The organism is Jeotgalibacillus proteolyticus, assembly GCF_002926065.1.
GTDB lineage: Bacteria > Bacillota > Bacilli > Bacillales > Jeotgalibacillaceae > Jeotgalibacillus > Jeotgalibacillus proteolyticus.
The window spans coordinates 1-56,844 of sequence record NZ_PREZ01000005.1 but is presented as its reverse complement, the minus strand read 5'-3'; the positions used below and the strand labels follow the sequence as shown (position 1 = coordinate 56,844).

66 protein-coding genes and 2 pseudogenes (1 of these 68 only partly in view) are annotated in these 56,844 nt (G+C 38.0%); 47 read left to right on the top strand and 21 right to left on the bottom strand.

Annotated elements, in window-relative coordinates; translation table 11 throughout:
• Positions 1-77, top strand: the final stretch of a protein-coding gene (locus C4B60_RS13425; protein WP_104058537.1) for a serine hydrolase domain-containing protein. Its footprint begins 997 nt before the window's first position; the window shows 77 of its 1,074 coding nt (coding positions 998-1,074); its start codon lies beyond the left edge, outside the window; its stop codon occupies positions 75-77.
• Positions 70-564, top strand: coding sequence for a hypothetical protein (locus C4B60_RS13420; RefSeq protein ID WP_104058536.1), 495 nt, complete (start codon positions 70-72; stop codon positions 562-564). The genes C4B60_RS13425 and C4B60_RS13420 overlap by 8 nt, the downstream gene beginning before the upstream one ends.
• A gap of 139 nt (positions 565-703) precedes the next feature.
• On the opposite strand, the gene C4B60_RS13415 is transcribed toward C4B60_RS13420, so the two are convergent.
• From C4B60_RS13415 to C4B60_RS13400, 4 genes are all read right to left on the bottom strand, one after another.
• The gene (locus C4B60_RS13415) at positions 704-1,651 is read right to left on the bottom strand and encodes an EamA family transporter (protein WP_104058535.1); all 948 of its coding nucleotides are present in this window, start codon (positions 1,649-1,651) and stop codon (positions 704-706) included.
• 99 nt (positions 1,652-1,750) lie between these two features.
• On the bottom strand, positions 1,751-2,329 hold the full coding sequence (gene lepB / locus C4B60_RS13410; RefSeq protein ID WP_342365041.1) for a signal peptidase I: 579 nt from the start codon (positions 2,327-2,329) through the stop codon (positions 1,751-1,753).
• Positions 2,330-2,354: 25 nt separating this feature from the next.
• The gene (locus C4B60_RS13405; protein WP_104058533.1) at positions 2,355-2,639 is read right to left on the bottom strand and encodes a 3-isopropylmalate dehydrogenase; all 285 of its coding nucleotides are present in this window, start codon (positions 2,637-2,639) and stop codon (positions 2,355-2,357) included.
• A 12-nt stretch (positions 2,640-2,651) separates the two neighbouring features.
• A complete protein-coding gene (locus tag C4B60_RS13400) occupies positions 2,652-2,834 on the bottom strand; it encodes a DUF4083 domain-containing protein (protein ID WP_245153982.1) in 183 nt (60 codons plus the stop codon).
• Between the two features lie 200 nt (positions 2,835-3,034).
• Between C4B60_RS13400 and C4B60_RS13395 the strand changes: the two genes are divergently transcribed.
• The 12 genes and pseudogenes from C4B60_RS13395 (at position 3,035) to C4B60_RS13340 (ending at position 10,845) form a co-directional block, all read left to right on the top strand.
• On the top strand, positions 3,035-3,901 hold the full coding sequence (locus tag C4B60_RS13395; protein WP_104058532.1) for a hypothetical protein: 867 nt from the start codon (positions 3,035-3,037) through the stop codon (positions 3,899-3,901).
• Between the two features lie 181 nt (positions 3,902-4,082).
• Positions 4,083-4,346: a hypothetical protein gene (locus tag C4B60_RS13390; protein ID WP_104058531.1), complete on the top strand. Its 264-nt coding sequence runs from the start codon at positions 4,083-4,085 to the stop codon at positions 4,344-4,346.
• Positions 4,347-4,649: 303 nt separating this feature from the next.
• Positions 4,650-5,090, top strand: coding sequence for an ASCH domain-containing protein (locus C4B60_RS13385; protein ID WP_104058530.1), 441 nt, complete (start codon positions 4,650-4,652; stop codon positions 5,088-5,090).
• Positions 5,091-5,204: 114 nt separating this feature from the next.
• Positions 5,205-6,038: a DUF2268 domain-containing putative Zn-dependent protease gene (locus tag C4B60_RS13380; protein WP_104058529.1), complete on the top strand. Its 834-nt coding sequence runs from the start codon at positions 5,205-5,207 to the stop codon at positions 6,036-6,038.
• 34 nt (positions 6,039-6,072) lie between these two features.
• On the top strand, positions 6,073-6,642 hold the full coding sequence (locus C4B60_RS13375; RefSeq protein ID WP_104058528.1) for a nucleotidyltransferase domain-containing protein: 570 nt from the start codon (positions 6,073-6,075) through the stop codon (positions 6,640-6,642).
• Between the two features lie 26 nt (positions 6,643-6,668).
• A complete protein-coding gene (locus C4B60_RS13370; protein WP_104058527.1) occupies positions 6,669-7,526 on the top strand; it encodes a DUF1835 domain-containing protein in 858 nt (285 codons plus the stop codon).
• 562 nt (positions 7,527-8,088) lie between these two features.
• Entirely contained in the window at positions 8,089-8,562 is a 474-nt protein-coding gene (locus C4B60_RS13365) for a hypothetical protein (RefSeq protein WP_245153981.1), read from the top strand.
• A 176-nt stretch (positions 8,563-8,738) separates the two neighbouring features.
• Positions 8,739-8,841 (top strand): annotated as a pseudogene (locus C4B60_RS21710) (class I SAM-dependent methyltransferase); the annotation flags it as partial.
• A 36-nt stretch (positions 8,842-8,877) separates the two neighbouring features.
• Positions 8,878-9,114 (top strand): DUF3977 family protein, encoded by a 237-nt coding sequence (locus tag C4B60_RS13355; protein ID WP_104058526.1) that lies wholly within the window; start codon positions 8,878-8,880, stop codon positions 9,112-9,114.
• Between the two features lie 173 nt (positions 9,115-9,287).
• On the top strand, positions 9,288-9,527 hold the full coding sequence (locus C4B60_RS13350) for a hypothetical protein (protein WP_104058525.1): 240 nt from the start codon (positions 9,288-9,290) through the stop codon (positions 9,525-9,527).
• Positions 9,528-9,685: 158 nt separating this feature from the next.
• Positions 9,686-10,402: a class I SAM-dependent methyltransferase gene (locus C4B60_RS13345; protein WP_104058524.1), complete on the top strand. Its 717-nt coding sequence runs from the start codon at positions 9,686-9,688 to the stop codon at positions 10,400-10,402.
• Between the two features lie 206 nt (positions 10,403-10,608).
• Positions 10,609-10,845, top strand: a complete 237-nt coding sequence (locus C4B60_RS13340) for a hypothetical protein (protein ID WP_104058523.1) — start codon at positions 10,609-10,611, stop codon at positions 10,843-10,845.
• A 36-nt stretch (positions 10,846-10,881) separates the two neighbouring features.
• Here C4B60_RS13340 and C4B60_RS13335 read toward each other — a convergent pair whose 3' ends face one another.
• Positions 10,882-12,099 (bottom strand): MFS transporter, encoded by a 1,218-nt coding sequence (locus C4B60_RS13335; RefSeq protein WP_104058522.1) that lies wholly within the window; start codon positions 12,097-12,099, stop codon positions 10,882-10,884.
• Between the two features lie 143 nt (positions 12,100-12,242).
• Between C4B60_RS13335 and C4B60_RS13330 the strand changes: the two genes are divergently transcribed.
• A complete protein-coding gene (locus tag C4B60_RS13330; protein ID WP_104058521.1) occupies positions 12,243-13,001 on the top strand; it encodes a MerR family transcriptional regulator in 759 nt (252 codons plus the stop codon).
• Between the two features lie 49 nt (positions 13,002-13,050).
• Positions 13,051-13,251, top strand: a complete 201-nt coding sequence (locus C4B60_RS13325; RefSeq protein ID WP_104058520.1) for a hypothetical protein — start codon at positions 13,051-13,053, stop codon at positions 13,249-13,251.
• Positions 13,252-13,350: 99 nt separating this feature from the next.
• On the opposite strand, the gene C4B60_RS13320 is transcribed toward C4B60_RS13325, so the two are convergent.
• Together C4B60_RS13320 and C4B60_RS21500 are read right to left on the bottom strand one after the other, a co-directional pair.
• The gene (locus C4B60_RS13320) at positions 13,351-13,863 is read right to left on the bottom strand and encodes a GNAT family N-acetyltransferase (protein WP_104058519.1); all 513 of its coding nucleotides are present in this window, start codon (positions 13,861-13,863) and stop codon (positions 13,351-13,353) included.
• A 260-nt stretch (positions 13,864-14,123) separates the two neighbouring features.
• On the bottom strand, positions 14,124-14,270 hold the full coding sequence (locus tag C4B60_RS21500) for a hypothetical protein (RefSeq protein ID WP_167578665.1): 147 nt from the start codon (positions 14,268-14,270) through the stop codon (positions 14,124-14,126).
• Positions 14,271-14,366: 96 nt separating this feature from the next.
• Between C4B60_RS21500 and C4B60_RS13315 the strand changes: the two genes are divergently transcribed.
• From C4B60_RS13315 to C4B60_RS13305, 3 genes are all read left to right on the top strand, one after another.
• Positions 14,367-14,672 (top strand): hypothetical protein, encoded by a 306-nt coding sequence (locus C4B60_RS13315; RefSeq protein ID WP_104058518.1) that lies wholly within the window; start codon positions 14,367-14,369, stop codon positions 14,670-14,672.
• Between the two features lie 129 nt (positions 14,673-14,801).
• Positions 14,802-15,212, top strand: coding sequence for an ATP-binding protein (locus C4B60_RS13310; RefSeq protein WP_104058517.1), 411 nt, complete (start codon positions 14,802-14,804; stop codon positions 15,210-15,212).
• Positions 15,213-15,582: 370 nt separating this feature from the next.
• Positions 15,583-16,218 carry a GNAT family N-acetyltransferase gene (locus C4B60_RS13305; protein ID WP_104058930.1) on the top strand — a complete coding sequence of 212 codons (636 nt, stop codon included), beginning with the start codon at positions 15,583-15,585 and terminating at the stop codon, positions 16,216-16,218.
• Between the two features lie 55 nt (positions 16,219-16,273).
• On the opposite strand, the gene C4B60_RS13300 is transcribed toward C4B60_RS13305, so the two are convergent.
• Together C4B60_RS13300 and C4B60_RS13295 are read right to left on the bottom strand one after the other, a co-directional pair.
• Complete coding sequence (locus tag C4B60_RS13300) at positions 16,274-17,053, bottom strand: phosphatidylserine decarboxylase (RefSeq protein WP_104058516.1); 780 nt, start codon at positions 17,051-17,053, stop codon at positions 16,274-16,276.
• Positions 17,053-17,604 carry a helix-turn-helix domain-containing protein gene (locus C4B60_RS13295; protein WP_104058515.1) on the bottom strand — a complete coding sequence of 184 codons (552 nt, stop codon included), beginning with the start codon at positions 17,602-17,604 and terminating at the stop codon, positions 17,053-17,055. The genes C4B60_RS13300 and C4B60_RS13295 overlap by 1 nt, the downstream gene beginning before the upstream one ends.
• A 177-nt stretch (positions 17,605-17,781) precedes the next feature.
• On the opposite strand from C4B60_RS13295, the gene C4B60_RS13290 reads away from it, so the two are divergent.
• Together C4B60_RS13290 and C4B60_RS13285 are read left to right on the top strand one after the other, a co-directional pair.
• Positions 17,782-19,074, top strand: coding sequence for a Zn-dependent hydrolase (locus tag C4B60_RS13290; RefSeq protein ID WP_104058514.1), 1,293 nt, complete (start codon positions 17,782-17,784; stop codon positions 19,072-19,074).
• A 106-nt stretch (positions 19,075-19,180) separates the two neighbouring features.
• Positions 19,181-19,660 (top strand): SRPBCC family protein, encoded by a 480-nt coding sequence (locus C4B60_RS13285; RefSeq protein ID WP_104058513.1) that lies wholly within the window; start codon positions 19,181-19,183, stop codon positions 19,658-19,660.
• A gap of 105 nt (positions 19,661-19,765) precedes the next feature.
• On the opposite strand, the gene C4B60_RS21705 is transcribed toward C4B60_RS13285, so the two are convergent.
• Genes C4B60_RS21705 through C4B60_RS21695 form a run of 3 tightly spaced genes read right to left on the bottom strand, consistent with a single transcriptional unit; the run spans position 19,766 to position 20,668 of the window.
• Positions 19,766-20,098 (bottom strand): sensor histidine kinase, encoded by a 333-nt coding sequence (locus C4B60_RS21705; protein WP_280632278.1) that lies wholly within the window; start codon positions 20,096-20,098, stop codon positions 19,766-19,768.
• A gap of 60 nt (positions 20,099-20,158) precedes the next feature.
• A complete protein-coding gene (locus C4B60_RS21700; RefSeq protein WP_245153978.1) occupies positions 20,159-20,461 on the bottom strand; it encodes a sensor histidine kinase in 303 nt (100 codons plus the stop codon).
• Between the two features lie 57 nt (positions 20,462-20,518).
• The gene (locus C4B60_RS21695) at positions 20,519-20,668 is read right to left on the bottom strand and encodes a hypothetical protein (RefSeq protein ID WP_245153977.1); all 150 of its coding nucleotides are present in this window, start codon (positions 20,666-20,668) and stop codon (positions 20,519-20,521) included.
• Positions 20,669-20,778: 110 nt separating this feature from the next.
• Between C4B60_RS21695 and C4B60_RS13275 the strand changes: the two are divergent.
• The 3 genes and pseudogenes from C4B60_RS13275 (at position 20,779) to C4B60_RS13265 (ending at position 22,827) form a co-directional block, all read left to right on the top strand.
• Positions 20,779-21,110, top strand: a pseudogene (locus C4B60_RS13275) (DUF6176 family protein).
• A gap of 339 nt (positions 21,111-21,449) precedes the next feature.
• On the top strand, positions 21,450-21,575 hold the full coding sequence (locus tag C4B60_RS21850; RefSeq protein ID WP_280632271.1) for a hypothetical protein: 126 nt from the start codon (positions 21,450-21,452) through the stop codon (positions 21,573-21,575).
• 1,051 nt (positions 21,576-22,626) lie between these two features.
• On the top strand, positions 22,627-22,827 hold the full coding sequence (locus C4B60_RS13265; RefSeq protein WP_104058511.1) for a hypothetical protein: 201 nt from the start codon (positions 22,627-22,629) through the stop codon (positions 22,825-22,827).
• 433 nt (positions 22,828-23,260) lie between these two features.
• On the opposite strand, the gene C4B60_RS13260 is transcribed toward C4B60_RS13265, so the two are convergent.
• From C4B60_RS13260 to C4B60_RS13245, 4 genes are all read right to left on the bottom strand, one after another.
• Positions 23,261-23,638, bottom strand: a complete 378-nt coding sequence (locus tag C4B60_RS13260) for a glyoxalase superfamily protein (protein WP_104058510.1) — start codon at positions 23,636-23,638, stop codon at positions 23,261-23,263.
• A 17-nt stretch (positions 23,639-23,655) separates the two neighbouring features.
• On the bottom strand, positions 23,656-23,895 hold the full coding sequence (locus C4B60_RS13255; RefSeq protein ID WP_104058509.1) for a hypothetical protein: 240 nt from the start codon (positions 23,893-23,895) through the stop codon (positions 23,656-23,658).
• A 102-nt stretch (positions 23,896-23,997) separates the two neighbouring features.
• Positions 23,998-25,287, bottom strand: a complete 1,290-nt coding sequence (locus tag C4B60_RS13250; RefSeq protein WP_104058508.1) for an efflux RND transporter periplasmic adaptor subunit — start codon at positions 25,285-25,287, stop codon at positions 23,998-24,000.
• Between the two features lie 14 nt (positions 25,288-25,301).
• Positions 25,302-25,970: a hypothetical protein gene (locus tag C4B60_RS13245; protein ID WP_104058507.1), complete on the bottom strand. Its 669-nt coding sequence runs from the start codon at positions 25,968-25,970 to the stop codon at positions 25,302-25,304.
• A gap of 361 nt (positions 25,971-26,331) precedes the next feature.
• Between C4B60_RS13245 and C4B60_RS13240 the strand changes: the two genes are divergently transcribed.
• The 3 genes from C4B60_RS13240 to C4B60_RS13235 all read left to right on the top strand — a co-directional run bounded on the left by C4B60_RS13240 (position 26,332) and on the right by C4B60_RS13235 (position 29,567).
• Positions 26,332-26,517, top strand: coding sequence for a hypothetical protein (locus C4B60_RS13240; RefSeq protein ID WP_104058506.1), 186 nt, complete (start codon positions 26,332-26,334; stop codon positions 26,515-26,517).
• Positions 26,518-26,902: 385 nt separating this feature from the next.
• On the top strand, positions 26,903-27,043 hold the full coding sequence (locus C4B60_RS21495) for a YwzD family small protein (RefSeq protein ID WP_167578664.1): 141 nt from the start codon (positions 26,903-26,905) through the stop codon (positions 27,041-27,043).
• A 124-nt stretch (positions 27,044-27,167) separates the two neighbouring features.
• Positions 27,168-29,567: a penicillin acylase family protein gene (locus C4B60_RS13235; protein WP_104058505.1), complete on the top strand. Its 2,400-nt coding sequence runs from the start codon at positions 27,168-27,170 to the stop codon at positions 29,565-29,567.
• Positions 29,568-29,615: 48 nt separating this feature from the next.
• On the opposite strand, the gene C4B60_RS13230 is transcribed toward C4B60_RS13235, so the two are convergent.
• Both C4B60_RS13230 and C4B60_RS13225 read right to left on the bottom strand, forming a co-directional pair.
• Complete coding sequence (locus tag C4B60_RS13230; RefSeq protein ID WP_104058504.1) at positions 29,616-30,554, bottom strand: hypothetical protein; 939 nt, start codon at positions 30,552-30,554, stop codon at positions 29,616-29,618.
• Between the two features lie 628 nt (positions 30,555-31,182).
• Positions 31,183-32,223, bottom strand: coding sequence for a sugar-transfer associated ATP-grasp domain-containing protein (locus C4B60_RS13225; RefSeq protein ID WP_104058503.1), 1,041 nt, complete (start codon positions 32,221-32,223; stop codon positions 31,183-31,185).
• A 149-nt stretch (positions 32,224-32,372) separates the two neighbouring features.
• On the opposite strand from C4B60_RS13225, the gene C4B60_RS13220 reads away from it, so the two are divergent.
• Positions 32,373-32,843, top strand: coding sequence for a DinB family protein (locus C4B60_RS13220; protein ID WP_104058502.1), 471 nt, complete (start codon positions 32,373-32,375; stop codon positions 32,841-32,843).
• Positions 32,844-33,010: 167 nt separating this feature from the next.
• Positions 33,011-33,523: a hypothetical protein gene (locus tag C4B60_RS13215; protein WP_104058501.1), complete on the top strand. Its 513-nt coding sequence runs from the start codon at positions 33,011-33,013 to the stop codon at positions 33,521-33,523.
• Positions 33,524-33,826: 303 nt separating this feature from the next.
• On the opposite strand, the gene C4B60_RS13210 is transcribed toward C4B60_RS13215, so the two are convergent.
• A complete protein-coding gene (locus C4B60_RS13210; RefSeq protein ID WP_104058500.1) occupies positions 33,827-34,027 on the bottom strand; it encodes a hypothetical protein in 201 nt (66 codons plus the stop codon).
• 749 nt (positions 34,028-34,776) lie between these two features.
• On the opposite strand from C4B60_RS13210, the gene C4B60_RS13205 reads away from it, so the two are divergent.
• The 18 genes from C4B60_RS13205 to C4B60_RS13120 all read left to right on the top strand — a co-directional run bounded on the left by C4B60_RS13205 (position 34,777) and on the right by C4B60_RS13120 (position 54,364).
• On the top strand, positions 34,777-35,625 hold the full coding sequence (locus C4B60_RS13205; protein WP_167578663.1) for an STAS domain-containing protein: 849 nt from the start codon (positions 34,777-34,779) through the stop codon (positions 35,623-35,625).
• Positions 35,626-36,492: 867 nt separating this feature from the next.
• Positions 36,493-37,380, top strand: a complete 888-nt coding sequence (galU, locus tag C4B60_RS13200; protein WP_104058498.1) for a UTP--glucose-1-phosphate uridylyltransferase GalU — start codon at positions 36,493-36,495, stop codon at positions 37,378-37,380.
• Position 37,381: 1 nt separating this feature from the next.
• Positions 37,382-38,050 (top strand): sugar transferase, encoded by a 669-nt coding sequence (locus tag C4B60_RS13195; protein ID WP_104058497.1) that lies wholly within the window; start codon positions 37,382-37,384, stop codon positions 38,048-38,050.
• 24 nt (positions 38,051-38,074) lie between these two features.
• Positions 38,075-39,016 carry a GDP-L-fucose synthase gene (fcl, locus tag C4B60_RS13190; RefSeq protein ID WP_104058496.1) on the top strand — a complete coding sequence of 314 codons (942 nt, stop codon included), beginning with the start codon at positions 38,075-38,077 and terminating at the stop codon, positions 39,014-39,016.
• Positions 39,017-39,040: 24 nt separating this feature from the next.
• Complete coding sequence (gene gmd / locus C4B60_RS13185; RefSeq protein WP_104058495.1) at positions 39,041-40,120, top strand: GDP-mannose 4,6-dehydratase; 1,080 nt, start codon at positions 39,041-39,043, stop codon at positions 40,118-40,120.
• Positions 40,121-40,244: 124 nt separating this feature from the next.
• Positions 40,245-41,447, top strand: a complete 1,203-nt coding sequence (locus C4B60_RS13180) for a glycosyltransferase (RefSeq protein WP_104058494.1) — start codon at positions 40,245-40,247, stop codon at positions 41,445-41,447.
• Positions 41,448-41,497: 50 nt separating this feature from the next.
• On the top strand, positions 41,498-42,880 hold the full coding sequence (locus C4B60_RS13175) for an O-antigen polymerase (protein WP_104058493.1): 1,383 nt from the start codon (positions 41,498-41,500) through the stop codon (positions 42,878-42,880).
• A complete protein-coding gene (locus tag C4B60_RS13170) occupies positions 42,864-43,343 on the top strand; it encodes a serine O-acetyltransferase (protein ID WP_104058492.1) in 480 nt (159 codons plus the stop codon). Before C4B60_RS13175 ends, C4B60_RS13170 begins: the two co-directional genes overlap by 17 nt.
• Positions 43,343-44,749: a lipopolysaccharide biosynthesis protein gene (locus C4B60_RS13165; protein WP_104058491.1), complete on the top strand. Its 1,407-nt coding sequence runs from the start codon at positions 43,343-43,345 to the stop codon at positions 44,747-44,749. The genes C4B60_RS13170 and C4B60_RS13165 overlap by 1 nt, the downstream gene beginning before the upstream one ends.
• A gap of 19 nt (positions 44,750-44,768) precedes the next feature.
• Positions 44,769-45,800 carry a GDP-mannose 4,6-dehydratase gene (locus C4B60_RS13160; protein ID WP_104058490.1) on the top strand — a complete coding sequence of 344 codons (1,032 nt, stop codon included), beginning with the start codon at positions 44,769-44,771 and terminating at the stop codon, positions 45,798-45,800.
• 81 nt (positions 45,801-45,881) lie between these two features.
• A complete protein-coding gene (locus C4B60_RS13155) occupies positions 45,882-47,126 on the top strand; it encodes a glycosyltransferase family 4 protein (RefSeq protein WP_104058489.1) in 1,245 nt (414 codons plus the stop codon).
• Between the two features lie 18 nt (positions 47,127-47,144).
• Complete coding sequence (locus tag C4B60_RS13150) at positions 47,145-48,464, top strand: UDP-glucose dehydrogenase family protein (protein ID WP_104058929.1); 1,320 nt, start codon at positions 47,145-47,147, stop codon at positions 48,462-48,464.
• 53 nt (positions 48,465-48,517) lie between these two features.
• Positions 48,518-49,906, top strand: a complete 1,389-nt coding sequence (locus C4B60_RS13145; protein ID WP_104058488.1) for a sugar phosphate nucleotidyltransferase — start codon at positions 48,518-48,520, stop codon at positions 49,904-49,906.
• 56 nt (positions 49,907-49,962) lie between these two features.
• Positions 49,963-51,681 carry a phospho-sugar mutase gene (locus C4B60_RS13140; RefSeq protein WP_104058487.1) on the top strand — a complete coding sequence of 573 codons (1,719 nt, stop codon included), beginning with the start codon at positions 49,963-49,965 and terminating at the stop codon, positions 51,679-51,681.
• A gap of 12 nt (positions 51,682-51,693) precedes the next feature.
• Positions 51,694-52,695, top strand: coding sequence for a UDP-glucose 4-epimerase GalE (gene galE, locus C4B60_RS13135; protein WP_104058486.1), 1,002 nt, complete (start codon positions 51,694-51,696; stop codon positions 52,693-52,695).
• Positions 52,696-52,752: 57 nt separating this feature from the next.
• The gene (gene gloA2, locus C4B60_RS13130; RefSeq protein WP_104058485.1) at positions 52,753-53,133 is read left to right on the top strand and encodes an SMU1112c/YaeR family gloxylase I-like metalloprotein; all 381 of its coding nucleotides are present in this window, start codon (positions 52,753-52,755) and stop codon (positions 53,131-53,133) included.
• The gene (locus tag C4B60_RS13125; protein ID WP_104058484.1) at positions 53,127-53,690 is read left to right on the top strand and encodes a VanZ family protein; all 564 of its coding nucleotides are present in this window, start codon (positions 53,127-53,129) and stop codon (positions 53,688-53,690) included. The genes gloA2 and C4B60_RS13125 overlap by 7 nt, the downstream gene beginning before the upstream one ends.
• A gap of 2 nt (positions 53,691-53,692) precedes the next feature.
• Positions 53,693-54,364 carry a hypothetical protein gene (locus C4B60_RS13120; RefSeq protein WP_104058483.1) on the top strand — a complete coding sequence of 224 codons (672 nt, stop codon included), beginning with the start codon at positions 53,693-53,695 and terminating at the stop codon, positions 54,362-54,364.
• Between the two features lie 39 nt (positions 54,365-54,403).
• On the opposite strand, the gene istB is transcribed toward C4B60_RS13120, so the two are convergent.
• Both istB and istA read right to left on the bottom strand, forming a co-directional pair.
• The gene (gene istB, locus C4B60_RS13115; protein WP_104055485.1) at positions 54,404-55,168 is read right to left on the bottom strand and encodes an IS21-like element IS643 family helper ATPase IstB; all 765 of its coding nucleotides are present in this window, start codon (positions 55,166-55,168) and stop codon (positions 54,404-54,406) included.
• Positions 55,168-56,712: an IS21 family transposase gene (istA, locus tag C4B60_RS13110; protein ID WP_104056617.1), complete on the bottom strand. Its 1,545-nt coding sequence runs from the start codon at positions 56,710-56,712 to the stop codon at positions 55,168-55,170. The genes istB and istA overlap by 1 nt, the downstream gene beginning before the upstream one ends.
• Positions 56,713-56,844 lie beyond the last annotated feature (132 nt).

Here is a 56,844-nt window from a genome sequence, read left to right as displayed (position 1 = left end):
TTATAGGCGAAATATATCACTCCCTAAAACCTTGGCTAACTAGTACTCATGATAAAGGTAGTGAAACCTATGAGTGAGTTCCATCCGGAAAAAGAAAACTTTGCTTTAGTAAGAACAGATAGCGTGTCATTTATACGAAACAGTACTGTATACACGTATACAGTTCAGGATGTTCATAGTTTTGAAAAATTGATGAGTGAGCTTGTCTACGGAGAGATTCTCATAGGGTTTGAGGGAAAAAAGAATGCCGGTATTGAGAAAGAGGCTAAGGGCCCGACAGAATCCATTGAGATCACACCTTTGAATAGATCACGAACCTACACAGAAATGGTTTTTAGAAAAGAAGAGTTAAACAGAGATGTTGATTTTATCCATACCCTTTATGTGCTGGCAGAAGTAAACGAATTTGTGTTTATTGTTTTGGATCCTATAAGGAATAAGCAATACTATGATGCAGGAAGTGGAAAACTAAAAGTGTGTGCAGAGGGGAAAAATGAAACGATCATATGGTTTGAATATGACGCGAAACAACTTTATTTTGTTAAAAACGAAGGAGTACAATAATCTCTCCTAATTGATACAGTGAAAACAGGTAAAACCTCCTCAACGACCTCAAAAGGAAATGAAAAACGGATTTACAATTGCAGCGATCTTCGTATGGAATAAAAATATCCATCAAAAAACCTCTCAATGCCAGCTTACTTTAGCTAACTCTGAGAGGCTTTTTATTGCTTAGAGTCTGTTTAGAAGAGGACTTTTTAGTCAAAGCGAGTAAAAGGATCATCCCAATAATACAAGCCGTACCAAGCCATTGAAATGATCCAAAGGGTTCATGAAGCCAGAAAACTGTTGTCAAAACAGCAGCCAGCGGCTCTAAACTTCCTAAAAGGCTGGTTTCTTTAGGGGAAAGACTTTGTAAGCTTTCGATGTAAAACCAGAAAGCGAGCATGGTCCCAAATAAGATCACGAAAACTAAATACAAATAAGCTTCTAGCGGTACCCCTGTAAAATCCATTTGCCACGGGGGATGGATCAAGCTTAAGGCAAGTCCGCCAATGACCATAGCCCAGCCAACAATGACCAGGGAATCGTAATGGGCAAGTAGTGGAATCGCGTTTAAGGTGTAAAAAGCTAGAGCAACCCCGGATAATACACCCCAAATAATTGCTGGAGCGGGAACAGACAGATTTGAGAGTGAACCGTTTGTTAATAAGAAAAAGCAGCCGCCTAATGCGAGTGTGACGGTGATCAGATCCCGTTGTGTCAGAACTGTTTGTTTACGCAAAATTAAGTAGAGGATGATCATGACAGGTGCTAAGTATTGTAAAAGCGTCGCAACTGCAGCGTTTCCGTGCTTAATCGATGCCATATACGTGTATTGAACGGCAAGCATGCCAAGCAGTCCGAAAATAACCAACTGAAAGGCTGTTCGTTTATTTTTCCAGATGCCAAAAACCTGAGCACGGTCTTTTAACAAGAATTGAACGGCTAAAAGTAAAAAGCCGGCGATAAGCAATCGCGTGGTCACGAGCCAATTAACATCGATCCCGTATTGCTGGAAGAGCTTTTGTGCAACGGTACCCCCAACACCCCAAAAGATTGCTCCTGTTATAACAAGTAACAATCCTGTTCTTCTGGATGGACTATTCATCATCTGTTCTCCTTAGTGGATTTAATAAAAGTAGTAATAATTACTATTTAGTGAGTTTTAATCTAACTGGTGTTTTACCTGGAATCTTCACAAACCACTTCATTCATCCTTATGCCCATTCGTCAGAAGCGTGGAGTTTTTAAAAGGCCAAAACAAAACCCTTGCTTCCCCAATAACTGAATCCAATGGCACTACGCCAATATCCCTGCTGTCCCAGCTATGCGGTCTGTTGTCACCCATGACAAAAATTGTATCTTCAGGCACTTCTTCAAAGCCTAATTTATCCTCAAGGGTAAAATTCCCCGTGTAAAGTGCATCTTCACCAAATTGATCTTTATGGCTTCTTATATCTTCTTCTATGTATTCTTCATTATACTGTTCACCGTTAATAAACAGCTGGTCATTTACATAAGCAATCGTATCCCCGGGCAGCCCAATGACACGCTTAATATAGTCGTCCTTGTCATTAGCGTGAAAAACGACAATATCAAATCGCTCGAGATTGCCAAGCCTTGTAACAATAAGGCGGTCTTCATCCTGCAAGGTGGATTCCATGGATTTTCCGTCTACGAGGACAGGGGCAAAAAGGAAAGTTCGGATAATAATAAAAAGGGACAAGCCAATCAAGATTGCTTTTACCCATTCTTTTGTTGCTGACTTTATCTTTTGTTTTCTCAAAATGCCCTCATCTCCTTACGATAGACTATTTTTTATAGAGTTTAATTAACGTCATTAAAACAGCAAGTAGAAAAACGATGAGACTGTTTAGGAGCAAATAAAAACCAACCTGCAAGCCGTAAAAAATGGCAAAGCCATCACGAATAATGAGGAGGGCTAATAAGCCCCCGGTGGAACTAAATAAAACAGCCAGAAGTAACAGCGTGAAGGCATAGGAGTATAGGCTTTTTCTTTTTTTGTAGGATCGATAGCCAAGAATATTAGCAACAACAATAAAAAAGCCTATAAGATAGATGAAAAAATCACCCATTTCCACTCCTCCTCAGGACTTTTTATCCTTCCTTTTATGCTCATTAAGAGTATCCAGCTTCTCTTCAATTCTACTAAGCTGGTTTCTGTGTTTAGTATAGGAACGAATAGCCATCACAATCCCTACAACAACTAGTACTAAAAATCCTAAGCTGAATAATTGAAAAATAATATCTCCTGCATTTAATTCGCTCAAAAGGGAAACCTCCAATAACAAAATATACCAATAGTATACTATATTGTCAGTGCCAATCGCTATTACATTTTATAAGCATTTTATAGCTTGATGAAAATGGATAATTTCAGACCGTCCAGGCTTTATAAATAGTAGATAAAGGTAATGAAGTATAATGTTAGTTACTAAAGGTAGTTTCATTGCAATTGGGTGGTGAAAAGTTGAATAAAGAACTGAAACAATTATTTGATGAAGACCAACAAGACCTTCGAACCATGCCGCATGACAGAATAGAACGGGATAGAAAGAGACGAAGTAGAGTCAAATTAATCATTGATGGAGGATCTGCTACTGATGGAATTGATTTCATTCATGCTGCTATCATCTACCAACACGGAGAATCGTTAGAAGATTTTTGGCAGGCATACCAATTAAGCTTAAAAGCTGTTGAATTAGGCTTTAAACCAAAATGGTTAGCTGCAGTTGCACTGGATAGATGGTTATTAAAGCAAGGTAAACCGTTGAAATACGGGAATCAAGTGGTTGAATTTGGGGGAGTTTACAGGATTCCGAAAATAGAACAAGAAACAAAAGATGAAGTAAGAGAGCACTGGGATATTCCTTCGTTTGAAGAGTTATTTTCTTTCGATAACCTTAGAGGCTTTGTGAATTCTGAAATTGTTGCTACTGCAGTGAATGATCGTTTAAAAATAAATATAGTAAAGCTGGAAAGACCCCCTGTACATACCCCTTCGTTGAAAGGCATTATCTACGGGAGTACAAATGAAAATCAGACTATTTATGAGAATTCGTTTGGATGGAGATGGATAGAAAATAGCAGAGGGATTTTTGAATTAGGCTGGATTTTAATGCCGGATGTTCCTGTAATAGCACATGCAGTAGCAGGTGAAGGAATAGCCGCCATTGAAAGGGTAGAACTGGCTGGATGTTCTTGTTTCTTAGTAAAGTTTAATGAAAGTAAAACTTTATATGTTAAAAACAGCGCCGGAATTTGGTCTATTACAGGAATAAACGAAAGTCATGTAATAAAAAAAGCACAGGATCTAATTAAGGGATCCATTACTTGATGGTCAAAAAAATGCCGTTCATAATCCAGCAACCATTCTATAATTATTTAAATATTACAATTTTTTAACATTTCTGAACCTTTGAACAAAAATAAATGAAAATATGTTATTCTATCAAAAAATAGGAAACTGTGCCTCTGGAGACGTTAAAAACCATTGATGGAAGGAGAATGTGTTTAACGTGTCGTCATCTAATTATAAAAGAATAAAGGATGTTTTAGAGTTATTGTGTATGTATGACGATGTTGAGATGACTCATGTATTCAGGAAAAATAACCAGGAGGTCTTAAGCGTTTCCAGTAATAGTAAGAATATCGAATTGATTTTTGCAGATTCCAGGGAAAAAGAACAGTATAGTGATGTAGAAGCGGCTACATTTGTTATTGAGAGATCTATGAGCAGTGTGGTCGCTTATCAAGAACAAAAAACGCAGCACCTTCCATGAGAGGTTCGCCAAAGCAAAGTAAAGCGAATAAAAGAATAAGCTCCGTATTCCCCAATGTTAAAAATAAATAGCCAATTCCCTTATTTATAAAAACAATCCAAATAACGTATCTCATTACCAAGTTTAACAACCTTATAACGATTATCGGGTTAGATAGTAGGTACTCTCATAACCGGTGATTTTAAAAAGCATTTCTTCAGGAAGGAGAAGTGCTCTTTTTTGTGGAAATTTACTATTGAAGATATATGAGAATCAGTAAATAGCCTAAAGTGTAGAAAAAACTTGAAGTAAAGGAGAATAGGAATGGATAAAATACAGCAATTTTGGAATGAATTTTGTCAGGAAAATCATAATGTAGACGCAGAATACAAAGATGCGTTTCAATTTGGAGGCCCTGCTGAATGGTTAGCTGGTTTAGTTGTGGAGGGGAAGAAGAGGGCAACATGTTCAGGTCTTGTGTTTTACGAGATCGAAAAAGAGGAAATTCCCCAGGCAGGTGAATATTATATTGTTTTAAACGAAAAAGATGAGCCTGTCGCAGTCATTAAAATCAAGTCAGTTGAGATTGTTCCGATGAACGAGGTAACAGAAGAATTCGCATTAGCGGAAGGAGAAGGAGACTACCACTTTTGGTGGGAAGCACATGAAAAATTCTTTACCGAATCCCTAAAGGAGTATGGCAAAGAATTTTCGCCGGATATGTTACTCGTATGTGAGCGGTTTGAAAAAGTGTATCCTAAATAAAAGCACGTACAAAAAGCTTTCCTGGATTGGCTAACGAAAACAGTGGTGATGGGTTTTTTAAAAATTTGTATATAGCTCTAGCGTGAGCAAGTATAAAATACCGGAGCTGATTAAATGCAGGTAATAAACGGATATGAAGATTTTAAACTCGCATTTTCCAAAGAGGGTATCCCGCAAAATAAGCTAAAGTATTGGATGGACTATCACACTAAATATGAAATGATCTTTAACACGATTTTTAAAGACCTGTATATGACTGATTTAGAGAACGTCAAGGTAATGGTTGAGGGGACAGACTTTAGTGAGATCATGAGGAAGGCAGAAAAAAGCCTTGAAAAGATTTCAATAAAAGCGATAAAGGAAACGATCGAAAAATGTATAACCTTTTTTAATTTTCAACAGGAGTTTGATGTGTATTTACTGGTGGGTTTGGGCCACATAGATGGTACTGCACTCAAAGCGGGAAAGCCGTTTATTTATTTAGGGCTTGAACGGCTTACGAACACGGATGTAGAAGCCTTAATTATTCATGAGTTTAACCATTTAGTCCGGTTCAGTACGTTAAAGGAATTTGAGAATCTATCGGTTGGTCAGCTTGTTATTGCTGAAGGATTGGCAACGCTGAGCCCGTTGGTCGTAAATAAGCTGGAGTTTTCGGAAAAAAATATAAAGAAGGCTCTATTTGTCAGCGAGCGGGAGTTCATAGAATTCAATCAGTATAGAGAGAAAATAATTAATAGACTAAACAATGATTTTGATAAGAGATTAACACCAGCTCTAATGAAGAAGTATTTTATGAAAAATGAGAAAGCTGAGCTTTGCAGATCCGGCTATTTTTACGGAGTACATATCATTAAATTATTACTCGATTATGGGTGGAAACTTGAGGATCTAACCGTTTTGAGCTCGAAAATAATACTCGATGAATATTTCAAAACGAATGATTAAAATGGCCCTCACAACCTTTCTAACGGAGGATAATATGTCATTTGAACAATGTCAGCGTATTTCTTTATTAATGGATGGATTTGATAAGCCATGGTTCTTTGCTGGTGGGTGGGCAATTGATCTCTTTATCGGTCATGAAACGAGAGTACATAATGATATAGAGTTAGCTGTTTTTCGAAAAGATCAGCAGTATTTAAAGAGGCATCTCCGAGGCTGGGACTTCAAAAAGGTTATTAACGGTCAATTCCATACATGGGAAAACGAGCATGTAGAGTTACCCATTCACGAAATACACGCTTCAAACGCAGCGAATGGTGACGACCTCGAAGTTCTACTTAATGAAACAAATAATAATGAGTGGAAATTCAGAAGAGATACAAGGATATCCTCTCCACTTGATTCGGTTTGGAGTGTTTCTAAAACAGGGATTCCATACCTGAATCCGGAAATTGTCTTATTATATAAGGCCAAAAATACAAGAGAAAAAGACCATCAAGACTTTATTGCTGCGATGAATTATCTTGAAAAAGAAAAGAAAAGATGGCTAAAAAGCGCGCTGGAATTACATCAACCAGAACATAAGTGGCTGCGATTTTTGTACTGAGTGGAGCGAATTAAGGCTGTAAAAAGATGAACAACCATTTAATTAAAGGACGTGACACTATGATTCATCTCATATTCGGAGCTGCAGCAGCCGGGTCATTAAAGTACGCGCTAAGAAAAGGGAATCATAAAATAATAGAATTCCCAATTGATTTTTCTGTCGGACCGTTCACCAACATACATCAACAAAGCGGTATTGATAACTATTTCTCCTGGGTAAAGTCTGCGTACCATCCGGTCTGGGGTTTTTATAAAGAAGATCAAGCAACCTGCAGTCAGTCCCTACAGCAAGTAGAAGAAATTGAGGATGGTGAGCAGGTAACAATATGGACTTCTGAAAATGCTTCGGAGCAAATCGGACTTAGAATCAGCTGCTTTTTGTTAAAGGATAAAGAAGTTGAGCTTCGTTTAATTAATACATCTGATGCAATGGAGGATTATACAAAGCTTGAGGATGTTCAAATTCATATTCGTCATACTGGTGAATGTGTTCCGGAGCAGCTCGCTCATTTTTACAAGCATTCAACCTGTTCAATTTCAGAAAAAATGAAAAGCAACTACGTGAAGGGTGGAGAACGATTAGTAAGCAGTGAAGGCGTAGTTCGATCCTGGATAAATGGAGAAATTGTAGAAGAAAGAGAGAGCCGGGATGATCGATTTATTTTAGAAAGTGCCATCAGACTACATAGTGAAATGCCAGAGCAGGAGTTTATAAATGCCACAAGCTTGGTTGGTGAAGTAATTGGTCATTCAAAGCAGACTATATCCGACTCATGGATTGAATACAGAATACGTCAGCTGATTCATTCAAACTATTTAGCGTATGAAGGAGACCTTCAATCCATGGGGATGTATAAAATAAAAGTTAAGAATCAGTTCGATTAACAAGGAAATCAATAAATGGGTTGATTATAAATGGTCAGCCCGTCTTTTGGAGTTAACAGATCTAGATAGAAAAAATAATCCATGCGTTGACCACCCTGTCTAATGCACAGAATAATTTCTTAATTCAAGTATTTTAAATCGACTCCTGACTGATAGGGCTTAAGAGGCTGTTCTGTTTTAATTATTACATTCCAAAATAATTAAAAGATAGGTAGTATACGTTAAAAATAAGCATAAATAAAACAAATAAAGAAATATTTATGTTTTTATTCTCTGAAAATAGTATATAGTCTAATTACAGCAGTTGAGAGGGGTTAGTGGTCAAATAAATAAAAGGGGTGGCTCTTGATTTTACAGAGGCAAACAAGTATATTCGTTGATTTAAACCTGTTAAGCCAGCTTGTAAATGATTTTCAAGGAAAGCTAAAACGAGAGTTAAAATGCGAAGAACTAAATGTTCTAAGGGTTTTAGCCACAAAGGTAATAATTGAAGAAGCGTAGAGTGCATCTCACTCTGCGCTTTATTCGTTTATAAAAGGAAGCATTTCTTCAGGAAGGAGAAGTGCTATTTTTTGTGGAATTAGTAGAAGAATCAGGTCAGGAGGCTATTATGTACCCAACAGAAATCATGGAATTTACAATTGTAGGTATAGTCATTGCTGTAATTTTAATGATTTCATTTTTTTTTAGAAAGAAAATGAGAAAGGTCGGGTGGGCTTCAGCCTGCGTCATTTTCTTAGCATACTCCCTATTTTTCATCGCCCGGCCCTATTGGATTGATAGCCAAATCAAGATAAAAGTTGAGTTGTTAGAACCATACTTAGAGCAGAATTACCCGAATGAAAAGTGGACCATTAAAACAAGTGCTCATCGAGAAGATGGGCACAGGTCAAGTAATCCGTATTATATAGGAGTAATTTTCGAAAACGAGCAGGACGTAACGTATGATTATTGGGTGGAGAAGGATGAAATCTATCAAATCAGTTATGTGACAAACAAAGAGTTAGACGATTTAAAGCATAGAGAAAGTGAATAAGGATCCTTAGTTAAAGAGTTGAAAAAGAGTGCTTCTTGAAATTTTGATTACTATTGAATTGTCGGTGCAAATGTTCCTTTGAGGAAAACCTGCAAATGAAAAGGTGGATAAGAATAATGAACGCGTGCAGTCCATCGAGGGTTTCAGCAGATGTCTGAGCAGAATAAGGACTTCTTAACGAGTGGGGCGGACCAGATGGCGTGATATTCCGTTCAAAAAAGTATGATCCACGGAACCCTTGTATTCCCTTCTTTAATTATCGACGCAATAAAGCCTTAGGAAATAAAGTACCAGCATGTCAGAGGTGTACTACTTATGAAATACATTGATTTTGGACTGGGAAACACATGGCTAATCAGAACTGAAACAGAGCTGGAGAATGGTACGGAATATAAGGTAAAGGGAATAAAGAGACCGATAATCTTTCATTCCTTGTACATAAGAATCTGGATTGGAAAGACGGTGCTAATTGCAGATTTAAAAGAGGGCTTTAAACGCCAAAAGAAAAAACGTACAGAATTCAAGCTCCTTCTTGGCATAGCTAGCAGGTAAAACATTACTCACCACACCTGACGAAATCATCATTTCGCCATATTTTCTAGACTATATTTATATAAAATGAAAAGCGAAAAAATTGAAGTACAAGGATAAGATTAGTTTAGAAGATTATTGTACGAAACTTTTTTCAGCACGATCCCGTAGATAAGGTAAAGGGAGTGGGAAGGTTGAAGAAGTTCATTGTATTTATTTTAAGCTTTGTTTTACTTTATTTCGTATTCCAAATTGGATCGGGTTTACTTCTGACATCTCTACATACACCGGATTTTACTCCAAACAACCAATTTAGCGGGGAAGTGGTGTTTGGACAGACCTCAATTATTCCATTTCTTGGAGCATTACTAATCGCAGCCTTGGCTTACGTAGTGTCTCAGAAAACATTTACATTAACCAAAAAAATTAGATAGTATTAAACTAACCACTGCATTCCTCCACCAAGGGATGCTCTTTTTAAAAGAGCGAATCTTATACAACAGGTCTAAAGGTTAGGGGGAGATGATTTTTGATCATTGATACCCATGTACTGTGCTCTTTTCATAACTAAAACCAGAAAGCAGGTAACAAAATGATTCCATTAGTATATGACCAGGTGAACCGCTGGGGGAAAGACGATGAATTTTTCATAGCGAATTTAAAAAAAGTAAATGCAAAAAAGATCGCTGATTTAGGCTGCGGAACAGGCAGATTGACTTCCCATTTTGCAAAAGCGGGCTATCACATAACGGCTATAGATCCAAATGAAGAAGCAATTAACTATGCGAAAAAGCAGGAGTACCCAGGTGAGGTGACCTGGATCGTTGGCTACAGCTCAGATTTACAAACAAATGCATTTGATACAGTCATCATGACGGCAAATGTTGCACAGGTATTTCTTACAGATGAAAGCTGGAAAAACGTTATATCAGATGTATATCGGTCATTAAAGCCTGGAGGACATTTTATTTTTGATACGCGTAATCCATTAGCAAAAGTATGGGAGCAATGGGAAAAAGATCTGACGCCTGACCTTGCAACAAATGAAGCGACCGGGGAGCCGCTTGAAATATGGACGGAGTATGACGGGTTTAAAGAAGGTGTCTTTACCTTTTATGAATCCGTACAAAATGCACGTACAAAAGAAGTACTCATACGTGAAAAAATGCAGCTGAAATTTCGAACGCAGGAAGAAATCCGTCAATCTCTGCAGGAAGAAGGATTTTCACAAATCCAGGTTTATGGGGATTGGGAATTTAAGCAGGCAACGGAAGAAACTAAATCATTTATTTTTAATTGCGTAAAATGAAACTTTGCTGGTATGTTCTTTCCGAATTGAGAGGTGAACGAAGCGTAAGGGGGCGACTCCAGCGGGATGATGCGGGAGCTTGAGATCCACTTGCGATAGCAAGTTAGCTCAAGCCCCGCCCCGCGGAAAGCGTCCCCCTGAAGCGCAGTGAACCGGATGCCTGATTTGATTTACTTAAACATGAAAAGGTAAAAGGAGGAAAAAAGATGGTTTATGCTTTTAATGGATGGGATGTTAAGGTCGATGCACCGTACAAAGCAATGATTGATCATGATGAAACTGCTATGATGGTCTACGATGAAGAGCTGGACCCAATGTTGTGGTTAATGGCATCCGAAGACAATAGTGTGATCGTTAAAAAAACAGCATGGAACGTGGAAGTCCATCTTTTTCCCCTGACAAAAGAAATTAATGTTGTGATACTACAGATGGATGAAGAGTAAAAGAGGTTGAGACATAGTTGTCCCACCCTCCAATAGTTAATAGTTTGACGTGTACTCCCTATACGCCTTCCCTCTCCACAGAATGAAAAGTGAAACAATCAGTCCTGCAAGAGAAAAGGACAAAATGATTGATTGAATATCAAATCCTCTGGCAACGAGTAACGTGACACCGGCGTAGGCAAGCGGATCAAAACCATTCATTGCCAGGAAGATAATACTCATCACTCTTCCCATAATTCGAGGATCAGTATCTTCCTGTGCTGAAGTGAAAAATGGAATAAAAACAAATGTCATCGTAAACCCGATTAAGAACGCTAATCCCGTTAAAATAGTCAAATTTGGAATTTGACTAAATGCTACAGCCACAAGTAAGGTTCCAATCAATCCAGCAATTGAAATCAATCCTCGGGCGCGTATTTTGACCACCCCGATTAGAGCTGTACTGACAAGCATTCCAATCCCTAAAGCCGCTTCAATGTAGCTAAGGTTTATTGGTGTTCCCCCGTATGTTTCCACTAAAATAGGAATGGCAATAGAGATCGCACCAAAAGCAAAGAAGTTTAGCGTGATTAAAATAAGAATTCCAGTGACTAAGAACTTACTTGCTTTTACATAGGAAAATCCTTCAATAAAATCCTTAAGCGGTGTTTGTTTTATCGTGTTGTCGACAGGACCTTCTTTTAAGAAAGGCGGAAACATAAAGAAGGCAGACAGTAAAACAATGCAAGCCGAAACGAAGTAGCCGCTTGTCACTCCGCCAAATTCCATGACGCTGCCGGAAATAACGGGCCCCACAATAAAACCAATTTGACCTAACCCTTGAATGACGGCATTCGCTTGCTTAATTTGATCTACCTGAACCAATTTAGGAATGAGAGAAGTTCCAGCCGGTCCTGAAAAAGCATCTAAAGTACCAAATGCAAATCCCAAAATGACCAGAAATCCAAATGTTAATTGATTTGAATTGTTTAATAAGAAAACGATAATCAAAAGCATCCCCTGGATAAAACTCGTACTGAACATAATCGTGGTTTTTTTGAATTTATCAGCGAGAACCCCGCCAAATGCCATCATGAGGATTCGTGGTACCGTTATCGCGATGAGAATAAGCCCTAATGATCTTGCTGAACCTAACTCAGAAATGACAAACCAGGTTGTTGTCATGAAAAACATACTAAAACCAATGATCGCTAAAAAACTTCCGATAAATAAAAACACAAATGACCGATTTCGAAATAATGATGGTTGTTCCATACTTAACCTTCCTCTCAAGTTGAATATAGAACAATGATAAATTGTGACGTAACGTCGTATGCAAACTCTTCTTTTCCATCAATTTTGGAAACCTTGATTGTGACCTTACGTAACAAGCTATAATTGAGAAAGGAGGTGTCCAAATGGAAGTAACAATTGGTCAGTTTGCTAAATTAGTTGGTTCAACCGTTCGAACTCTGCGATATTACGATAAATTGGGCTTACTAACCCCCGGGAAATTTAATAATAGTGGTCGGAAAGTATATACACGATCAGACTGGGAATTTTTCCAGCAAATCATGATCTTAAAGCATTTGGGCCTATCTCTAAATGAAATAAAAGAGCAAATGGTTAATCAGAGGATGAAAAGTCGCGAGTTATTACGATTACAGAAGCAGCTAATTAAGAAAAAACAAGCAGAATTAAATGACAAGCTTGAAGTCATTACGAGAATGGATCGTCTCTATAGCATTGAAGGAATTTCTGAAGATGACCTGGATGAATTTGCTTTTATCATGCTTGATTTGTTTAGACGAGAAAAATCACAAATCCAGGCGATGGAAGAACATTTTGCAGATAACAAGGAGCTCCTGGAAGATATAAAGCTGCTTTATCATCCAGATTATCAGGAGAAAATGGATCAGAAAGTATGGTATTTAATTCAAACAATTAGTAATACTGTTCAAAATGATGATCCTGAAAGCAGGGAAAAAGCGCAGGAAATTCTAAACGAAATGTATAACCTTTTGCCCACAGACAGAAACTTTTTAACGCTAATAGAAGATGAAAACTTCCTTGCGAAGTACAAGCATGAATTCAATAATTATTTTCCGGAAAACATAGCTGATTATATTTATAAAGAATTAAAAGCGTATTATGGGGATAAAAATGATAATTCGTAAGGCTAAATGGATGGCAGGAATTTTAATGGGTTAAATAGAGGTGTACTTCATGAGAAAAATCTATCAATATATGTCTATGGAAGATAAGGTGAAAACACTCGAATTACTTAGAGTCGATATCACTGGACTGGAAATGGAAATCCATAATAATTATCCAAGGGTCGTTAAAGATGCTATTACAGATACCTTGCGTAGATACCAGGCGGAAGAAAAATGGTTGAGCAATGAGGTTGAGGATAAATCAGATTAGTGAAAGATTGTTAATAGATTCCCGTTTTAGAGAATTAAATAATATAACACAAGTGAATGTGCTATCAGTGTAGGGTAGTAATAGGCAAAAAGGTGAACGCTACAATGAAAGTTCACGCATATTCCAAACAATTTCCTCACCATCATCTTTCCAGGTACTATGCTGACGCGTGAAGCCAATCTTTTCGAGAACACGAAAGGAAGCCCTGTTCCAGGACCCTACAGTAGCCCACAGACGTTTACGTCCAGTGGCAGCTGCAGCTTCGATAATGGCTGAAGCGGCTTCTGTGGCATAGCCTTTTCCGTGGGCTCTTTTGAATAATTCATAAGCAATTTCCGGCTCTTCTAAAGTAGAACGTCCAATAATTAATCCACAATAGCCAATAATATCGCCTTCATCTTTGCGGCGAATTGGAAGTAAACTAATCCCGTTTTCCAATGCACTCGCGCGTAAACTCATCACACGTTCGCAAGCCTCTTCAAAAGTTGGCTCATCAACTCCACGTTCCCCGACAAGTTCCCTATACCAGGATGCATCCATTTCCTCCCATAAACGCATGGAAAGCCGTTCAGTGATGATTTCAAAATCCATTACGGAGAATTCGCTTGTCATTTGGCAGCCTCCTTTTTTAGTCATTAGACTGGTGTGAGAAAATTTAAGTAGGAAACTAATTTAATTATACCTTACATTAACATTAATTTCCTTTTTGGTTCACAAAAAAAGCACCCTTAATAAAGGAATGCACCTGTTAGGTATATTAAATTTCTTATTCATCAGCTAAATCATTCATCCAATTCTTCCCTGCTATAAGACATAATTGTGTTTTTGAAGAAGAGGGCACTGTAAAAAAAGGTTAAAGAGAGTTACGCTTTCTAAGCATATTGAGAGAAAAAAGCACTCAAAAGTTCGATGTCCATTTTCAATGGATTCTTTAAAACCTGATTGCTGCAGTTAAGATAATCCTCTTGCAGTCTTTGAAGCTCTCTTTTCATTAAGATCAATTCAAGATCCTGGCTCATTCATCCAACCCTTTCGCCTTATTACGACTGGAATTTATCGACTCAAACGGGTATGTTCGCAGGAATTGCTCCTGACTCTCAGGAAAACAGCAGCACTTGGAGGTCCATAATGAAATTATTGAGATCAGCATTAAAGCGCAAAAAGCTCCGGTCAATGTTTATTCCTGCCTGCTGAATCCGAGAACATTGATTGTGGTACGCAGCGGTATTCTCATTCCAATTGAAAAAGAGATTAGTAAGATCGGTTACCCGGAAATTTTAGTTCTCGCCAAACGAAATCTGGAGAAGGGAATAATAGATGAGCATAAAAAACAGCTTCAAAGCCTTCTTAAAGCCGATTTCGAAAAACTTTTACCTCCTGGGATTTTGACCGGGACAAAAGTGTGTTTCTGTTTATCATAAAACCTCATCATCCATAATGGCAGTAATAAACTAGGCGACAGAACTAGACATGAGCCAAAAGAAAGGTACCTTACTTTCTTTTGGCTTTTTTTATCCATTAATACGGGGACGTATGCTAGGGGGGAATAAATGAATAGTCAACAGGCAGATCAAATTCTTGTGATTCCGATCCAGAAAGAAGACGATATTATTATTGCCCGCAGTACAGCAAGAGAGTTAAGCCAGCTCATGCAGTTTAAATCCGCCAATCAAGCAAGAATTCTGACCGCTGCGTCAGAGCTTGCCCGAAATACTTATTGCTATGCAGGAGACGGACATTTTCAATTTCAGACGATCCAAAAACAGATAAAAAAAGGAATTCGAATCATAGCTATTGATTCAGGACCAGGAATCCAAAACATCCACTTGGCGATGAAACAAGGCTTCACCACATCCGGAAGTCTCGGAGCAGGACTGCCCGCCGTTAAAAACCTTTGTGTAAGCATCTTCTTCATCATGAATCTCACGAACGTCTTCTTGAAAACGAGAAATTCGCTTTGACACCTGGTTAAAAGCAGCTCTATCTATTTGTTCCCAATGGGTTTTGTTTTTGACTTTTTCTACTTTGTTTTCACTATAATCTGCAATTCTATAAGCTTCTCCGTCACCTTGAAAAATCGGATCGCTTTCAATTACATTCGTCATTTGTGACGGCTTTGGAACTTCGAAGCCCCAATTAACATTCCAAGCACCATAAGTACTATTATATTTTTCATTCAAATAATACCCCAGCCCTGCACCAATAATAAGAACTGGTACGAAAACTAATAATAGAATTTTCTTTTTTATATGGAGTCCTCCTTTTAATAGATCTAGTTCATTGTTTTTTACCTTCTTACAGTTTAACATTAATTTCCTTTTTGGAACAGTTATGACCCACCCAGACTACCGGAACCGCGGGCTTTCAGCAAAATTAATGAATAAGGTACTACAGGAATACGAGAATCGTTATGACCTCATGTACTTGTTCGCCAATCAAAGTGTGCTGGATTTCTATCCTAAATTCGGTTTCGAGAGGGTTGAGGAGGTTCAGTTCTCAATGGACTATTCCTGGACCAAGCCCACTGCAGGAGGCATTCGGAAACTGGATGGCAGAGATCCTTACCACCTCAACTTTATTTATAGACTTGCAACGGAAAGAGTTCCAGTATCCAACCGTTTCAGTACACAAAATGCTCAAGGGATTCTCATGTTTTATTGCATCTATATATTTCCAGATGACCTCTATTATCTGGAAGAGGAAGACGCGGTTATCATTTATACAAAGGAAGGAAAGCAAATCGATCTTTACGATGTGATTAGTAAAAACGAAATCGACATCGAAGCTATTCTTTCAAGGATCAGCAGCAAGGATACGAGTAAAATTGTTTTTCATTATACGCCTGATAACAAAAATATCACCACAAAAAGTCAGGTAGTGAATGGAGATCATGTACTGTTTGTTAGAGCAAATGGCAATCATAAATATCCATTTCACGTGAAACATCCGGTTACTTCTCAGGCGTAATGTTGTTTGATAAGTAAAGGGAGACGGATCCGTTTCTAAAGCAATTTTAACCAAATTACTTGACTCCCTGCCATTTCCCGATCTCCTCGCCCATTTTTACCGGTCCTATCTTTCCTGTAAACGAAAAGGCGTCTTTTGGCACACAGATCACAACAGTAGAACCAAATGAAAAATAACCATAAGGATCGCCACGTTTAACAACACGATTTGTATTCGTTCTCTCAATCGAATTTACGTTTAGAGCACCTACCATAACATGGGCAAACGGATACCCGGCCGCTTTAAAATTCGTTACTAATCGGTAGTTTCGTGTTAATGGGCGAAGCCCGTACCGTAAACCAAGATTATTCACAGGCGCTGCTTCCTTCCCCAAGGTGTAAGCATCTGTAACTTCTGCATCAATTGGTACATGAACACGATGGTAATCGACAGGGCTTAAATAAAAAATTAGAACCTGGCCTCCTGAATATGCTTCCGCTGCCTTTTTTGATCCTAGCAATTCTGCTACAGTATACTCCTGGCCTTTCACTAAGAATATGCTCTCCGTAGTTAAATGATTTACAACAGATAAAACGCTGTCGCAAGGGCTGATGAACGCATCTGGAGAATTGGCTATAGGTCGTATATCCGTTTTCAGTTCCCGTGTGAAAAGATCATGCAGCGACTTATATTCATGAATTTCTCTGCTTGCTTCCTGTAAGTTCAACTTATAAAGCCGTGTAAATGAAGGGATAAATGCTTTGCTGATGGATGATTGTGCAAACTTTCTTAACGTATTCGCAACGATGGGGTGCCCGTTTAGTTCAAATACTTTTCGGTAAAATCGGGTTAACATTAGTATTTGTCACTTCCTCTAGTTGTAGTAGGGTCAGGTAAAAGCATTTGTATAAGTGCCACTTTCTCATTTTGTGTTGAAGGCCGTTTGGATATGAATGGCTTAAGAAGCTCATTCATTTTATTGTTTAATTCTCCAAGCTCTTCTTTTGTCAAATATAGGTCCAACTGATTGTAGCCAAATGGATCATTAGCTAAATCCGGATTGCCAAGAAGATAATTTTTTGCTTGTCCCGTAACATTAGATAAGAATGTCATAAATATTTTTAAATGTTCTTCCCCGGACATTTGAGTTAAATCCTCTAAAGACATAATAGGGTTTTCCTTCTCAAGAGCATAAGTTCTTTCAACTGCACCACGTATTTTCCGTTCCTCAATAACAAAAATGATTCCATTAGTTTTTAGTATGTTCAAATGTCGATAAAGAGTTGCAGGAGGTATATCCGGCAGCCAATCCTTAAGCTGGTTGACGGTAGCTGCCCCTTTAGAAAGTTGTTGAATAACTTGCATGCGGATAGGGTGTAATATCAAATCCATTTTTTCTTTAGTCACATAATCAATCCTTTTATTATTGTTATCGATATTGATAATAATAGAAAATTAAAATATTGTCAATATTTCTATTCATACTCAGCATGGGGTGATTTTAAGGGATAATACTGTACATATTCAATTTCTTCTTATACGATCAAAAAAAGAAAAAATATGGTAAGACAGAGAGGTGTTTAGATGCAGCAATTTTACAAGAAATTAATGCAGGATTACAACACGGAATTAAGCTACTCAGGGATAAACGGGGAGCGATTGGCTTCAAGGCTTTATGAGCTTTCAAGGATCGGCAGAACAGAAAGCGGCGGGGTGACACGTCCCGGCTACTCCTCACTTGAAAAGCAGGCGAAGGAGCTTGTGATGAAGTGGATGGAGGAAGCAGGCTTGACTGTTTCAACAGATGGTGCTGGAAATGTATTTGGCAAGCTTGATGGTCGAAATGCAGGACCTTCCATTGTGTCAGGCTCTCATGTGGACAGCGTGCCAAACGGCGGGCATTTTGACGGTCCGCTTGGTGTACTTGGCGCATTGGAGGTGGCAGAAGCCTGGAAGGAACAGGGCTATGTACCGGAAAAACCGTATGAGGTCGCGATTTTTTCAGACGAGGAAGGCTCGCGCTTTAAAACGGGCTTGACCGGTAGCCGGGCTTTTATGGGGAAAATTGATGCTGAGGAATTGAACATATTACGGGATGCGGAAGGAAACACGTTTGAAGAAGTGATCACATCCTATGGAAGCTCAGTCGAACAGTACCTGGAGGCAAGAAACCATAACAGGCAAATCGAAACCTTTATCGAGCTGCATATTGAGCAGGGGAAGATACTTGAGCAAGAAGACCAGCCTGTTGGCATTGTCAGCGGCATTGCAGGTCCTGCCTGGATTGAGATTGCTTTCACCGGAGAAGCGGGACATGCCGGAAATACCCCGATGCCAGGACGCCGGGATCCGCTGATTGCTGCGGGAATTTTTATAAAAGAATTGGAGGATCTTCCTCGGGAGGTTTCAGGTACAGCTGTTGCAACAGTTGGAAAGCTTGATGTTCATCCAAATGGAGTCAATGTGATCGCCCAGCAGGTAGAAATGATCGTCGACTGCCGTGATATCCAGGAAGAACCGCGTGACAGACTTGTTGAATTGATTACTGAAAAAGCAAAAACTATCGCTTCAGAGCGCAGCATTGAAGTGAACGTAAAGGTCAATACAAGAATAACGCCATTGCCGATTGAAAAAGAGCTTCAGGACAAACTCGCCAGTGCGCTGCACAAATTTGAAATTGAACCTGTTTATATTCCAAGCGGGGCAGGGCATGACGCCATGAATCTTGGCAGTAAATATCCGGCCGCGATGCTGTTTGTCAGAAGCAAGGACGGCATCAGCCATAATCCGAAAGAATGGACGTCATTAAACGACTGCGTGTCTGCGTTGCATGTGCTAAAGGCTTTTATTGAGGATGCGATGGATGAAAGCGTGTAATCTGAGTGTTTTCCAGTTTTTCTGTTTCCCTCAAGTGGTTAAAGCACCTAGATTACAAAGGATAATACTAGTAAAGGACCTTCAAAGAAAGAAAGGAGAATGAATGATGAATAATTATGGTACGCTGCAAGAGTCAAACAATCGATACGCGTTGCGATTTGAACGTTTATTCACTAAAAGCGCAAAAGAGGTCTACTCTGCACTAACCAATCCTAAGGTTTTTTCCGAATGGTACCCTTTTGCAACTGGAGAAATGGACCTGAGAATTGGAGGCCGAATTTCCTTTGATGATGGGGAAGGGACGACCTATTCTGGAACGATTACGGATTTAAAAGAACCATATGTATTTGGCTTCAAGGAAATGGAGGACCAGATCTACATCACATTAGAGGAAGGTAAAGAAGGCTGCCGAATGATTTTCACCCATACTTTTGAGGATGGTGCATGGGCAATTAATACTGCGGCAGGTTGGCATAGGTGTCTGGATGTACTGGCTCAGATCATTAATAATGAACCAATTACGTGGCAGGATAACGCTGATGAGCTACGTGAATTCTATGGTGAAGCATTTAATAGTAATAGGTAACTAAACACAAACACTTCAACCAGAGAGAGTGGAGATCAGCCACTCCAATCGAAAGGAGCTAAGCATGAAAACTACAACGCGGTGGCCCGTATTCATTAAAAACCTCTACAGCTTATCATGCCATTCACAAATCATGGTTAATTGGTTATCCTTGAATTCGGCGTAAATGCTTCCATTCATTTTTTCCATTAAGCATTTTGCGATGGGGAAGCCAAGGCCAGTACCGCTGCCTGTTCTTGTCTGATCGGTCTTATAAAAACGGTCAAACATCCGATGTACATCCTCTTCCGTAAGCTGATCAACAGGATTTGAGATTTTAAGTTGAACGTTTGAATCAGTTTTTATCAGCTGGATACTCACATTAGCAGTTGAGTATCTAATCGCATTTACGATTAAATTTTCAATCACCCTTTTAAAAGAAGATGAGTCGGCCTTCAGTACAATGTTTTTTTCTCTGAGATCGATCGCAGGCTTTATATACTTTTTATTAAATTCCTGTTAAAAACCAAGCAGTGTCTCAGTAATTAACTCGTTTAAGCGCACCTTCTCCATTTTCATGGGATAATCAGCTTGTTCAATAACCGAGAGCTCGAAGAAATCCCCAAGTAAAATCTTTAATCTTCCGGCACTGTTTTTTATAGTTTCTAGATAGTTCTTTTTTTCTTCATCACTTATTTCGTCTGATTCCAGAAGTTGAATATAGCCTAAGATGGAGGTCATAGGCGTACGAATATCATGAGAAAAATGAGAAATCGCCTGTTTTAACTCATTTTCATTGGAGAGCCTTTTTGCCTCTGCCAATCTTGTTAGATCAATCTGTTTATTTATTTTCTTTGCCAGTTCCTCAAAATCCCGGTCTTAAAAATGAACAGTTAGCTTCTTTCCGGTATGTTGCTTGTTTACATGACCCAGCTGACGATCTGCACGTTTAATTTCTTTTTTCAGCAGAATCAAACGGGAGAGGACATATACAAAGGCTATTACGGCAATTATGAATAAATAGAGCATTTGACCTCACCCGCTTTTTAGTTTATTTAAATTTGTAGGATATTTTGATGCAAATAATAATATCTGTGACGATATGTGAAATAAACAAGATACCAAAATGTGGGATAAATATGAACGTAGAATTAACAAGATTTAGAGTGAAAAAAGGGAAATCAGAACGTGTAGATGAATGGTTGAGATTTCTAAACGACAATATAAAAGATGTACTTGTGAAAAAATGTATGTTGAAACCATATTGAGAGAGCAATTGAATGGCGATGAGTACTTATATTGGCATTCGGTTCAAGGTACAGGTGGTATAGAAGTACAGAAATCCAGTCACTGGATAGATAAAAAGCATTTAGAGTATTGGGAAGAATGCATAGATGAAACATTTAGACCTGTTGACTTAAAAACAGAAGTGGTTATGATACCTGAAAAAATAAGAAAAAGTATGATATAAATACGGAACCCTTATTTGGGTCTTTTACATTTAGGATTCTATTCATCGATTGGATAACGAAGTTCAGTAGGAGATATCTACATGGTTTGGTTATGCGAGTGATTCGTATTTTCCGTTGCTGCTGGAGCTTTTTACGAAGCTTTTCAAGTGAAAAAAAAACAAACAATTAACTTCCTAGCGGAGTAACTGGTTTTTATCATTCAGAAGTCATTAAACCGCCAAAAATAGCGGTGAAACAATTCAAGCAAATATGCTTTTCCATTGTTTCTCGTAACTATTGAAAGTTATAGATATAATCTCCCCAACGCCTCAACCAATTTTTATAAAGCTGAAGTTGAGATGGCAGATAATCGTTTCTATCTATTGCTGAATGAGCATTATCCTTATCTTGCTTTTGCATCAGCTGTTGAATTTCCTGCTATTGTAATTCAACTACACAACGGGCTGATCGCAGTGGAAGCCTGAGACTCCTGGAAATAAAACAGGGCCTGAGATCCACTTGCGTTAGCAAGCTTGCTCAGGCCACCGCCCCCGGAGAGTATCCATTAGTAATCATCGTACATATTAAATCATTTAATCGCTCTTAATACTTCCCTACAATGAGGACACTTGGAATAATTGCTTTTATGCACCAGTTTTTCAACATAAGAAAGATCAGTAGTAAACTCCCTCTTCTCGATTGGAGTTGTCACAAACTCACACTTATCTCCCGCATGCTGGCTGTGGTGGATTCTTTTCTTTTTATGATCTATAAAGTATTTCATCCATTTCCACGCCCTTTCAACAAAAAAAAGCCGAAAAAGATCACAAGTTGCGTGAATCTTTTTCGGCTTTATTACGACTCAATTGTCCGCAACATAGAACCAAACTTTATCATTTATAGTTAACTGTTAACTTTACTATTACAAGATTGAAAACTCTATTGTTTTTCAATTAAACCAATTGTACGGTATATTCTGGTAATTGTAAAGAGATAAACAGATTCTTATTTCATCAATCCCATTAATCCAGCTTAAGAATCCCAGACAGTAAGCAAATTTGCTGTATAATCATGTCACTATAATAACGTTCTTCTAAGGGAAGTTCTGATTTCAACTGCTTAAGCCTGTCGAGATCTCTCTGAAGTAAAAATTTTTCTGAAATACTTAACATTTCAGCCTCCTCATCTTTGAATTATAGTAATATTCCCTTTATATAATATTTTAAACCAAATTAAGGAAAAATAATCCGGAAATAATACTTATTGAGAAACAGACTAAAATAAGTATGTTGCAGCCTCTAAATCTATATTGTAAATATTTTTCATCTTAAAAATTTATTTTATTTTTTACGTTTACGACCGCTTGGATAGCATTAATAAGTTAAAAGACTCGTTTGATTAGCTGCTCCTATATCTTTTGTCTTGATGTAGTAACTGCTGCATCAGAAACGTATGATATACTTAAAATGGTATATGATAGCATAATTTGATGGATTATACTGGCAGGTAAAGGTATGGGTTGATTTTGGGGAGGGCGTGAAGAAAATTTATGATCAACTATCCAATGATTTGTTAGCGGGTTTTTATGTAGAAATAAACAAAAATATTAACAAAGGGATTCTTTCTTCTGCCATGTATCAGGAACTAGAATTAATAAAAAAAGTTGCAGCAGAACGAGGTTTATCGAATATAGATCTACTGGAAATTTACATGCTTCATATAAGGCCTCAACTATAGTTCTAAGTTTTTCTTGAAGAATACAGATAAGCAATTTCACCTTCACAGAACGATCTTCACTGCTTTTCAACCCTCAGCCCCCTCAACCAAAGCTTCAAGAAAAAATTTGGAATATAACTTCAAGAAGGATAAAATTAACTCAATTTTTTTAGAACACTTCCTACCACTTTGCCTTGATCATAACAGCTTTATTTCTAGGCGTTGTGAAAACCAAGAGAATTGTGGAAGAAGAATATCGCCGCATTATTTTCGAAAGAACTAAACAAGATACGAACAATTTGATTGCAGTGGAAGGGGAAGACTCCAGCGGGATAAAGCGGGAAGGCTGAGATCCATTTGCGAAGCAAGTTAGCTCAGCTCCCGCCCCGCGGAAAGCCTGCCCCTGCAATGGAAATCAACACGCCTCCATCAACAAGTATTTACCCCTAGCACTTTAACGAACACCCTCATAAAAAACAATCCGATTCCCAAATGGATCCCCAATCCGGACCTCCCGCGTATTCCATTCCGTCGTCTCAAGCCCCGGACGAGCAAACTTATACTTCTTCCCGAGAAGCTTCTCGTGAAGCAGCTCCACATTCCCCACTTCTATCCTAAGAGAAGTCCCAGGTATCGCATCTCCATAATTCTCCGAAAGATGAAGAATACAATCACTCGAAGAAATCTGTATATAAAGCGGAAGATCCTCCTCAAACCGGTGCTCCCAATCCACCTTAAACTCTAAAAAATCGATATAAAACTCTCTAGCCTTCTCCTCATCAAAAATACGCAATACAGGTATCGGTCTTTTCATGCTTATAGATGTACTCATTAAACCATCCCCTAATCCTATGTAATGGATGAATCTACTCTCATTCTAGCACTACTTCTCAATAGAAAAGATCTGATTTCAAAAACAGTTTTTCCCTTCAACAACCATACTAAAAGAAAGAGTAAGCTGGTCTCTCTTTTCAGCGCTTCACCCTCCAAATTCTCGTCTATCCCAAGCTCTTTAAACGTAAAGCTTTCACTTGCTTCTGTCCCTACAAACCGTTCACTGTTAAATGAAAACGTAACGGACTTCTCCATCTCTTCACCTCCTAAGTAACTCTACAAACCATTCGCCACTTTTTACCATATTCCTTCTCCTGCCATTACAAAAACCCCTCCGCACCAGCAGAGGGGTTCAACTTATTGATGAGGCAAGACGCCAAGCAGGACATATTTCCAGCCTGTACGCTGGCCGAGTCCGCCTAAATTATCAGTCGTCAGGCGGTTGATCGTCATTGGGGTAATATAAGCAGAATAATTTCGCTCTACCTGAAAAGGGTCTGTCACAATCCATTCCCCTGGTTCAAGATTCGTATAAACCTCCTGCCGATCCTCGACACGTAGTCCAAGATCAACAATCCGAGGCTGAATAAAGCCTTGAGGAGAAAGTGTAGAGATGATGTTACTATTTGTACTTGTAATCGGAACAGTCGTCGCTCCAATCGATTCATCCGTAATGATTTCATTTACGACCTGCTGGCCAACAAACCAATCCTGGCTCGGGTCAAGCAGGTTGATATCGATCGAATAAAGACTTTTTTCGCCAAGCTCAGGCTCTTTGTCCGGAAGCTTTGGATTGCTGTCTACGCTTCCTGAGATGGTGCTTCCTGCAACAGGGGAGGTGACGCGAGCGTTCAGGCCGCCGATGATATAAAGTGCTTCCTCGTCAGTCAGTTTTGAGCGGGAGGCAAGGCTGTCAGAATAAATCGTTATCAGCGGATTGTCTACTCCTTCAGACAAATGAGCTATTTTTCCGTTAAACTCACTTTCCACCTGAACTGTCGGACTTTCCTCAAGCCCGTCAATTAACGCTTCATACTTATCCTCCTGTGCCTGAAGTCTGCCAACCGCAGCCTCCTGCTCACCGATTTTCTGATTTAACAAGGATCGCGTCTGATCAACCGTCGCATCAGAAATATTAACGCCAACTTCAAGCTCGATATTCAAAATATCCTGCAGATTGTCGATTACACTCTGCGGTGAAGTTGCAGAAGTAGTAGGCTGAGTCGTCGTTACAGTCGTCAGCTCCCGTTCAAGCCCGTTTAATTCTGTGATATAGCTTTGAACCGTTGTAATCTCACGGCGGATCTGCTCTGCCTCAGATTCAAACAACAAACGCTGCTCCTCCAAATCAAGCACATCGTATTCATATAAAGGAGTGCCGGCTGTTACGATATCGCCTTCCTCTACTAAAAAGCGGGTGAACATGCCAAGCTGCTCAGAAAAGTAAATATGCTGCTCATTCGCTGTATGAATGACGCCGTCTTTTACAAGAACCTCCCGCAGATCCTCTTCTTTTGAAGTGGTCTGGTCATAAACAATCGAAGTTCGGTCGATCATGTCAAAATCATTTTTAATCAGGTAAAGGTTCACGCTGACAAACAGGAAACCAAGTATGCCAGCAAGAATCCATTTTAGTTGACGGTCCACATTGTTTGCCTCCTTTAGCTAAACAGCAGATGATGAAAATTAATGAGCGAAAATGTCGCAGTAATGGCCCAGAATAGAAGATTAAGCAGAAGTACGATCATAATCACAGCCCACCATTTTAACGTGGTAATCGAGCGAAGTGATAAAAACTGCCAATACATCACCCACAGCTTAAAAAGGGAGATGCAGCCAAGAAAATAAATTGTCCAGTGGTGGGTAGTGAATAATTGCCCAATCACCCCCCACGAAAAAGGAGAGGAATACCAGTTAATTCCCTGCCATACCATAAGTGCCACATAGCTTAGCTGCTCTAAGAGTAGGATTGAGAGCGGGAAAAGCTGAAGAACAAATACCTCGCGAAACGAATACCCCCTTCTTGCAAGCAGCCAGAAAAGAAGCGTTGGCATAAGAAGCAGGATTGCTGGATATCCGATCCCAAGAAGGACTCTTCCTAGAAAGAAATAAAAACGCTGGAGGTCATGAGTCAGGCCATAAAAGGTGATAAACTGACCGGACCATCGCTCAGTTCCCATGCCAATCCACCCGGCAGCACCAAAAATAAGGATGCTAATAATAAAAAGAGCGACAACATTCCGTTTTATATGTAAAAAAGAATCACTCATCTTCCAATTCTCAAGGAAAACCAAGGGCGCTTTTAACCCTCTTATAAGGCTAAACTTCATAAAGGAACCTCCCAAACTGTCATGCTCCTTTTATTGTAAACTAAAAATGAGAAAGTTGTCACTGCTAGAAACATTTTCTAGAAAATTGTCATAAAGGAAGGTGAAAAACATAGTTATTAAAAAGCGCACAAAAAAGGAGGGAAAAAAAGATATCTCAGTTAGAGGAAAAAATAGTAAATAGGTAGGATCATATTACTTATAAAGGGTGAACTTTTATAAAAGAAACCTGATAAATTTGAACTAAATAATGATATTTCAGTGACAAACCATTAAAAAAGTATGACAAGGTGAATGTTATCCATTAAAATGAACATACCGGAAAAACAATTTTAAATATTCTAACATCTAAGGGGGAAATGAAATGAGTGCATCCAATGTAACGTTCGAACAGCTCCAAAAGGATTTTGAACAAAACTTAGATCGAGATCTCGAAAAAAAAGAACTCGATTTTTTACACTGGTTAGCAGACAAAACGCCCGTTGAAGAATTTTCCGCTTTCACCATGTACCTTTACAAGGGAATTGTCCCCTGTACTCCTCAGGCATAGCCTCTCAAGCCTACATAATGAAAAATGGAAGAAGGAAAGGCGTGCAAAATGATCTTTTACTTATGGAAGGTCTATGCCTTTTTTAATACAACCCTGCTAAAAATAAGGCTTCCTAGGCGCTTAGATCAGGGTGAATTTCGTTTTAGCTGAAGCAGGGGCAGGTTATTGCCAGGCTTTCAAAGCCATAAATAGTAAAAAACTGCTTCAGCCACTTCAACAGTCAGTCAGCCCCTAAACCATTATTTTCAATTACCTCCAAGGACTCCGAATAAAGATCATTCCAGAAAATGAGAATAAAATAGAAAAAACAGTGCTTTTGACTCGTTTTGTCGATAGACTGGTAGGGTATTAGTATCCCTGTAATCGATTAAAACGAAGCGGAGCGATGGAAATGGATACACAGCAGCCTTCTGTACAAGGCGATAAGCTTGCCGTGCTGTTGGAACAGGCTCATAAAAAAGGCACCGAAGAAGAGCTCACGACAGCCCAAATGATTGACTGGCTGGCAGGCGAACTAAAAAAATAAATGGATGGACCTGCACATATAGGCTGCAGGTTTTTTTATATGAAGGTTTCTTAAACAAGGTTGTTTACATAAAAGGAATTCCCTCTCAAAAAGTAGAATACAAATACATAAGGGGGAATGGGGGATGAGAAAGATCAAAGAGAATCAAGCCGAGCCTTCGCGAAAGGGGAAGCGTGGGCTCGTAAAAAAGTCACTCCTGTGGTTTGGGGTTATTGTCGCAGTACTGCTTATTGGGGGCTTTTTATTTATTAACTGGTATGTCGGAAGATCACTTGCCGTTATTGAAGGCGAGCTTGAGGTCCCGGTGCTGTCAGAAACGGTAACTGTGACAAGGGATGCTGATGGTGTGCCTCATATCGAAGCCCGCAGTGAAGCGGATCTTTACCGCGCTCAAGGGTTCGTTCAGGCACAGGACAGGCTGTTTCAAATGGATTTAGCCAGGCGGCAGGCAAGCGGTAGGCTCTCAGAGGTAGTTGGAGATGCCGCGTTATCAACCGATCAGTTTTTCAGAAGCTTCAGTTTGCGTCATGCAGCAGAGCTTTCCTATGACGGCTACGGGGATGAAGCAAAAGACGTGCTCGCCTGGTATGCAGAAGGCGTTAATGCGTATATGGAAGCAGCTGAAGAAAATGGCACGCTGCCGTTTGAATTTCGCATTTTAGGCTACAAGCCGGAAGAATGGACAGAAATCGATTCGCTGACGATCGGCAAATACATGGCGTATGACCTTGGCGGGAACTGGTCAACGCTTGCGTTCAGACACTGGGCGACAGGTGAGTTCCCCGAAGACAAAGCTAGAGAACTTTTTATTACGTATCCTGAAAATGCACCAGCGATTATAGAAGCAAATAAAGAACAAAAAGTACAGGTTGCCGGGGAATTCATAGATGCACCGATTCCGCATCCGTTTAACGGCAGCAACAACTGGGTTGTATCAGGCGACCGCACAGAAAGCGGCATGCCATTGCTTGCAGATGACCCGCATCTCGGCCTTGGCACACCATCCATTTGGTATCAGATGCACTTAACGTCACCAGAGCAAAACGTAAGCGGCGTCATTTTTGCAGGGATCCCTGGCATCATTCTCGGTCATAACGATGAAATCGCCTGGGGTGTGACAAATGTAGGACCCGATGTACAGGACTTATATATCGAGCAGCCAAATCCTGAGAACCCGAACCAGTTTTTATATGAAGGGGAATGGGTGGATGCTGAAGTGAGGGACGAACCGATTGGCATCAAGGGGGAGGACCCGGTTGATTTTCAGGTCGTCACCACCCGTCATGGTCCGATTATTTCAACGACAGCTGATGGGGAAGAAGGACCTGCTTTTTCCATGCAGTGGACAGCACTCGAGCCGACACTTGAGCTTCAGGCTGTACTGAATATGAATAAAGCATCAAATTGGGATGAATTTGAACAGGCGCTCGAGGACTTTCACTCGCCTGCACAAAACTTTGTTTTTGCTGCTAAAGACGGCACGATTGCCTATAAAGCAAATGGACGGATTCCAATTAGAAAAACAGGGGACGGACAGCTTCCTGTACCGGGGGATTCAGGCGACTATGAGTGGACAGGCTATGTACCGTATGGTGAACTGCCGACTGTGGTAAATCCGGATTCAGGCTTTATCGCAACGGCAAATAATGCGGTAGTAGATGACAGCTATCCGTATCATATTACAGATTTCTGGGCCCAGCCCTACCGCTATAAGCGCATCGTTGAAGTGCTTGAGGAAAATGATGCCGTAACGGCTGAAGACATGATGGCGCTTCAGATGGATCAGAAGAATCTGTACGCGGAAGAGTTTCTTGATTCAATGATTGCTACTGTACGCAGAGGAGAAAAGGGTGAGGAGTTTAAAGAAGAGCTCGACCTTTTAGAAGAGTGGAACCGGGTGGATGATAAAAAAGAAGCTGCACCGTTGCTGTTCCATTTATGGATCAAGGAGCTTCCGATTGTATTATTTAACGAAGAAATGCCAAAGGATGTCCTGGGTATGTTTTCAGGGAAAAATCACGTCACCGATCAAATGATGCGTGATGCCTTTGGGGGTGATGAAGGCGTATGGGTGAGTGAATACGGCGGCGTGGAGAAATGGCTGACCGATTCTTTTTCAAATGTTCAGCAGGCGGTCACAAAAGAGTTTGGCGATGACTTAAGTAAATGGCAGTGGGGAGATTATCACCAGGTATATTTTGAGCATCCGCTCTCAGGTGCATCACCAGTCTTAAAATGGCTCTTTAACCGAGAGGACCCAATTCCGGTTGGCGGAAGCCAGATCACCGTTCAGGCAGCATCGTACGGACCGGACGGTATTGTTGATCACGGCGGCTCATGGCGTTTTGTCGCAGATTTAAGCGATCTGTCTAAGGCCTACCATATTGTCGGACCGGGACAAGCAGGTCATATTAAATCACCGTGGTACCAGGACCAGATCGATGACTGGGTAAAAGGCAATTACCATGAAACAGTGATTGATCAGGAGCAGGTAACAGGGGATACACTGACACTTAAGCCTTAAAAGAACAAAGTAAAGCCCGAAAAGCGCATCTGCTTTTCGGGCTCTGTTTTATTCTTCGTGATATTGGCTTTCCAACAGCTTCTCCATGTATTCGTTTCCATTTGGGGTCAGCTGGTAATTCATTTGGCCGTCGACCTTGATTTTTTCCACTCTCGGTCGGGAGCGGCTTAAGGCAATTTGTACAGCCTTTGGTGAGTGGCTTAGAGAAAACAGCTCCGTTAAAATGTCATACACATCCTGTGCGGACAAATACATGAAGTCAAGCTCACGTTTATAAATGTAGAGAATGCTGAGTGCCTGATCCTCCAGGCGCTCTAAGGTCTGTGGGTTAGGGTTATGCTCCAGGTTCAGCTCATCAAGTGAAAAGGCGAGGAGCTTTTCGCGCCGATCTGAGCGGGAGCGGCCGGTTGTCGGTTTGCTTTCAGGGAACGCTTTATTGGTGACAAGCTCGTTTACGTACTGAATGCCGGCTTCTGTGATTTCGTAGTTTTTCTGCAGATCAAGAAGGCCTGATTCATGCAGATACCCTTTTTTTACACAGGTGTGAATGCTTAAGTGGATATTGTTAGGCACATTATGTCTGGCATCGCGGAATTGCTTTCGGATTGATTTGGCAGTGAAGGCCTGCTGCTGCCTGTGCTTGAACAGGTAGTAGGCCATCGCAAGTGTGTATTGCCACTCAGAGCCGATCGGCAGTTCTTCTAAAAAGGCTTGGATATCGTTTTTTTGCTCAGAATCGATGTCAGATGAAGCGGCTTTTTTTGTTTCTTCTGTATGTTTTGGTTCTGTGTAAGTAGGTGTGATGGGTGCATTGGCAGTGGGAAAGGATGGTTTTGCTGTTGCCTGAGCGGTTTGTTTTTCGCTCATGAGCTTGTTCAGGTAGGAGGAAGCGACTTCCTCGTGCCGGGTGATAAAGGCTTCGTCGCCTGTTACCGAATATTCAAAGTCCTTGTAGCGGATGCTGAAGTGATAGTCCTGCGCTGTCATCAATGGTTCCTCCTCATTCTGAGCCCTTTTTATACGGTCATAGATATATTTTTGTATTTATTCCCATTATAGTCCTTTTGTTCTCTATTTACAACATAAAGTTCTTAATAAAGAACTATTTTGTGTGAAAGTGAGGCTTTTGAAATTATGGAGTTATGGGCTTGTCCTGCTATCGTGGGCTGATTTGCGCTTCAGGGGAACGCTTTCCGCGGGGAGGGGCTTGAGCTAACTTGCTGCGCAAGTGGATCTCAAGCTCCCTCTTCATCCCGCAGGAGTCGTCCCCTTTCGCTCCAATCAGCTGGGGAGGGAGTAATTTAGCTCTTCGGAATTTAAATGTTATGAATAAACTCTCTTAATGAAGTCATTCTATCGAAAATAATATTTTTGGTGATGTAATAGGGGGGCTGATTTGCGCTTCAGGTGGAGGCTTTCCGCGGGGAGGGCTTGAGCTAACTTGCTAGCGCAAGGGATCTCAAGCTCCCTCTTCATCCCGCAGGAGTCAGCCCCTTCCGCTCCAATCAGCTTGGGTGGGGAATTTGTTTGGTTCTTTATAATTTTAATGCTATGGAAAGCTAATGATACTAGCTTTAATACCGCGCTTTATGTTCCAACGGTACGATTAACTTATTTATATATACTTCGCAAAAATCTCCTTGTACCTGGAATGATTCTTAAACCCACCACAGGCCATCTGAGCCATGATGAGATGGGGGTTGTCGTTGGCTTCTATGATGATGGGGCCGGTTTCGGTGAGGGCCAGGTCCCAGCCGATGAATTCATTTTCGAATAAGCGGGCTGCTTGGGTGAGGATGTGGGTGATTTGTTCGGGGTGTGGGAGTGTTGTTCCGTCAAAGATGTAGTTTGTGCTGGGGTGTTTTGTATAGGATTTACCTCCGCTGCTTAGGAAGGCATTTGCTTTTTTGATTAGAGACCAGTTATCGGTGCGGAGGGGGATGAAGATGCCACCGGCGCTTGCATTGTCCATGACATTTCCGCGGGAGCCAAAACGCATTAAAGCGGAGACGATTTCTACGTTGTTTGTTTTTTTGTCTAAAAAAGTGTGGATTCTGAGGGTGTTCAGGCTATTTGGGTAGATCTCATTTATTTTATGGTGCTGAATGACTGTTTCCTGAAATATAAAGCTTTCCTTATCCAGTAAACGATATAGCTCGGTAAGCTTAAATAAAGAAATAGGTCCTCGGTCAAACTTAAATGTATGTTTTCCGGCTTCTCCATCGACAGGCTTTACGAAAATAGAGCGGCTTTGGGATGCATTCACGAGTTTTATAAGCAGTTCTTTCAATTGTGAGTCGTTTGTCAAAACGATTTCTTCTTCATTAAAACGAATGGTTTTCCCGGTGCTATGAGCGATTATTTTAGGGGTGTGAACGTCATTTGAAAGCAGGATTTCACTAAATGTAAGCTTGTTTTCTAAGTTATCGTTTCTTCCATTTGGATAGAAATAGTGAATGATGATGTTACATACTTTTTTATGGCCGATATAATTCCGATAATCCGCTGCACCTTTTTTATATAAAAGGCTGGTGAAATAATAGTAAGGCAGTTCCTTTTCTATAAGTACGCAATGGATGGCTTCTTTTAGGATTTGATAAATGGGTTTTCGTTCTTTGTCTTTCATGACGGTTCTTAGGTACTTAACCATGTTCATTCATTCATTTCTCCTTTTAGCTTTTTCGCAGGTGGTGACTTATCTGTATCTTATGTGTATGGATATCTCGTGTTGCCTACTGAAAAGAACTACATATACGAACATTAGTTCGCTATAATAGAATAGATCTTTTTAAAGGAGGAATTTTAATGAGTTCTGTTGATGCAATCATCTTGAATTTTTCTGAAATTAGAAGAAGGAGTATAAAACTCTGGAGATCGATTCCTGAAGAAAAGCTGCACTGGAAGCCGGATGATTCGGCTATGAGCTGTATTGAAATGGTAAGGCATGTATTAGAAAGTGAGCATTATTATCACCTGGCTATTAAAAAAAAGGGAAGCCTTTCTGTATTTACTTCTCCTTTTGAAAATAGGCCGTTCACAACTGTTGAAGCTGAACTAGCGTTTGCAGAGCCATACCGCAATGAATTTATCGAAACTGTTCAATCCTTTTCAGAAGATGATTTGAAGAACATCCAAATTGACCGATCTGACGCTGGTTACATTAGACCGTTAGATGACATGCTGATGCGGGTTGCCTACCATGAAGCTGTTCATACAGGTCAATTATTGGATTATTTAAGATCAGCGGGTGTGCAGAGAATAAGTATCTGGGATTAACCTGAGACTGCCTTTTGCGAATTCTTTCGGGTAAACAGTCTTATATTCTAGAGGACTAATCGCCGTTTCAGCCAACTGCGCGCTAGTGGATTTTCGCATTCCGAAGTTTGAGTTGCTTCTAAATCGGTCATATATAGACTAATTAAGAGGTGAAAGGGGAATGCCATATGCTGCTAGAGCCAGTGGGGCAGGTTTTATTTATGGAGATAAGCAAGCAGCTCCGGGATTTAAAGTGGACGGTAAATGATCAGGACTTTCATAAGGAGGGTGCGATCACAGAAGCGGACTATTTACTTCCTGAGCAGTTGATTAATCGTGAAGACAATCCGGAGCTCGTAAAACGGGTAGCGACGGTAAAATATGAAGGAACGGCTGAACAGTTTGGACGAAATGATATTGAGGGTATTCGGATTTCTTTTTATGTGGAGCAAATTGAGGCGCTTGGTTTGAAGGAAGTAATCAGCGGGATCGAAGAATTCCAGGTTGAAAAGAATGAGGACGTAATCGAGTATTTCATTGATAAACCATATGCGGATGACGCGGTTCAGTTTTGGCTGAATAAGCTGTTTACGAATCTGTCGATCAAGATGGAGGATATATACGGAGATCAAATCAAGGATATTCCGATTGTGTTATTGCCAACGAAGCTGCAGGAGCTGCCAATTACGAATGAGTCGTAGGATATAGGAGAACACCCCTTTAAGCCATGCGAGGGGTGTTTAATTCTGCGGCTCAAAATTGATTAATTCTTTAATTTTATTAGCGTTTTCTTCATCTACTGAATAATACTCTTCATTCATTAATCCCCTGGAAAAAACTTTCGTATCATCTCCCTGAAGCCATACATTATAAAACGATAGAGAGCCTTCAATTAACTACTTTTAACTTTCAATCTAATAGATATTAATAGTGAATCTATTACCATAACGCAAAATAAAAACGCCCTGAAAAGAGCGTTTTTGTTTTAAAGATATAAGTATAGATTACCGATATCGCTCTTCTGCCTGCGTTTCGACCATCCAGTTGCGGAAGGTGTGGAGTCCGATAATAAAAAAGATTAAGAAAAGTTCGATTAAAAAAGACTCATTTAGCGCTGGCGGAAAGCTTCTTGTGAAGAGTTTTAAGGATACGTAGAGTACTAATACCCCTGATGAGACGAGATACAGTACGTTCAAAAGCTTCAAGGCAAGCACCTCCTTATGCGGTATTTCTCGTGGCGGGTTACTTTATATAAGGACCCTTGACTAAGGGATAAGAGCGTTACTTGGATTTTAAAAATCGGGTATTCGCCAATTTTACAGGAAGGAACGATGAATAAGATGGAAGGACAGAGGGCTTCAGGCAATCATTTATGAAGAAGTTCCTGATTGGAAGTTCTTTAGTGTTTAGAAGCTCTTTACGCATCTTGTTTCGCCTCCTTTTGTTTCTATAGATTAATCCTATACCCTAAAAATGGGTGGTTCAATAAAATATCTGTTATTTAATGGTACTGTAATTTAAATAACATATAGTTAAAGGTTTATGTCGAATAGTTGTAAAATTTGTGAGGGTTTTTGTAATGTTATGGGGTTGTTTGTCATAGTGGGGGATTGAGTGTTGTTAAGTATTCAGTACTCCTGGAGGTTGAGGGTGATTTCCGCTTTAGGGGGACGCTTTCCGCGGGGCTTGAGCTAACTTGCTTTTAGCAAGTGGATCTCAAGCTCCCGCTTCATCCCGCTGGAGTCGCCCCCTTACGCTGCAATCACCCTTGTGGTAAGTACTCTTTGTGTGCTTTTAAGTTTGTTGTAAGACAAAACCTTTTATTAACAAAGTGATAGCATTTCAATTCTAAAATAATGAATGTAAAGGTTTAAAGTCTATGTGAAAGGGTATTAAGAGACGGTTTGATAGAATTGCATCTAATTTTGATTGCTGGGAAAGGATGTACTACATAATGCCTGAACTAACTGAGAAGACGCTCCGTTCGTTGACGGAGAAAATCCTTGATCGGAAAGAAGAGCTTGCTCAACAAATTACGGAAAAACAAAATCATACATATCATTCGTTAAAGGACTTTTCAGATACGCTCATTCCATTACGGGAAGATTTAGTGGGAATTTATGCAGAGGCTTTAATTCTAAATGCAGGTGAACGTTCGGAGAAAATGGAGAAGTGGGGACGGGAAGCGGGGAAGAGATGTGCTGAGCTTGGTGTTACACTTGAATCCATGCTGAAGGAAGTGCCGCATTATCGCACTGCGATTGGTGAATTGATTAAAGAAGAAGCGATTAAGCTTGATCTGTCACTGAGCCGCTTTTATGATGTGCTAGCTGTGCTCGACCAGTCTGTCAGTGACATTGTTTATTATTTCTGCCTGCCATTTGTAGAGGTGCAGCATAATAGCCTGAAAGCTTCACAGGATCAGATGCTTGAGATGTCAGTGCCGGTTGTTCCAGTAGATGACGGAGTAGCAGTGCTGCCTTTAGTGGGAACCATTGATACCCATCGTGCAAAGCTGGTTATTGAAGAATCACTTACGAAATGCCTGGAGCTTAATATTGAAGAATTCGTTATCGATCTTTCAGGAGTAGCCATGGTGGATACGTTTGTTGCTCAAAAGCTTTTTCAGGTGATGGACTCGCTAAAGCTTATTGGGGTTAAACCAAAGATAACCGGGATATCACCGGAGATGGCACAGACGATTGTGCAGCTCGGTTTGGACTTTAAGGATATTCCTTCTTATGCGACGTTAAAGTCAGCTTTGAGGGAGATTGGATTTGAGCGGGAGCTTGTTAAAAATTAGATAACTGAATTAATCCCATCACGACGATAGTTGCTGATGGGGTTTTTTTATGGAAAGAAGATTAGTTGAATTAAATTTATATAATTTTAATTAAATTTTTATCAACAAATAAAATAATATATGAAAAATACAATAGTATTTTATTATTTTGGATAAAAATCCTACTGAAAATACCGGTATTAAGTGAAATGGTAAAATGAAAGGAAATTATGTCTTTTTATTCCTATGAATTTGAGATATAATTCTCATTGTGAAGAATTGTGAAAACTTTACCTTGTAAAGTATCACAACACTTTAGAGGCAATAATATTATTAAAGATTTAATAATATTTAAAATATTATTAATAAGGAAAGACCTTCCTAAAATTGATAAATTAGTTTTCGTACTTCCTGAAAAATGTTGTAATTTATCGAATCTTGTCTAATCAAAAAGAATTAGAATTATTTATTTAAATTATAAATCTTAAGTCCCGACAAATAATTATATATTAGTATATAATTCCTTGAAATTTGAACCCAGTTTTTACAGTTTTTTTATATTACTTGTCTATTCAGCCAATCATTTCTATGCTATTATACCTTTGTGGGTTAGAAGGCAGTTGATTGGTATAATAGAATTATTTTTACGTACTAGTTTGCGTTCTACTGGTAATGTCTCCAATTCCACTATCAATGGGGGCACTCGGTCACACTGTGGGAATACAGTAATTTATGCCTTAGACATTCGTTGTCATTGGTGTGACGTGAGGGTGGGTTAAATGCCCTAATTTTATAAAATATTAAACAATAAATATCTAATGAAAGGGCATACAATTGTATGGTATTTCATTAGATATTTATTTTTTAAGAGCTATAGGGGGAATTACATTGAAAAAAATTAGAAAAGCAATTATACCTGCAGCAGGATTAGGTACCAGATTTTTACCAGCTACAAAGGCTTTGCCAAAAGAAATGCTGCCAATTGTTGATAAGCCAACGATTCAATACATAATTGAAGAGGCAATTGCATCAGGAATTGAAGATATTATTATTGTTACGGGAAAAGGAAAACGTGCAATTGAGGATCATTTTGATAATGCACCTGAACTTGAAGCAAATCTATATGAAAAAGGAAAGATTGATTTACTGGAAAAGGTTCAGGCAGCTGGTAATTTAGGGAATATCCACTATATTCGTCAAAAAAACCCTCGGGGTTTAGGTCATGCAGTACTTTGTGCAAAGCAATTTATTGGTGATGAGCCATTTGCTGTTTTGTTAGGTGATGACATAGTTGAAAGTGATACACCATGCACACTGCAGTTAATGCAGCAATATAAAGAAACAGGTTCATCCGTAATTGGTGTTCAATCAGTGCCAAGTAAAGACACTCATAGATATGGAATTGTGGCACCGTCTGACCAAAATGGACGCCTTCACACTGTAGAAAAATTTGTGGAGAAGCCAGCGCAAGGAACTGCGCCATCAAATCTAGCTATAATGGGACGATACATTCTTACCCCTGAAATTTTCGAAATTCTTGAAAACCAAGTCGAAGGTGCCGGTGGAGAAATACAGTTAACGGATGCAATTGAAACGTTGAACCAGAATCAACCTGTTTATGCATATGATTTTGAAGGGGAGAGGTATGATGTTGGTGAAAAACTTGGATTCGTAAAGACTACTATTGAGTTCGCTCTTAGAAACGATGAGATATCTGCAGACGTGTTAAATTATCTTACAGAGGTTTTGAATAGCAGAAAAGTCGAGGTGAAATAAATTGGAAAAAAGAAGTTACGAAGAAATCTCACAAACCGGATATCCAAATGACAATCTTTTTTATGATATTTCTAAGAGAATACTAGACGTGGCTGGAGCATTGTTTGGAGTATTAATATGTCTGTTTTTTGCAGTAATTTTATCGCCATTTTATATTTTCGGGAAAAATAAAGGGCCAATGGTTTTTAAGCAGTTAAGAACCGGTAAAAATGGCGATGCTTTTTATATATATAAATTTCGGTCGATGGTAATTAACGCAGAGCAAGAATTAAAAAATAATAAAATCTTGTATAAAAAGTATATAGAAAATAACTATAAATTAGAACAACATGAAGACCCGCGTATTACTAAGTTAGGGGCATTTATTCGAAAAACTAGCATAGACGAATTCCCTCAATTCATTAATGTGTTAAAAGGGGATATGAGCCTTGTTGGACCAAGACCTGTTGTAGAGGAAGAATTAAGAGAATATGGTCAGTTTAAACATGTTTTTTTAGCTGTAAAGCCTGGTATAACTGGCTATTGGCAGGCTAGTGGCAGAAGTGATGTTGGATACCCTGAAAGAACTGACATTGAATTATACTACATTTATAATAAATCATTAAAGTTAGATATAAAAATTATAATTAAAACTGTATTGTCTGTTATTAAGGTAAAGGGAGCATATTAAATAAGAGAAGGGTAAGTGTGCTAATTGAATAAACAATCTAAAATTTATATAGCTGGTCACAGAGGTCTAGTTGGTTCTGCCATATATCGTTATTTATTAAAAGAAGGCTACAAAAATATTATTGTGAAAACAAGTAAAGAGCTAGACTTGCGGAATAAAGAAGCAGTTGATAATTTCTTTGAGCGAGAAAAGCCTGAGTATGTCTTTTTAGCAGCTGCTAAGGTCGGAGGGATCATTGCTAACAATGAATATCCAGCGGACTTTATACGAGATAATTTGTTAATCCAAACAAACGTAATACATGCATCTTATTGTAATCAAGTAGAAAAACTTTTATTCTTGGGAAGTACTTGTATCTATCCTAAATTAGCACCTCAACCTATGAAAGAGGAATACCTTCTTACTGGAGAACTTGAACCTACGAATGAGCCTTATGCCATTGCTAAGATTGCGGGTATAAAAATGTGTGAGTCTTATAATCGACAATATGGCACAAAGTATATTTCAGCAATGCCAACCAATCTATATGGACCGAATGATAATTTTGATTTACATACTTCCCATGTATTGCCAGCATTACTTCGTAAATTTCATGAAGCTAAAGAAAAAAATGCACCTTTTGTTGAAATGTGGGGCACAGGAACTCCAAAGAGAGAATTCTTATATTCTGATGACTTAGCAGAAGCATGTGTATTCCTAATGAACAATTATGATGGGAATGAAATTGTAAACATTGGAGTTGGTAACGATATAAGTATAAAAGATCTTGGGGAGAAAGTGAAAGCTGTAATCGGATACGAAGGGGATATCAAATTTGACACAACAAAACCAGATGGGACACCTAGAAAGCTTGTCGCCGTTGAGAAGATTAACGGTTTAGGATGGAAAGCTGCGACTCCTTTTGATGAAGGATTAAAGAAAGCATACAGATGGTTTTTAGAAAACGAACTAACAAAAATTAATTAAGTGAAGCCCATACTGGAGGATATTATGAAAAAAGCATTAGTAACAGGTGTTACAGGACAAGATGGATCATATTTAGCAGAGTTTTTATTAGATAAAGGATATGAAGTGCATGGATTAATTCGACGTAGTTCTTCATACAACCAAGAGCGATTAGAAGATCTTCTCACAGAAGAAGAAGCGAATGCACTTTTAAATAATTCAAATTTCCACCTTCATTATGGAGACGTTACGGATGCTCTTAATGTTACACGTATAATAAGTGAAATTAAGCCAGATGAAATTTACAATCTAGCGGCGCAATCACATGTTCGGGTGTCATTTGATATGCCAGGTTATACCTTAGATGTTGATGCTAAAGGAACTTTAAATATACTTGAAGCTGTCCGCATATTAAGTCTTACTGAAAAAACTCGAGTTTATCAAGCATCCACCTCTGAGCTATATGGAAAGGTACAAGAAGTACCTCAAAAAGAAACAACTCCATTCTATCCTCGATCGCCTTATGGAGTGGCAAAGATTTATGGTTTTTGGATTACTAAAAATTATCGTGAATCCTATAATATGTTTGCTGTAAACGGGATCTTGTTTAATCATGAATCAGAGCGTCGGGGTGAAACTTTTGTAACACGTAAAATTACACTGGCAGCATCTCGAATAGCCCAAGGTAAGCAGGAAAAACTATTTTTAGGTAACCTTAACTCACTACGAGATTGGGGCTATGCAAAAGATTATGTGGAATGTATGTGGTTGATACTTCAGCACGACAAACCAGAAGACTTTGTTATTGCTACTGGTGAAATGCATACAGTACGTGAGTTTGTAGAATTTGCTTTTAAGCATACTGGGATTCATATTGAATGGCAAGGTGATGGGATTGATGAGAAAGGGATCAATAAAGAAACAGGTGAAGTAATTGTGGAAGTGGATCCTAAATTCTTCCGTCCCGCTGAAGTTGAACAGTTATTAGGTGATCCCACTAAATCAAAAACTTTACTAGGATGGAACCCAACTAAAACTTCATTTGAACAATTGGTTCAAATTATGGTTGAAGCTGATATGAGAAAGGTAGAAAACGAAGAGAAGGTTAAAGTAATGTTTGACTGATGTATTTAAAAAATAAAACTCCATGTGGTCACTTAATATTTAAAATTGACCACATGAAGTTCAAAATTCTTTTATAGAAGAAACATATTTAAAAAGTTAATTTTTTGAGAGGAGATTAATATTTTTGAAACTTCTATTAGTAGTAGATAATCACCTAATTAGAACTCCAGATGGAAAAGTATGGAGCAAAGGGATATATGATTATTCTTTTTTCTCAAGATATTTGGCTGCATTTGAGAAAGTAAACGTTGCAATACGAATAAAAGACGTTAAAAAAGAATATAATGGATATCCCAATCTCTGTAGTGGACCAGGTGTTAATTTTCTACCAATACCTGATTTTTATGGAATAAAAGGATATTTAAAGAATTATATTTCTGTTAAAAGAGCGATAAAGAAATATAGTGAAGACTGCGATTGTGCAATAGTACGCATACCAAGTGCTATAGGTTTTCAATTCGCATCAAAATTGCGATTAATAAAGCCTTTAGGATTAGAAGTAGTAGTAGATCCCTGGGATTTTGCTGCACCAAAGATGCTAAAATCTAAATTTAGACCTTTTATCCGTGTGCTTTGGACCTACAAACTTAAAAAGTTATGTAAAGAGGTTAATGGCGTTGCTTATGTAACACAATTTGCATTACAAGAACGCTATCCTTCTTATGTCCACCTGCATGGGGAGTCAAAAAAATATTTCACTTCTTATTATTCTTCAGCAAACATAAAAGAGGATTTTTATATGAATCCTAAAGTCTATAATCAAAAGAAAAAAAAATTTCAGATTATACACGTTGCTAATGCAATTAATTCCTTCGTAAAGGGACATAAAGAGTTAATAGAAGCTATAAGTATTTTGAAAGATAAGGATATTGAATTATCAGTTAAATTTGTTGGAGACGGAGAACTAATTCCTCATTTTGAGGAATATGCTAAATCTCTGGAAGTTGAAAATAGAATTAACTTTGTAGGGCGTATTCCTGACAGAGAATCGATGAAACAAGAGTTACGCGAAAGTGATCTTTTCGTTTTTCCGACACATGGAGAGGGGCTTCCACGAGTTTTAATTGAAGCTATGGCTGTAGGGCTTCCGTGTATATCAACTAACATTAATGGAATACCAGAACTATTAAAAGAGGAGTTTATGGTTGAAGTCGGCGATGTAGAATCCTTAGCTCAAAAAATAGAAAAATTAACTTCAAATCCCCAATTATTAACTGAAGCCAGTAAGGCTTCAGTTGAAAAAGCCCAACAATATAAAGAAGATATACTTCAAATTCGAAGAAAAGAATTTTATAGCCAACTTAAAAACCTTGCAAGTACTAATTGACAATAAATAGACTATTTACATTCTAGTTGGAATGAGTGGGGAGTATTTTTATGAATGAAATTACGAATATTCAAAAAAATAAAGTTATAAGTACTTATATAGTATTAATTTTGGGGCTATTTTTATTCCTTAGTTTATATATTAGTACTTCCTCTCAAATATATACAATCTTTTTAATAACTTTAATTGGCATGTTCTTTATAAGTATCATAGCTTTTAGCAAAAATTTCTTTAATCCATTTTATTTTTTCTTTATATATAGCTTTTTAGGCTTTATTGATATAACAATGGTTTCTTTAGGTTTTAGAGACACTCTAATCCCTATTTCAACTTCAGCTTATGATAAATCTTTACTGATCATGTTAATTTGGTTGTTAACTTTTTCATTTGGCTACTGGATTGCATTTAAAAGAATAAATATAAAACGTTTCTTTAAAAATTATAATTTGAAACTTCAGGCAGAAATTAACCCCTGGGTCATTTTTATTTTATGTGGAACTATTTTTATGTTTTCTTTCTCCTCTACATTAAGAAGTTCTATGTCACTTGGTGGTATTGTAGAGGGGATGAGTGGCGGTGGTGCAGCATTTGCTGATCAAGGTTATCTCTTGGCTTTGCTAGGGTTTGCGGGCATTTTACCGGTAATGGCATTATACAGTGGCAAAAAATTTAGAGCTATTATATATTGTCTTATTGTATTTATAGGTATCTTGTTAACTGGCAGAAGGAGTATGGCTATATTAACTGCATTCTTACCATTTTTGGTTTATTGGAATATGCGAGTAAAGCAAATAAAGTTTTTACATATAGCTTTATTGACCATACCACTAATAGTAATAGTAATGTATATCGGAGCAATTAGAACTGCTGAAAATCCAAATTTTTCTTTAAGTAATACTGATAACCAAGCTCTTGAACAGTTGGTAACATTGGGTAGATACAATGGTTATGGAGATAATATCCCTGCTTTAGTAGATAAAATAGATAGCGAAACGATCCAGCTACAGAAATTTAATTACTCTTTGCGTGGAGTGGAATATTTTATTCCTAGAAGTTTATGGAATGATAAACCTTTGGTTCACTCATCGCAAATCGTAAGCGATTTAGTGTTCTTTGCTGGGGATACTGGTAGGCCAGTGAATGCCTATGGATGGGCATATTTTAATTTTGGATTACTAGGAGTAATATTAAGTGGATTAATAACAGGTGCAATTGTAAGTTGTGTTTATAAAATAGTTTTAAATAGAAAAAGTGTAATTCTTATAAGTATGTATGCTTTATTAATTTTACCACTACTAGAAGTATTTCAACCTGAAGCTCAAATGAAGATAATACTTTTTGCTGTTATTCTTAAAACTCTAGAATTTATAAGTAAAAAAGGGAGGTTTAGGAGAACTAGTTTGAGGAGGAATAGTGTTGAGAGAATTGCTTAAAGTTCTTCTGCCTTTCATTGGGAGGTGCGAGAAACTTAGATTTTTAATATATTTGCAATCTAGTGCCGCAAATAAAAGGTTATATATATTTATGAAAATAATAAATACAGTAATATATAAAAACTTTAATTGTGATATATCTCCCTTTGCAAATATTGGAAGAAAAACTTCATTTCCCCACCCAATTGGTATAGTAATTGGTGAAGGAGTTAACATAGGAAATCATGTAACTATCTATCAGAATGTTACAATTGGCCGAGAGGAAAGCCACGTTGTGGCGTATCCTACTATTGAAGATTATTCTATACTGTACGCGAACTCTATTGTAATTGGTGATACAGTTGTAAAAAAGGGAACAAATGTAGGAGCATATAGCTTAGTAAATAAATCAACGGTTGAAGATAGTTTGTATGTAGGTATACCCGCAAAATTTATCAGAGAAATTAAAAAAGGTAATAAGTAATGAGTAAAATTGATAAAAGTATTGTTAAAAAAACTTTTATATATTTTATCGGAAATTTCGCATCAAAAATAATAATGGCTATAATGATTCCCTTTTATGCTTATTTTGTAACCGTAGAAGAATTAGGTGTCTTTGATTACTCTCAAACACTTATGAATATTATTGCCCCTATTATATTTTTGGCATTATGGGAGGCTGTATTAAGATTTTTAATCATAGAAGATGATCAGGAGAAAAAAAACAACATTATCTTTACATCTCTTGCTGTTGTGATAGTTATAATTCTATTTCTTATAACTTTTGCTGCTGTTGTTTTCTTTTTAAGTGATAACTACATTATGTTGTATACGTCAATTATGATATGTGTATATGGAGCTGCTCAAGTATGGCAATACTATGCGAGAGCCTTAGCAGAGAATAAAGTCTATATACAAGCTAGTGTAGCTGGTACTATAATTAACTTTTTATTGTTAATTATAACTGTCTTCTTGTTTGATATGGGAATAGATGGTCTATTTTGGTCATATATTATAGGGCAAATTTCAATAGTAATAATTATTGAAAAAAAGATTCAAATAAAAAAAACACTTACTGGAAATACATTTGAATGGGATATATTAAAGAGTATGCTTGTCTTCTCTTTACCATTAGTATTAAATTTAGCATCTGCTTGGTTAATAGCAGGTTCTGGAAGAATTATAATAATGCAGACTTTAGGTGCTTATGAAAGTGGTCTATTTTCATTTGCTATGAAATTTGGAACTATAGTATCAATGTTTGGGACTGTTATTTCTATGGCTTTGATTGAAGAGGCTATAATAAAAAGTAAGCAAGAAAGAATAGATGAATATTTCTCAAATATAATAGAAGTAGTTTTTAAATTATTTTTATCAATATGTATACTAGCAATCCCTTTCATTGCTATATTTTATCATTTTCTTCCAAATAAGGGATATTCAGAATCGTATTCACTTGTCCCTTTATTTTTGATATATGCAATAATAATGACAATGTCCACTAATGTTGGAGCAATTTTCCAAGCTAGAAATAGCACAAAAATGCTCTTTTATACTACGGTAGCTGCGGCACTAGTTACTATTATACTTTCACTTTATTTAATAAACATTTTAGACGTCTTTGGAGTCATGATTGCTCAAGTAACAGGTGCTTTGACATTATTGATTTCGAGGTGGTTTTTTGCAAATAAACTTATAAATCTAAAAGTTAAATGGAGAGATATTATAATATTAATATTACTATATCTACTCGTAATTATAGTTTTTAAAGATAATTTAAATCCTTTAAGTATAATAATAAGTTTGTTTTTAGTAATAGCAGTGTTAATGCTTAATAAAGAAATGATAGTACAATTAAAAAATTTAAAAAAGGTAAATAAACTTAATTGAAAAATAAGGAGATAATATTATGATTGATTCAAAAAGCGATAAGAATAAAGTGTTTTTCGTTACCGGAGCAGCTGGCTTCATTGGATATCATCTTTCTAAATCTCTTTTAGAAAAAGGATGTAAAGTAATAGGTTTAGATAATCTTAATGATTACTATGATGTGAGTCTTAAAAAGACTAGATTAGAGAATTTAAGTATTTTCGAAAGCTTTGAATTTATTAAAGGAGATATTTCGGAAAAGGAAACTGTAATGGGAATATTTTCGAAATATCGACCACATACGGTTATAAATTTAGCTGCACAAGCAGGAGTAAGATATTCTCTTGAAAATCCGGATGCATATATCCAAAGTAATTTAGTAGGTTTTTATAATGTACTTGAAGGGTGTAGGAACTTCCCAGTAGAGCATTTGTTATATGCATCGTCTAGTTCAGTTTATGGTACTAATAAAAAAGTACCTTTTGAAGAAACAGATATGGTTGATAATCCCATTTCATTGTATGCAGCTACTAAAAAATCAAATGAACTAATGGCTAATACTTATAGCCATCTATATAAAATCCCCTCAACAGGTCTGCGATTTTTCACTGTTTATGGACCATTAGGAAGACCGGATATGGCATATTTTAAATTTGTGGACAGTTATTTCTCTAACAGAGAGATTCAGGTTTTTAACAACGGGGATTTTAATAATGATCTTTACAGAGATTTTACTTACATTGATGATATTATACAAGGCATCGAGCTATTAATTGAGAAACCTCCTGTAGATGAAAAGAATACATTGCATAAAGTATTCAACATCGGAAATAATAATCCTGAGAAATTGATGCATTTTATAGAAATATTGGAAAGATGTTTAAGTAATTCTTTAAATAGGGAAGTTGTTTTTAAGAAATCTTTTGAACCTATAAAGCCAGGAGACGTCCCTGCAACATATGCTTCTATTGACTTACTTCAAAAAAACATAAAATTTAAACCAGATACATCGATTGAAAATGGTTTACAAAAATTCACAAATTGGTATTGTGATTATTATAATTTGAAGTAACTCTTTTAAAATTAATATACAATTCTAATAATAATAATGATTTGTCAAATTTATCGTAATGATGAATAAAGGAGCATCGTATTGAAAAATAAAGTAGTATTTGTAATTAATTATTTTTACCCAGATGTAGCTTCAACTGGTCAATTGCTTACTGAATTATGTTTAAATCTTCAGAACGATTTTGATATTACCGTAATCGCTGCTCAACCGGGGTATGCAGGGGAAGAGTCTAGCTCAAAGAAAATTATTGAAGAAGATTTTTTGGAAAATATTAAGGTTCTTCGAATTCGTTTACCTAAAGTTAATAAAAAGTCAAAAATAAGCAGAATAAAGTATATATTTTCATATTTTTTCTTGGCTAATTTCGCCTTGCTTAAAGAAAAAAAGATAGATGTCGTTTATACGATATCTCAGCCACCAGTTTTAGGAGGCCTTATAGGTACAATAGGAAAATTTTTCAAAAATACAAAACACATATATAATATCCAAGACTTCAATCCAGAACAAGCAGCTGCGGTTAATTATACAAACAAAAAATTTATTTTTGAAACTGCACGAAAGATTGATAATTTGAATTGCAGTTATTCTGATTGTGTGATTTTAGTTGGGAATGACATGAAAGAAACATTGAAAAGGCGATTTAATAATAAAAATGTTCCTGAAAATGTGGTAATTAATAACTGGACAGATGAAAAAGAAATTATCCCATTAGATAAAGAAAATGATAATGTAAAAGAATTTCTAAATAAACATAATTTAACAGATAAATTTGTAGTTATGTATTCAGGAAACATAGGACTTTTTTATGATTTAGAGAATATTATAAAAGTTTCTTTGCACTTCAAAAATCATAAAAATATAGTATTTGTATTTATAGGAGAAGGTGCAGTAAAAGAAGAGATGGAGAACTTTGTATTAAGTAATAGTATTCAAAATGTATATTTTTTACCTTATCAACCTAAGGATTACATTAAATACTCATTAAACGCAGCAGATGTTCATTTGGTTGTAAACCAAAAAGGCATTAAAGGTGTATCTGTTCCGAGTAAAATATATGGTGTTATGGCAGCGGGAAAGCCTATTTTAGGAGTGTTAGAACAAGGTAGTGAAGCATATTCTTTAATACACAAGAGTAATTGTGGCGTGACAATTGAGCCCCAAGACTATAACGAATTGATAAAAAAAATAGAAGAGTTGTCTATGTTGGAAGAGGAAAAATTAATCTCTATAGGGATGAACGGCAGAGAGTATTTGGATAAGTTTCTGAAACAAGAAATCTCTATCGACAAGTATCGTGAAACGATAAATCTTGTAATAAAATCTTAGGAAGATAGGGTGAATAAATTGAAAATTGCCGTAGCAGGTACTGGATATGTTGGTTTGGTTACAGGCGTTTGTCTAGCTGAGTATGGGCATTCGGTTACATGTGTTGATATAGATGAAAACAAAATATCTTTAATGCAATCAGGAATTTCTCCAATCTACGAACCAGGTTTACAAGACCTTATGAAAAAGAATATGGCAAAACTCTTATTTACATCTAACTATGTAGAAGCATACCATAATGCAGATGTTATTTTTATTGGTGTAGGAACACCAGAGAAACCTGACGGCTCTGCAGACTTGCAATATGTTTACGGTGTGGCAGAGCAAATTGCAAATAGTGTTAAAAATGACTGTGTCATTGTAGTTAAGTCAACAGTTCCAATTGGAACAAATGATAAAATTCAAGAGTTAATTGAATCTAACCTAAAGCATGATGTGAAAGTATCTGTTGCTTCTAACCCGGAATTTTTATCCCAAGGAAGTGCAGTCAAAGATACATTACATAGCTCTCGTATTGTAATTGGAGTTGAAGATAAAAGCGCTGGGGAAATTTTAAAACAAGTGTATGAAGAATTTAATGCACCAATCCTTGTAACTAATCGTAAAAGCGCAGAGATGATTAAATATGCATCCAATGACTTTCTCGCATTAAAAATATCTTTTATTAATGAAATTGCAAACCTTTGTGAAATCATAGGTGCTGATATTGAAGATGTGGCACATGGTATGGGCTTTGACGGGCGAATTGGAAATAAGTTTTTAAACGCTGGGATTGGTTATGGAGGATCATGTTTCCCGAAAGATACAAAAGCACTTCACTGGTTAGCAAATTTCCATGATTATGAACTCAGAACAGTTAAAGCAGCCATTGATGTAAATGAAAATCAGAAGTTGAAGCTCTATAAAAAATCGAGACGTTATTTTGATAGTTTAAAAGGTTTAACTGTTGCAGTTTTGGGCTTAACGTTCAAGCCTGGCACAGATGATCTGAGAGAAGCTCCTACACTTGTAAACATTCCACTGATGATCGAAGATGGGGCGATAGTAAAAGCATGGGACCCTGTTGGCATCGAAAACTTTCAAAAGTTGTATTCGGATGATATTACTTACAGCACATCAATAGAAGAGACGCTAAGGGAAGCTGATGTTTGTTTTATTTTTACGGAATGGGATGAAGTCAAGCAAGTAGATCTTTCAATTTTTAACTTAGTAATGAAAACACCAATTGTATTAGATGGTCGGAACTGCTTCAACATTCATGAAGTCAAAAAGCATAAAATTGTCTACGACTCCATTGGTCGAGAAACAGTAAATACATTAGAAATGACATTTGTATAAAAGTAAAAAAAGCCAGATCATTTGTATCTGGTTTTTTTTTTGGAGGGGCTTTGATGAAACTTATTTTACTATCCGGTGGTTCAGGCAAAAGGTTATGGCCGTTATCAAACGATAATCGCTCCAAGCAATTTTTAAAAATGTTGCAAGACGATAAAAATGAATTACAGTCTATGGTTCAACGCGTGTGGGGACAAATTAATAAAGTCGGTTTAGCTGAGTCTACTCTAATTGCTACTTCTAAAATGCAACGGGATATGATCCACAGTCAAGTGGGGGCCAACGTTCCAATTGTGGTAGAACCAGAACGTCGTGACACATTTCCTGCTATCGCTCTTGCAAGTGCTTATTTATATTCTGAAGAAAGTGTAGATGAGAACGAAACGGTTATGGTGCTGCCAGTCGATCCTTATGTAGAAGATCATTTCTTTGATAGTGTTAGAGAAGTTGAAAAAGCGTTATTACATACTGGGGCAGATCTAGGATTAATGGGAGTACAGCCTACTTATCCTTCTACAAAGTATGGATACATTGTTCCAAATGAGATATTAGAAAATGGCAAGTGGTTGGATGTTGCCCACTTTGCTGAGAAGCCAGCAGAAGAAAAAGCTGAAGAGTTACTAGCCCAAAAGGCTATATGGAACAGTGGGGTATTTGGTTTTCGATTAGGTTATTTATTGAATATCCTTCGTGACAAAGGATGGTCTTTAGATTATACGAGATTAAGTGAATCTTACAGCGATCTTCCAAAAATCAGTTTTGACTATGAAGTAGTAGAAAAAGCAAAGAAGATTGTTGCTGTACCGTATGAGGGTTATTGGAAAGATCTCGGAACATGGAATACACTTACTGAAGAGATGGGAACGGCTTCTATTGGTAAAGGAACACTTTGTGATGACAATATCAACACTCACCTAATAAATGAACTTGATATTCCGGTGACTGTAATCGGAACTGAAAATTTAGTTGTAGCTGCAAGTCCGGATGGTATTTTAGTGGCGGATAAAGCATCCAGCCATAAGATCAAGGAAATCGTGGCTGATTATGATCAAAAACCTATGTATGAAGAGCGCATATGGGGATGGTCTCGAGTGCTTGACTATGCTAAATATGAAGATGGTCAAGAGATGGTCACTAAGCGCATTCATATTAAAGCAGGAGCTAACTCATCTTTCCATTTTCATAGACTTCGCGATGAAGTTTGGACGATTGTCCGTGGGGAGGGAGAACTTGCTTTAGATGATCATGTGACAAGGGTTAAAGCAGGAGATATTATTCATTTGCCGGCTGGTAAAAAACATGGAATAAAAGCATTCAAGGATCTGGAGTTTATCGAAGTTCAAACTGGTCAAGGCATTAGTGATGAAGACTTTGAACGTATTTATTTTGAATGGGATGATGTGTTAAGAGAGTTTCTACAGGCTAAGGCAAAATTTATTTATTAATTACTTGCAAAGAGGTGGGGATCCCACCTCTTTTTAATTTGAAAGGAATACGGATCATGACTACATATAAGAAATGGCTTGAATTTGAACAATTAGATTTAAACTTGAAAGAAGAATTACTTAGATTATCAGAAAAAGAAGTAGAAGACTGTTTTTATAAAAATTTTGAATTCGGTACTGGTGGAATGCGTGGGGAATTAGGGGCCGGAACAAATAGAATGAACATATACACTGTCCGTAAAGCATCTGCAGGGTTAGCTCAATATATCGTTGAGCAAGGAGAAGAAGCAATGACACGTGGGGTAGTTATTGCCTATGACTCTCGTTACCAGTCACCGGAATTAGCGCTTGAAACTGCTAAGACCCTTGGTCATGCTGGCGTTAAGGTATATCTGTTTAAAGAGCTTCGTCCAACTCCTGAGTGTTCGTTTGCGATTCGCTATTTACACGCTTTCGCGGGGGTTGTCATGACAGCAAGCCATAATCCACCAGAATATAATGGTTATAAAGTATACGGTCCTGATGGAGGACAAATACCACCGATGATGGCTGATCGTATGATACAGTATATTGAACGTATTGAAGACCCATTGACGGTAGAAGTAGCAAGTGAACAGTCTTTGCTAGAAACCGGTTTGCTTACTTATATTCTTGAAGAAATTGACGAGCCTTATCAACATCAGCTGCTCACTCTTCAGCAGTCTGAGGACTTAACTGAAGCAAAAAAAGTATTGAAAATAGTGTTCACTCCTCTACATGGTACCGGAAATATACCAATACGCGAAGGCTTAAAAAGAGCGGGCTTTGAAAATGTGCATATCGTAAAAGAACAGGAGCTCCCAGATCCAAACTTCTCAACGGTTGCCTCACCAAACCCGGAAGAACATGAGGCTTTTACATTAGCCATTCGTGATGGAGAAATGATCGATGCTGATATATTAATGGGGACAGACCCTGATACTGACCGCTTAGGTGTAGCAGTTAGAAATCATGAAGGTGAGTTTGAAATATTAACTGGAAATCAACTTGGTGCTTTAATGCTTCATTATTTACTGACCATTAAAACAGAAAAAGGAACACTCCCAGAAAATGCAGCTGTTATTAAAACAAATGTTACTTCTGAAATTGGACGAGTTATTGCAGAAGATTTTGGGGTGCCTACGTACGATACACTTACAGGATTTAAGTTTATTGGAGAGAAAATTCAGCAGTTTGAGACAACTGGTAAACACACATTCCTTTTTGGTTATGAAGAAAGCTATGGTTATCTGATTGGTGACTTTGTTCGAGATAAAGATGCAGTTCAGGCGGCATTAGTTGCTGCTGAAGTGGCAGCGTATTATAAAGAACAAGGTAAAACACTCTATGACGGCCTATTAGAGTTATTTGAACGCTATGGTTATTTTAAAGAATCTCTTCACTCTATTACCTTAAAAGGGAAAGATGGTGCAGAACAAATTCAGTCAATATTAACTGGATTTAGAGCTGCTCCACCTATTGAGATTGGTGGAGTTTCTGTAGTTGTTGTAGAAGATTATTCAACTCAATTGCGAACAGATTTAACAAATGGTGTAACAAATAAGATAGAACTCCCGTCTTCTAATGTACTTAAGTATTTCCTAGCTGATGGTTCATGGTTCAGTATTCGTCCATCAGGTACCGAGCCGAAATGTAAGTTTTATTTTGGTGTTCAAGGATCATCTGTAGAACATTCTAAGGAATTAATTAACCAAATTGAAAACGAAGTACTAGCATTAGTTCATCAGACAATATAAGGGGTGCAAACAATGAGTATTTTGGTAGTTGGTGGTGCTGGTTATATTGGTAGTCATGCTGTAACCATTCTTGTTAGACAAGGGCACTCAGTAGTTGTGGTAGATAATTTAAGTACAGGTCATCGTGAAGCAGTTCATGAAAAGGCTATGTTTTATCAGGGTGATTTACGCGATGAATTATTCTTGAAAAGTGTTTTTGATACAGAATCCATCGATGCTGTTATGCATTTTGCGGCAGATTCTCTTGTTGGTGTAAGTATGGAGCAGCCGCTTACTTATTATGATAATAATGTTGGTGGGGCAAATACACTTTTAAAGGTAATGGTTGAGTATGGGGTGAAAAAGATCGTTTTCTCCTCTACAGCTGCTACTTACGGTGAACCCAAGTCGATTCCTATTTTAGAAAATGATACAACGTTGCCTACAAACCCATATGGTGAAACGAAACTTGCTATTGAGCGAATGTTGCATTGGACAAAGTTAGCACATGAGTTGAATTATGTAGTACTTCGGTACTTTAATGTTGCAGGAGCGGATCTTGAAGGAACAATCGGGGAGGATCACAATCCAGAGACTCATTTAATACCAATTGTCCTACAGGTTGCATCAGGCCAGCGCCAAGAGATAAAAATATTTGGTGAGGATTACCCTACACCGGACGGCACTTGTATCCGAGATTACATTCACGTTCAGGACTTGGTAAATGCGCATATTTTAGCTTTAGACTACATGAATAAAACCAATCAAAGTGGAACGTTTAATCTCGGGAATGGCAATGGATATAGTGTAAAGGAAGTTATCGATGTTGTTGCAAAGGTAACAGGCAAAGAAATTCCTACTGTTAATTCTCCACGTCGAGCAGGGGACCCGGCCCAGCTTGTTGCTTCTTCTAAAAAAGCGCAAGAAGAATTAGGCTGGAAACCTCAGTATGCCTCTTTAGAGACGATGGTGTCTACTGCCTGGCGGTGGGCTCAATTGAATCCGATGGGCTATCGTTCGAAAGTTAAAGTGTAAGTTCTTGCCTCCTTGCGTTGCAAGGAGGCTTATTTTTCGTTAAAGAAAGGTGATCATATGTTTCAAACCATCCATCATATTGCCATAATCGCCAGTGATTATGAACGCTCTAAGTTCTTTTACACAAACGTCTTAGACTTTAAAATAGCACATGAGTATTACCGTGAAGAGAGAGAATCTTATAAACTTGATTTGCAGGGAAATGGTTTTCAAATTGAACTATTTTCATTTCCAAACCCACCTGCAAGAGTCTCCCTACCGGAGGCATCAGGGTTACGTCATCTCGCATTTTCTGTAGAGGATCTTGATCGATGTATCACATATTTGAAGACTTATAACATCGAAGTAGAAGAAGTTCGTGTGGATCCTTTTACAAATAAGCGATTTACCTTCTTCTCTGATCCTGATGGATTGCCGCTTGAGTTGGTTGAATGTTAAAAGTAGTTATAGAAGAAGCCCGGGATCGTCTCAATGTAACGCCAAAGGGGATTTTCATTCGGCTCCTGCCCATGATTATTTTTATGGGGCTGGTCGTTTATTCATCCTCTCAGACCTATGAACAGCAAACAATCGTACCGTTACTAGATCGTTTGTTGGCAAAAGAGTTTTTCAAGGATCAATTAATGTGGGTAGATTTTACATATTCTCATACACGTGTGAGTATTGAAAATCAGGGTTATTCAGGTTTTGTTGAATTTATTTTACGGAAATTTGCTCATTTATCGTTGTTTTTTGTAATTAGTGTTTTCTTATGCAGTTTTATATACTATTTGTTTCGAGATATCGGAATTGCTGTTGCATGCACCTTTATTTTCATCGTGTGTTTTGCTGCACTAGATGAGTTTCATCAATATGTAACAGGAGGTCGTACTCCTCTTGTTCAGGATGTTGTGTTAGATACAGTTGGTGGTACGCTCGGTATTATCTTCTATATACTCTGGAGAATGAGAAAGACGGGAAAGGGCTTTATTAGTAAAGATGGATTGAGGAGTTAATGATGAAAACAATTGCTTATTATATTTCTGATTATGGGCTTGGTCACTGTACGAGGAGTGTTGCTGTAATCAGGGAATTATTCAATCAATCTACAACACCGTTAAAGATCATAATCTGTCATTCCTTTGGGGTTCAATTTCTTAAGGAATCATTGAATGGGTTAAATATTAGCTATAGGGAGATTCAAACAGATGTTGGATATGTTTTAAAAGCCAACAGTATGGATGTTGATAAAAAGCTTTTGGAAAAGAGCTATCTAAAGTTTATGGATTCTTTTTCATCAAAGCAAAATGCAGAAGAAGAATTTCTAATTGCTAATAATGTTGATCTCATCATTTCTGATATAAGTCCGCTGCCGTTTAAGCCAGGGAGAAAGCTTTCTATTCCGACGATAGGAATATCTAATTTCACCTGGTATACGGCATATCATGGTCTTTTGGATGAGGAACATTTAATTCAGTTAAAAGAAGCCTATACAGACATGGACTATCAATTTACATTAGCGGGCAGCGCTGATCCGGACTGGAGTAAAGGGAACAAAGAATCATTCGATTTTTTCTCCCGTTTGTCAGACGAAAGTGAAGTTGAACGAATTCGTAAAGAAATCAATCCACGTAGTGATAAAAAAGTGATCTTTTTTGGATTGGGGATGAAAATAGATGTCCCCGTGTAGACGTCAAGTCGAATTTTACACTTTTTGCTCGTTTCCTTTTTACACTTTTGCTGAAAAAATGCTTTTCCGGTTTTTCATACGATGACTCTCCTCGTTTTCACCACCATGGATGACTTCCACACGATGAAGTAAGCGATCTAAAATAGCTGTTGTAATCCCTTGATCACCAATTAAATTACCCCATTCATCTGGACTTTTATTTGAAGTCAGGATGATCGAACTTCGTTCGTATAAATGATTAATCAAATGAAAGAACAAGTTTGCTTCTCTCTGATCCATGGCCATATACATTAAATCATCGATGATCACAAGATCGGCATTTCTCATTCTTTTGAGTTGAACTTTAGATTTATTCAAATATTCTTCTGATTTTAGTAGCTGCACAAGTTCACCCATTGTAGCGAAATAAACATTGAACCCTCTGTATACAGCTTCAAGTCCAAGCCCAATTGCGATGTATGTTTTTCCAATGCCGGGGGGACCTAGAAGAATTAAATTGTACTGTTGCTCTAGCCAGCTTAATTCTCGAAGTTGAGAAAGCTGACGAGCCGTCAGAACGTTTTGTCCTTTCAACTCAAACTCATCTAACGACTTCACGAAAGGGAAGCGTGCCCATTTCATTCTCTTTTCAAGGCTTTTCGCTTCACGTTTGGCTAATTCATATCGAGTGATAGACTCTAAAAATTCCAAGTAGGTCCATGATGCTTTTTCAGCTTCGCGAAGAAGCTGTGGCAGCTCCTCCGCAGTCTCTGATAAACGTAACTGACGGAATAGATCTTGTAGTTCATGTACAGTCTTATTCATCAGCTTCTACCTCCTAAAATGCTGGTATAGGCATTTAGAGAACGGGTAGAGGCTTTGATATGAGAATGTTTTGGTAGAATGGTATGCAAGGATTGTACCTCTTCATTTGGTCCGTCTCGCAATGTATCAAGGTGATGGGCAATATCACGAAAATCATTCGCATTGTATAATTTCTCTGTCAGGCACTTGGTCAAAACAGTATCAATTAACGCTGGATATCGTTGAATGATCTTATTGATAATCACAAATTGATCTCGACGATACCTTGGGTATCTTTGACTAATCTCATCTAAATAAGTAGTTGCCTGAATCTGATCTTCAAAGTAAGAGATGAGGTGTTGCTTAAACTCTTCAACCCCTTTGGAGCGATCACGGGTATGATGACGGTTTTGAATAAGTTTTCCTTTTTCTAAGCTAATCATATGCTCGGCAATGACATCACCTTTTGCTTCTCTGCGAATGACAAGGGTCTGATAATCTTCGTCCTTCACTTCAATCCACACAAGATTTTCACTCATTGTTTGATAAGTCCCTAATGGGACGGAATAACGGTTTGATTTGTATCGGATCGTATTGTCCTTGCTTACACTTCTTGTTATACTTTGGTTATTGGTACTTTCATATGAAAGTAATGAAGAGACTGGCTGTAAGTGTTGCTTTTCGAGGAGAAACACTTCTGCTGGTCTTTTTTTCGTTGTCTGGTGAACCTTATGGTTTCCAGTACGTACGAGCCATTGTCTTGCTCGTTCATTCCAGTCTTCTATGTCGCTAAACACACGACTGTCTGAGAAATTGCCTTTTACGTATTTCACTACATTTTCAATCATACCTTTAGATTCTGGGTCAGCTCTTCTGCACAGATAAACGTTAAATTTTCGTTCATTTACATAGCTTTGAAACTCAGTTGTTAAAAGCAGCTGTCCCGCATTTTCACTCACTGCGATCAAGTTATCCTGGTCATAGACGATTTCTTCTGTTCGTCCTCCATAGAACTGAAATGCATTTTCATGGCAGCGAATCGCATCTCTTGTGGTGAAAGGATGGGTCTGCCATTCCGTATATTTTTGTCTGGAGTGGGCCAATACAAAGGCAATAAAGTACAGTTTGATTTCTTTGTTGTCAGTCGTTTTCTGTCTTGTGATCCCCCAGTCGACCTGAAGTTGTTTACCCATCGGTTGTTCTGGAACAGCTTCGTATTGACGGACAGTAACCTCTTTCTCAATCTGATAGACTTCTCGAATATCTTTCACATACGCTCTCATCGTACTTTCACCGACCAGGAGGTCGGGATATCTCTCCAAAAGCCAATCATAAATTTGGGCACTACTCAAGTGAGGATACTCTTCCAGCCAGGCTAGTATCCAGTCTTTATAAAGATCTAGTTTTTTCTTCTTCCCCAAAGGCTGCTCCGTGTATGTTTTTGCTTCCTCAAATGTCATGCCTAAATACTTATAGACAGTCGGTCTTGAAATCTTCAGCTCCTTAGCGATTTGTGCTATTTTAAACTTTCTCTTATGTAATTCATGAATCTTTATGTATAACACTAACTTCTCCTCCAAAATCCTAACCTCCAGTAAAATAACGTCACGCTCTATTTTACTAAAGTAGTAGGTTGATTGAGCAAAAGTGTAAAATCCTATCGAGCAAAAACTGTCAACTTTATTCTAGCGTTTACA

Excerpts from the sequence above, each read along its gene's own strand:
- C4B60_RS13255 (WP_104058509.1), bottom strand. The coding sequence starts at position 23,895 with ATGGAGAAGTCCGTTACGTTTTCATTTAACAGTGAACGGTTTGTAGGG.
- C4B60_RS13215 (WP_104058501.1), top strand. The coding sequence starts at position 33,011 with ATGCTGCTAGAGCCAGTGGGGCAGGTTTTATTTATGGAGATAAGCAAG.
- C4B60_RS13140 (WP_104058487.1), top strand. The coding sequence starts at position 49,963 with ATGACTACATATAAGAAATGGCTTGAATTTGAACAATTAGATTTAAAC.
- C4B60_RS13325 (WP_104058520.1), top strand. The coding sequence starts at position 13,051 with ATGAGAAAAATCTATCAATATATGTCTATGGAAGATAAGGTGAAAACA.
- C4B60_RS13375 (WP_104058528.1), top strand. The coding sequence starts at position 6,073 with ATGTCATTTGAACAATGTCAGCGTATTTCTTTATTAATGGATGGATTT.
- C4B60_RS13355 (WP_104058526.1), top strand. The coding sequence starts at position 8,878 with ATGAAATACATTGATTTTGGACTGGGAAACACATGGCTAATCAGAACT.
- C4B60_RS13335 (WP_104058522.1), bottom strand. The coding sequence starts at position 12,099 with ATGGAACAACCATCATTATTTCGAAATCGGTCATTTGTGTTTTTATTT.
- C4B60_RS13320 (WP_104058519.1), bottom strand. The coding sequence starts at position 13,863 with ATGACAAGCGAATTCTCCGTAATGGATTTTGAAATCATCACTGAACGG.
- C4B60_RS13330 (WP_104058521.1), top strand. The coding sequence starts at position 12,243 with ATGGAAGTAACAATTGGTCAGTTTGCTAAATTAGTTGGTTCAACCGTT.
- C4B60_RS13260 (WP_104058510.1), bottom strand. The coding sequence starts at position 23,638 with ATGAGTACATCTATAAGCATGAAAAGACCGATACCTGTATTGCGTATT.
- C4B60_RS13380 (WP_104058529.1), top strand. The coding sequence starts at position 5,205 with ATGCAGGTAATAAACGGATATGAAGATTTTAAACTCGCATTTTCCAAA.
- C4B60_RS13305 (WP_104058930.1), top strand. The coding sequence starts at position 15,583 with ATGACCCACCCAGACTACCGGAACCGCGGGCTTTCAGCAAAATTAATG.
- C4B60_RS13405 (WP_104058533.1), bottom strand. The coding sequence starts at position 2,639 with ATGGGTGATTTTTTCATCTATCTTATAGGCTTTTTTATTGTTGTTGCT.
- istB (WP_104055485.1), bottom strand. The coding sequence starts at position 55,168 with ATGAATAAGACTGTACATGAACTACAAGATCTATTCCGTCAGTTACGT.
- C4B60_RS13415 (WP_104058535.1), bottom strand. The coding sequence starts at position 1,651 with ATGAATAGTCCATCCAGAAGAACAGGATTGTTACTTGTTATAACAGGA.
- C4B60_RS13160 (WP_104058490.1), top strand. The coding sequence starts at position 44,769 with ATGATTGATTCAAAAAGCGATAAGAATAAAGTGTTTTTCGTTACCGGA.
- C4B60_RS13240 (WP_104058506.1), top strand. The coding sequence starts at position 26,332 with ATGAGTGCATCCAATGTAACGTTCGAACAGCTCCAAAAGGATTTTGAA.
- C4B60_RS13235 (WP_104058505.1), top strand. The coding sequence starts at position 27,168 with ATGAGAAAGATCAAAGAGAATCAAGCCGAGCCTTCGCGAAAGGGGAAG.
- C4B60_RS13225 (WP_104058503.1), bottom strand. The coding sequence starts at position 32,223 with ATGAACATGGTTAAGTACCTAAGAACCGTCATGAAAGACAAAGAACGA.
- C4B60_RS13290 (WP_104058514.1), top strand. The coding sequence starts at position 17,782 with ATGCAGCAATTTTACAAGAAATTAATGCAGGATTACAACACGGAATTA.
- C4B60_RS21850 (WP_280632271.1), top strand. The coding sequence starts at position 21,450 with ATGGCAGATAATCGTTTCTATCTATTGCTGAATGAGCATTATCCTTAT.
- C4B60_RS13220 (WP_104058502.1), top strand. The coding sequence starts at position 32,373 with ATGAGTTCTGTTGATGCAATCATCTTGAATTTTTCTGAAATTAGAAGA.
- C4B60_RS13340 (WP_104058523.1), top strand. The coding sequence starts at position 10,609 with ATGGTTTATGCTTTTAATGGATGGGATGTTAAGGTCGATGCACCGTAC.
- C4B60_RS21695 (WP_245153977.1), bottom strand. The coding sequence starts at position 20,668 with ATGCTCTATTTATTCATAATTGCCGTAATAGCCTTTGTATATGTCCTC.
- C4B60_RS13285 (WP_104058513.1), top strand. The coding sequence starts at position 19,181 with ATGAATAATTATGGTACGCTGCAAGAGTCAAACAATCGATACGCGTTG.
- C4B60_RS13300 (WP_104058516.1), bottom strand. The coding sequence starts at position 17,053 with ATGTTAACCCGATTTTACCGAAAAGTATTTGAACTAAACGGGCACCCC.
- gmd (WP_104058495.1), top strand. The coding sequence starts at position 39,041 with ATGAAAAAAGCATTAGTAACAGGTGTTACAGGACAAGATGGATCATAT.
- C4B60_RS13205 (WP_167578663.1), top strand. The coding sequence starts at position 34,777 with ATGCCTGAACTAACTGAGAAGACGCTCCGTTCGTTGACGGAGAAAATC.
- C4B60_RS13370 (WP_104058527.1), top strand. The coding sequence starts at position 6,669 with ATGAACAACCATTTAATTAAAGGACGTGACACTATGATTCATCTCATA.
- C4B60_RS13145 (WP_104058488.1), top strand. The coding sequence starts at position 48,518 with ATGAAACTTATTTTACTATCCGGTGGTTCAGGCAAAAGGTTATGGCCG.
- C4B60_RS13420 (WP_104058536.1), top strand. The coding sequence starts at position 70 with ATGAGTGAGTTCCATCCGGAAAAAGAAAACTTTGCTTTAGTAAGAACA.
- C4B60_RS13125 (WP_104058484.1), top strand. The coding sequence starts at position 53,127 with ATGTTAAAAGTAGTTATAGAAGAAGCCCGGGATCGTCTCAATGTAACG.
- C4B60_RS13385 (WP_104058530.1), top strand. The coding sequence starts at position 4,650 with ATGGATAAAATACAGCAATTTTGGAATGAATTTTGTCAGGAAAATCAT.
- gloA2 (WP_104058485.1), top strand. The coding sequence starts at position 52,753 with ATGTTTCAAACCATCCATCATATTGCCATAATCGCCAGTGATTATGAA.
- C4B60_RS21500 (WP_167578665.1), bottom strand. The coding sequence starts at position 14,270 with ATGAGCCAGGATCTTGAATTGATCTTAATGAAAAGAGAGCTTCAAAGA.
- C4B60_RS13120 (WP_104058483.1), top strand. The coding sequence starts at position 53,693 with ATGAAAACAATTGCTTATTATATTTCTGATTATGGGCTTGGTCACTGT.
- C4B60_RS13310 (WP_104058517.1), top strand. The coding sequence starts at position 14,802 with ATGAATAGTCAACAGGCAGATCAAATTCTTGTGATTCCGATCCAGAAA.
- C4B60_RS13175 (WP_104058493.1), top strand. The coding sequence starts at position 41,498 with ATGAATGAAATTACGAATATTCAAAAAAATAAAGTTATAAGTACTTAT.
- C4B60_RS13345 (WP_104058524.1), top strand. The coding sequence starts at position 9,686 with ATGATTCCATTAGTATATGACCAGGTGAACCGCTGGGGGAAAGACGAT.
- C4B60_RS13230 (WP_104058504.1), bottom strand. The coding sequence starts at position 30,554 with ATGACAGCGCAGGACTATCACTTCAGCATCCGCTACAAGGACTTTGAA.
- C4B60_RS13165 (WP_104058491.1), top strand. The coding sequence starts at position 43,343 with ATGAGTAAAATTGATAAAAGTATTGTTAAAAAAACTTTTATATATTTT.
- galE (WP_104058486.1), top strand. The coding sequence starts at position 51,694 with ATGAGTATTTTGGTAGTTGGTGGTGCTGGTTATATTGGTAGTCATGCT.
- C4B60_RS21495 (WP_167578664.1), top strand. The coding sequence starts at position 26,903 with ATGGAAATGGATACACAGCAGCCTTCTGTACAAGGCGATAAGCTTGCC.
- C4B60_RS13245 (WP_104058507.1), bottom strand. The coding sequence starts at position 25,970 with ATGAAGTTTAGCCTTATAAGAGGGTTAAAAGCGCCCTTGGTTTTCCTT.